This window comes from Microvirga sp. ACRRW (assembly GCF_022346925.1).
In the GTDB taxonomy this organism is placed as follows: Bacteria; Pseudomonadota; Alphaproteobacteria; order Rhizobiales; family Beijerinckiaceae; genus Microvirga.
Map to the genome: position 1 here is coordinate 228,234 of NZ_JAKRNJ010000005.1, position 56,528 is coordinate 284,761.

At 61.4% G+C, this 56,528-nt stretch carries 56 protein-coding genes (2 of these 56 cut by a window edge); 24 read left to right on the top strand and 32 right to left on the bottom strand.

The window, feature by feature from the left end; translation table 11 throughout:
• Positions 1-614, top strand: partial view of an EF-P lysine aminoacylase EpmA gene (epmA, locus tag MHY87_RS13910; protein ID WP_239352578.1) — the 3' portion only. Its footprint begins 451 nt before the window's first position; only the last 614 of its 1,065 coding nucleotides appear in the window; its start codon lies off the left edge, out of view; the stop codon is at positions 612-614.
• Positions 611-1,651: a lysine-2,3-aminomutase-like protein gene (locus MHY87_RS13915; protein ID WP_239352579.1), complete on the top strand. Its 1,041-nt coding sequence runs from the start codon at positions 611-613 to the stop codon at positions 1,649-1,651. Before epmA ends, MHY87_RS13915 begins: the two co-directional genes overlap by 4 nt.
• Positions 1,652-1,654: 3 nt before the next feature.
• On the opposite strand, the gene arfB is transcribed toward MHY87_RS13915, so the two are convergent.
• A complete protein-coding gene (gene arfB / locus MHY87_RS13920) occupies positions 1,655-2,077 on the bottom strand; it encodes an alternative ribosome rescue aminoacyl-tRNA hydrolase ArfB (RefSeq protein WP_239352733.1) in 423 nt (140 codons plus the stop codon).
• 150 nt (positions 2,078-2,227) lie between these two features.
• On the opposite strand from arfB, the gene MHY87_RS13925 reads away from it, so the two are divergent.
• Both MHY87_RS13925 and MHY87_RS13930 read left to right on the top strand, forming a co-directional pair.
• Positions 2,228-3,154, top strand: coding sequence for an AEC family transporter (locus MHY87_RS13925; RefSeq protein ID WP_239352581.1), 927 nt, complete (start codon positions 2,228-2,230; stop codon positions 3,152-3,154).
• Positions 3,155-3,259: 105 nt separating this feature from the next.
• Complete coding sequence (locus MHY87_RS13930; protein WP_239352583.1) at positions 3,260-3,505, top strand: hypothetical protein; 246 nt, start codon at positions 3,260-3,262, stop codon at positions 3,503-3,505.
• 2 nt (positions 3,506-3,507) lie between these two features.
• On the opposite strand, the gene dprA is transcribed toward MHY87_RS13930, so the two are convergent.
• The 5 genes from dprA to MHY87_RS13955 all read right to left on the bottom strand — a co-directional run bounded on the left by dprA (position 3,508) and on the right by MHY87_RS13955 (position 8,404).
• On the bottom strand, positions 3,508-4,695 hold the full coding sequence (gene dprA / locus MHY87_RS13935; RefSeq protein WP_239352585.1) for a DNA-processing protein DprA: 1,188 nt from the start codon (positions 4,693-4,695) through the stop codon (positions 3,508-3,510).
• 5 nt (positions 4,696-4,700) lie between these two features.
• Positions 4,701-5,303, bottom strand: coding sequence for a glycerol-3-phosphate 1-O-acyltransferase PlsY (gene plsY / locus MHY87_RS13940; protein ID WP_239352588.1), 603 nt, complete (start codon positions 5,301-5,303; stop codon positions 4,701-4,703).
• Positions 5,304-5,313: 10 nt separating this feature from the next.
• Entirely contained in the window at positions 5,314-6,600 is a 1,287-nt protein-coding gene (locus tag MHY87_RS13945; protein WP_239352734.1) for a dihydroorotase, read from the bottom strand.
• 14 nt (positions 6,601-6,614) lie between these two features.
• Positions 6,615-7,562 (bottom strand): aspartate carbamoyltransferase catalytic subunit, encoded by a 948-nt coding sequence (locus tag MHY87_RS13950; protein WP_239352591.1) that lies wholly within the window; start codon positions 7,560-7,562, stop codon positions 6,615-6,617.
• A gap of 116 nt (positions 7,563-7,678) precedes the next feature.
• Positions 7,679-8,404 carry a Crp/Fnr family transcriptional regulator gene (locus MHY87_RS13955; RefSeq protein ID WP_239352593.1) on the bottom strand — a complete coding sequence of 242 codons (726 nt, stop codon included), beginning with the start codon at positions 8,402-8,404 and terminating at the stop codon, positions 7,679-7,681.
• Between the two features lie 425 nt (positions 8,405-8,829).
• On the opposite strand from MHY87_RS13955, the gene MHY87_RS13960 reads away from it, so the two are divergent.
• The 3 genes from MHY87_RS13960 (at position 8,830) to MHY87_RS13970 (ending at position 13,824) form a co-directional block, all read left to right on the top strand.
• A complete protein-coding gene (locus tag MHY87_RS13960; RefSeq protein ID WP_239352595.1) occupies positions 8,830-10,470 on the top strand; it encodes an isovaleryl-CoA dehydrogenase in 1,641 nt (546 codons plus the stop codon).
• A gap of 137 nt (positions 10,471-10,607) precedes the next feature.
• Positions 10,608-13,322: a type I DNA topoisomerase gene (gene topA, locus MHY87_RS13965; RefSeq protein ID WP_239352597.1), complete on the top strand. Its 2,715-nt coding sequence runs from the start codon at positions 10,608-10,610 to the stop codon at positions 13,320-13,322.
• A 1-nt stretch (position 13,323) separates the two neighbouring features.
• Complete coding sequence (locus MHY87_RS13970; RefSeq protein WP_239352600.1) at positions 13,324-13,824, top strand: MgtC/SapB family protein; 501 nt, start codon at positions 13,324-13,326, stop codon at positions 13,822-13,824.
• Here MHY87_RS13970 and MHY87_RS13975 read toward each other — a convergent pair.
• Complete coding sequence (locus tag MHY87_RS13975; protein WP_239352602.1) at positions 13,821-14,006, bottom strand: hypothetical protein; 186 nt, start codon at positions 14,004-14,006, stop codon at positions 13,821-13,823. The genes MHY87_RS13970 and MHY87_RS13975 overlap by 4 nt on opposite strands.
• Positions 14,007-14,253: 247 nt before the next feature.
• Between MHY87_RS13975 and parE the strand changes: the two genes are divergently transcribed.
• The 7 genes from parE (at position 14,254) to MHY87_RS14010 (ending at position 22,599) form a co-directional block, all read left to right on the top strand.
• Positions 14,254-16,317 (top strand): DNA topoisomerase IV subunit B, encoded by a 2,064-nt coding sequence (gene parE / locus MHY87_RS13980; protein ID WP_239352604.1) that lies wholly within the window; start codon positions 14,254-14,256, stop codon positions 16,315-16,317.
• Between the two features lie 50 nt (positions 16,318-16,367).
• Positions 16,368-17,165, top strand: a complete 798-nt coding sequence (locus MHY87_RS13985) for a hypothetical protein (RefSeq protein ID WP_239352605.1) — start codon at positions 16,368-16,370, stop codon at positions 17,163-17,165.
• Between the two features lie 315 nt (positions 17,166-17,480).
• Positions 17,481-19,805: a ribonuclease R gene (gene rnr / locus MHY87_RS13990; protein WP_239352607.1), complete on the top strand. Its 2,325-nt coding sequence runs from the start codon at positions 17,481-17,483 to the stop codon at positions 19,803-19,805.
• A 16-nt stretch (positions 19,806-19,821) separates the two neighbouring features.
• Positions 19,822-20,307: a DUF983 domain-containing protein gene (locus MHY87_RS13995; protein WP_239352609.1), complete on the top strand. Its 486-nt coding sequence runs from the start codon at positions 19,822-19,824 to the stop codon at positions 20,305-20,307.
• A complete protein-coding gene (locus tag MHY87_RS14000; protein ID WP_239352737.1) occupies positions 20,279-21,004 on the top strand; it encodes an NUDIX hydrolase in 726 nt (241 codons plus the stop codon). Before MHY87_RS13995 ends, MHY87_RS14000 begins: the two co-directional genes overlap by 29 nt.
• A 275-nt stretch (positions 21,005-21,279) precedes the next feature.
• On the top strand, positions 21,280-21,447 hold the full coding sequence (gene rpmG / locus MHY87_RS14005) for a 50S ribosomal protein L33 (RefSeq protein WP_091138407.1): 168 nt from the start codon (positions 21,280-21,282) through the stop codon (positions 21,445-21,447).
• A 135-nt stretch (positions 21,448-21,582) separates the two neighbouring features.
• A complete protein-coding gene (locus MHY87_RS14010) occupies positions 21,583-22,599 on the top strand; it encodes an LLM class flavin-dependent oxidoreductase (RefSeq protein WP_239352611.1) in 1,017 nt (338 codons plus the stop codon).
• A 187-nt stretch (positions 22,600-22,786) separates the two neighbouring features.
• On the opposite strand, the gene MHY87_RS18980 is transcribed toward MHY87_RS14010, so the two are convergent.
• The 5 genes from MHY87_RS18980 to MHY87_RS14035 all read right to left on the bottom strand — a co-directional run bounded on the left by MHY87_RS18980 (position 22,787) and on the right by MHY87_RS14035 (position 27,368).
• Positions 22,787-23,263 (bottom strand): HU family DNA-binding protein, encoded by a 477-nt coding sequence (locus MHY87_RS18980; RefSeq protein WP_370644934.1) that lies wholly within the window; start codon positions 23,261-23,263, stop codon positions 22,787-22,789.
• Between the two features lie 202 nt (positions 23,264-23,465).
• Positions 23,466-24,446, bottom strand: coding sequence for a D-erythronate dehydrogenase (gene denD / locus MHY87_RS14020; protein WP_239352613.1), 981 nt, complete (start codon positions 24,444-24,446; stop codon positions 23,466-23,468).
• Positions 24,447-24,538: 92 nt separating this feature from the next.
• Positions 24,539-25,549 carry a TRAP transporter substrate-binding protein gene (locus MHY87_RS14025; RefSeq protein ID WP_239352615.1) on the bottom strand — a complete coding sequence of 337 codons (1,011 nt, stop codon included), beginning with the start codon at positions 25,547-25,549 and terminating at the stop codon, positions 24,539-24,541.
• Between the two features lie 41 nt (positions 25,550-25,590).
• Complete coding sequence (locus MHY87_RS14030) at positions 25,591-26,874, bottom strand: TRAP transporter large permease subunit (protein WP_239352617.1); 1,284 nt, start codon at positions 26,872-26,874, stop codon at positions 25,591-25,593.
• On the bottom strand, positions 26,871-27,368 hold the full coding sequence (locus MHY87_RS14035; RefSeq protein WP_239352619.1) for a TRAP transporter small permease: 498 nt from the start codon (positions 27,366-27,368) through the stop codon (positions 26,871-26,873). Before MHY87_RS14035 ends, MHY87_RS14030 begins: the two co-directional genes overlap by 4 nt.
• A 205-nt stretch (positions 27,369-27,573) precedes the next feature.
• Between MHY87_RS14035 and MHY87_RS14040 the strand changes: the two genes are divergently transcribed.
• Positions 27,574-28,773: a mandelate racemase/muconate lactonizing enzyme family protein gene (locus MHY87_RS14040; RefSeq protein ID WP_239352622.1), complete on the top strand. Its 1,200-nt coding sequence runs from the start codon at positions 27,574-27,576 to the stop codon at positions 28,771-28,773.
• 58 nt (positions 28,774-28,831) lie between these two features.
• Here MHY87_RS14040 and MHY87_RS14045 read toward each other — a convergent pair whose 3' ends face one another.
• The 4 genes from MHY87_RS14045 to MHY87_RS14060 all read right to left on the bottom strand — a co-directional run bounded on the left by MHY87_RS14045 (position 28,832) and on the right by MHY87_RS14060 (position 32,971).
• Positions 28,832-30,928 carry an acyltransferase family protein gene (locus tag MHY87_RS14045; protein ID WP_239352624.1) on the bottom strand — a complete coding sequence of 699 codons (2,097 nt, stop codon included), beginning with the start codon at positions 30,926-30,928 and terminating at the stop codon, positions 28,832-28,834.
• 250 nt (positions 30,929-31,178) lie between these two features.
• Complete coding sequence (locus MHY87_RS14050) at positions 31,179-31,727, bottom strand: hypothetical protein (RefSeq protein ID WP_239352625.1); 549 nt, start codon at positions 31,725-31,727, stop codon at positions 31,179-31,181.
• A 222-nt stretch (positions 31,728-31,949) separates the two neighbouring features.
• Complete coding sequence (locus tag MHY87_RS14055; protein ID WP_239352626.1) at positions 31,950-32,585, bottom strand: SGNH/GDSL hydrolase family protein; 636 nt, start codon at positions 32,583-32,585, stop codon at positions 31,950-31,952.
• 134 nt (positions 32,586-32,719) lie between these two features.
• Positions 32,720-32,971, bottom strand: a complete 252-nt coding sequence (locus tag MHY87_RS14060; protein WP_239352628.1) for a hypothetical protein — start codon at positions 32,969-32,971, stop codon at positions 32,720-32,722.
• A gap of 184 nt (positions 32,972-33,155) precedes the next feature.
• Here MHY87_RS14060 and MHY87_RS14065 point away from each other — a divergent pair, with 184 nt between their 5' ends.
• Both MHY87_RS14065 and MHY87_RS14070 read left to right on the top strand, forming a co-directional pair.
• Positions 33,156-33,335, top strand: a complete 180-nt coding sequence (locus MHY87_RS14065) for a hypothetical protein (RefSeq protein WP_239352629.1) — start codon at positions 33,156-33,158, stop codon at positions 33,333-33,335.
• Positions 33,336-33,392: 57 nt separating this feature from the next.
• A complete protein-coding gene (locus tag MHY87_RS14070; protein ID WP_239352630.1) occupies positions 33,393-34,514 on the top strand; it encodes an FUSC family protein in 1,122 nt (373 codons plus the stop codon).
• Position 34,515: 1 nt separating this feature from the next.
• Here MHY87_RS14070 and MHY87_RS14075 read toward each other — a convergent pair whose 3' ends face one another.
• Positions 34,516-36,360, bottom strand: coding sequence for an adenine deaminase (locus MHY87_RS14075; RefSeq protein ID WP_239352631.1), 1,845 nt, complete (start codon positions 36,358-36,360; stop codon positions 34,516-34,518).
• 497 nt (positions 36,361-36,857) lie between these two features.
• The gene (locus tag MHY87_RS14080; RefSeq protein WP_239352633.1) at positions 36,858-37,241 is read right to left on the bottom strand and encodes a response regulator; all 384 of its coding nucleotides are present in this window, start codon (positions 37,239-37,241) and stop codon (positions 36,858-36,860) included.
• Positions 37,242-37,340: 99 nt separating this feature from the next.
• On the opposite strand from MHY87_RS14080, the gene MHY87_RS14085 reads away from it, so the two are divergent.
• Together MHY87_RS14085 and MHY87_RS14090 are read left to right on the top strand one after the other, a co-directional pair.
• Entirely contained in the window at positions 37,341-37,631 is a 291-nt protein-coding gene (locus MHY87_RS14085) for a DUF3572 domain-containing protein (RefSeq protein ID WP_239352635.1), read from the top strand.
• Between the two features lie 11 nt (positions 37,632-37,642).
• Positions 37,643-38,920 (top strand): DNA polymerase IV, encoded by a 1,278-nt coding sequence (locus MHY87_RS14090; RefSeq protein WP_239352637.1) that lies wholly within the window; start codon positions 37,643-37,645, stop codon positions 38,918-38,920.
• Here MHY87_RS14090 and MHY87_RS14095 read toward each other — a convergent pair.
• A complete protein-coding gene (locus MHY87_RS14095) occupies positions 38,911-39,747 on the bottom strand; it encodes a cell envelope integrity EipB family protein (protein WP_239352639.1) in 837 nt (278 codons plus the stop codon). The two genes, MHY87_RS14090 and MHY87_RS14095, sit on opposite strands and share 10 nt — an antisense overlap.
• 123 nt (positions 39,748-39,870) lie before the next feature.
• Between MHY87_RS14095 and MHY87_RS14100 the strand changes: the two genes are divergently transcribed.
• The 3 genes from MHY87_RS14100 to MHY87_RS14110 all read left to right on the top strand — a co-directional run bounded on the left by MHY87_RS14100 (position 39,871) and on the right by MHY87_RS14110 (position 42,328).
• Complete coding sequence (locus MHY87_RS14100) at positions 39,871-40,341, top strand: RidA family protein (RefSeq protein WP_239352642.1); 471 nt, start codon at positions 39,871-39,873, stop codon at positions 40,339-40,341.
• Positions 40,338-41,090, top strand: coding sequence for a glycerophosphodiester phosphodiesterase family protein (locus MHY87_RS14105; protein ID WP_239352644.1), 753 nt, complete (start codon positions 40,338-40,340; stop codon positions 41,088-41,090). Before MHY87_RS14100 ends, MHY87_RS14105 begins: the two co-directional genes overlap by 4 nt.
• 62 nt (positions 41,091-41,152) lie before the next feature.
• Positions 41,153-42,328, top strand: a complete 1,176-nt coding sequence (locus tag MHY87_RS14110; protein WP_239352647.1) for a GNAT family N-acetyltransferase — start codon at positions 41,153-41,155, stop codon at positions 42,326-42,328.
• Positions 42,329-42,335: 7 nt separating this feature from the next.
• Here MHY87_RS14110 and MHY87_RS14115 read toward each other — a convergent pair whose 3' ends face one another.
• The 5 genes from MHY87_RS14115 to MHY87_RS14135 form a co-directional block, all read right to left on the bottom strand.
• Positions 42,336-42,896: an NADPH-dependent FMN reductase gene (locus MHY87_RS14115; protein ID WP_239352649.1), complete on the bottom strand. Its 561-nt coding sequence runs from the start codon at positions 42,894-42,896 to the stop codon at positions 42,336-42,338.
• A gap of 169 nt (positions 42,897-43,065) precedes the next feature.
• Positions 43,066-43,344, bottom strand: coding sequence for a hypothetical protein (locus MHY87_RS14120; protein ID WP_239352651.1), 279 nt, complete (start codon positions 43,342-43,344; stop codon positions 43,066-43,068).
• Entirely contained in the window at positions 43,341-45,803 is a 2,463-nt protein-coding gene (gene clpA / locus MHY87_RS14125; RefSeq protein WP_239352653.1) for an ATP-dependent Clp protease ATP-binding subunit ClpA, read from the bottom strand. Before clpA ends, MHY87_RS14120 begins: the two co-directional genes overlap by 4 nt.
• A 29-nt stretch (positions 45,804-45,832) precedes the next feature.
• Positions 45,833-46,225 (bottom strand): ATP-dependent Clp protease adapter ClpS, encoded by a 393-nt coding sequence (gene clpS / locus MHY87_RS14130; protein ID WP_239352655.1) that lies wholly within the window; start codon positions 46,223-46,225, stop codon positions 45,833-45,835.
• A gap of 277 nt (positions 46,226-46,502) precedes the next feature.
• Positions 46,503-46,838, bottom strand: coding sequence for a phasin family protein (locus tag MHY87_RS14135; protein ID WP_239352656.1), 336 nt, complete (start codon positions 46,836-46,838; stop codon positions 46,503-46,505).
• Between the two features lie 360 nt (positions 46,839-47,198).
• Here MHY87_RS14135 and MHY87_RS14140 point away from each other — a divergent pair, with 360 nt between their 5' ends.
• Positions 47,199-48,731, top strand: coding sequence for an SPOR domain-containing protein (locus MHY87_RS14140; RefSeq protein ID WP_370644935.1), 1,533 nt, complete (start codon positions 47,199-47,201; stop codon positions 48,729-48,731).
• Between the two features lie 91 nt (positions 48,732-48,822).
• Here MHY87_RS14140 and MHY87_RS14145 read toward each other — a convergent pair whose 3' ends face one another.
• The 5 genes from MHY87_RS14145 to MHY87_RS14165 form a co-directional block, all read right to left on the bottom strand.
• On the bottom strand, positions 48,823-49,533 hold the full coding sequence (locus MHY87_RS14145) for a DnaJ domain-containing protein (RefSeq protein ID WP_239352658.1): 711 nt from the start codon (positions 49,531-49,533) through the stop codon (positions 48,823-48,825).
• Positions 49,534-49,662: 129 nt separating this feature from the next.
• Positions 49,663-50,019 (bottom strand): hypothetical protein, encoded by a 357-nt coding sequence (locus tag MHY87_RS14150; protein WP_239352660.1) that lies wholly within the window; start codon positions 50,017-50,019, stop codon positions 49,663-49,665.
• A gap of 80 nt (positions 50,020-50,099) precedes the next feature.
• Positions 50,100-50,351, bottom strand: coding sequence for a hypothetical protein (locus MHY87_RS14155; RefSeq protein WP_239352661.1), 252 nt, complete (start codon positions 50,349-50,351; stop codon positions 50,100-50,102).
• A 23-nt stretch (positions 50,352-50,374) separates the two neighbouring features.
• Entirely contained in the window at positions 50,375-50,812 is a 438-nt protein-coding gene (locus MHY87_RS14160; RefSeq protein ID WP_239352662.1) for a DUF1489 family protein, read from the bottom strand.
• Between the two features lie 55 nt (positions 50,813-50,867).
• On the bottom strand, positions 50,868-52,847 hold the full coding sequence (locus MHY87_RS14165; RefSeq protein ID WP_239352664.1) for an acetyl/propionyl/methylcrotonyl-CoA carboxylase subunit alpha: 1,980 nt from the start codon (positions 52,845-52,847) through the stop codon (positions 50,868-50,870).
• Between the two features lie 306 nt (positions 52,848-53,153).
• Between MHY87_RS14165 and MHY87_RS14170 the strand changes: the two genes are divergently transcribed.
• Positions 53,154-54,500, top strand: coding sequence for an Nramp family divalent metal transporter (locus tag MHY87_RS14170; protein ID WP_239352665.1), 1,347 nt, complete (start codon positions 53,154-53,156; stop codon positions 54,498-54,500).
• 5 nt (positions 54,501-54,505) lie between these two features.
• Here MHY87_RS14170 and MHY87_RS14175 read toward each other — a convergent pair whose 3' ends face one another.
• The 3 genes in view from MHY87_RS14175 to MHY87_RS14185 are tightly spaced (at most 35 nt apart) and all read right to left on the bottom strand, a layout consistent with a single transcriptional unit that may run on beyond the window.
• The gene (locus MHY87_RS14175) at positions 54,506-55,216 is read right to left on the bottom strand and encodes a hypothetical protein (RefSeq protein WP_239352667.1); all 711 of its coding nucleotides are present in this window, start codon (positions 55,214-55,216) and stop codon (positions 54,506-54,508) included.
• Positions 55,217-55,234: 18 nt separating this feature from the next.
• Positions 55,235-55,735 (bottom strand): Panacea domain-containing protein, encoded by a 501-nt coding sequence (locus MHY87_RS14180; RefSeq protein WP_239352669.1) that lies wholly within the window; start codon positions 55,733-55,735, stop codon positions 55,235-55,237.
• Positions 55,736-55,770: 35 nt separating this feature from the next.
• Positions 55,771-56,528, bottom strand: partial view of a valine--tRNA ligase gene (locus MHY87_RS14185; protein WP_239352671.1) — the end only. Its footprint extends 1,951 nt past the window's final position; 758 of the gene's 2,709 nt are visible here — the last part of the coding sequence; its start codon lies off the right edge, out of view; it ends in the stop codon at positions 55,771-55,773.

The window sequence follows — 56,528 nt, forward strand, 5'->3', positions numbered from 1 at the left end:
CGCGCAGCCTCACCTATCGCGGCAAAAAGACCGATCCGTTCCAGGAGCCGGAGCGCCTGAGCGTGGCGGAAGCCTTCCAGCGCTTTGCGGGCATCGATCTTCTCGCATCCATCGACCGAAACGGCGCGACCGACCGCGATCATCTGGCAGCGAGCCTCCGCCAAGCCGGCATGCGGGTCGCCGACGACGATACCTGGTCCGACCTGTTCAGCCGCGTCATCGTGGAGCGGGTCGAGCCCCATCTCGGCCTCGGCCGCGCCACGATCCTGGACGAATACCCGGTCGCCGAAGCAGCGCTTGCACGCCCGACAGCTCGCGATCCGCGCGTGGCCGAGCGGTTCGAGCTTTATGCGTGCGGTGTGGAGCTGGCGAACGCCTTTGGCGAGTTGACCGATGCGGCGGAGCAACGCCGCCGTTTCGAGGCGGAAATGACTGAGAAGATGCGGGTTTACGGAGAGAGTTATCCGGTGGACGAGGATTTCCTGGCCGCACTTGCGCATATGCCCGAAGCCAGCGGCATTGCTTTGGGTTTTGACCGCCTCGTGATGCTTGCCACCGGCGCCTCGCGCATCGATCAGGTAATCTGGGCCCCCGTGCCGGAGACAGGGCATTGAGCACGCTCCGCACGCCGAAGGATTTGGCCGACAACGAACTCATCCAGCCTCAGCAACTGGCCGAGATCGAACGCGTGGCGGAGCAATACGCCATCGCGATCAGCCCCGCGATGGCCGCGCTCATCGACCGGGACAATCCCAACGATCCGATTGCTCTACAGTTCGTGCCCCAATCAGCTGAACTGACGACAACGCCTGAGGAGCGCGCGGACCCCATCGGCGATCTCGCCCATTCTCCGGTCGAAGGCATCGTGCATCGTTATCCCGATCGCGTGCTCCTGAAGGCCGTGCATGTGTGTCCGGTCTATTGCCGCTTCTGTTTCCGCCGTGAGATGGTGGGGCCGCAGGGGCTCGGCACTCTCTCGCCGGACGCGCTCGACAAGGCCTTCGCCTATATCGCGGATCATCCGGAAATCTGGGAGGTGATCCTCACCGGCGGCGATCCGCTGGTGCTCTCACCGCGCCGTCTCTCCGAGCTGATGCACCGGCTTTCCAACATCGAGCATGTGAAGATCGTCCGCTTTCACACGCGCGTGCCGGTGGTCGAGCCTGAGCGGATCGACGAGGCGCTAGTCGCTGCTCTCAAAGCCAGCAGCAAGACAACCTATATCGCGCTCCACGCCAATCATCCTCGCGAGCTGACGCCTGCTGCGCGCGAAGCCTGCGCGCGGCTGGTGGATTCAGGCATCGTGATGCTCAGCCAGTCGGTTCTGCTCAAGGGCATCAACGACAATCCGGATACGCTCGCCGCTCTCATGCGCGCTTTCGTGGAAACGCGCATCAAGCCCTATTACCTGCACCACCCCGATCTCGCCCCCGGCACGAGCCATTTCCGCCTCTCGCTCGAAGAAGGCCGGGCGCTCGTGGCAGGCTTGCGCGGACGTATCTCAGGGCTCTGCCAGCCGACCTATGTGCTCGACATTCCGGGCGGCTACGGCAAGGCGGTGGTCGCCCCCGACACGGTTCGCGAGCGAGGTGACTGCACCACGATCTCGGATTTCCGGGGTGGCGAACACGCCTATCCGCCTGAGGCTTGAGCCTCAATCGAAAGAGGGCTTCCCGGTCCGCCCCTTCTTGATTTCCGAGCGGCGGCCCTTCGCCTCCAGCCTGCGCTTCTTGGAAGCGAGGGTCGGCCTCGTCGGACGGCGCGGTTTCGGCCTTTCCGTCGCCTGACGGATCAATTCCACGAGGCGCGCGACCGCATCCTCGCGGTTACGTTCCTGCATGCGGAAACGCTGCGCTGTGATGATCAGCACACCCTCGTTCGTCAGCCGCTTTCCCGCGATCCGCTCCAGGCGCGCCTTTACGTCTTCCGGCAAGGACGGCGAGTTGCGCACGTCGAAGCGCAGCTGAACGGCGGTTTCCACCTTGTTGACATTTTGCCCGCCGGGACCGGATGCGCGGATGAAGCTCTCCTGAAGCTCCGCTTCATCGAGCGATATGCTGTTCGTGACGTGGATCATGGGCCTCAAACCGGACGGAAGATTGAAGTGGAGCGTCAGGGCTTTGTTGTCCAATGAGCGCTTATCCGCCGCTTGTCGACCTGTGCTTTAGGCCTTATGCGGCTTGTACCCTTCTTTCGCCGGGCACAGCCCGGTCTCTCAAGTGCTCCCATGTCAGCCGTTTTCGCCAGCCTCATCCCGACCTTCCTGATCATCGCGACCGGCTGGCTGTGCCGCGCCACGAATTTCGTGAGCGAGCAGCAATGGGCCGGACTGGAACGCGCGACCTATGTGATCTTCTTTCCCGCGCTCATCATCGATACCCTCTCCCGGGCCGATCTTTCATCCGTGCCGGTTCTTGGGGTCGGTAGCGCGCTCGTCGGTTCCATCCTGCTCATGGCGGGCCTCATGCTGGCGCTTCGCCCGTTGCTCGAACGCCATGCGGGCATCGACGGACCGAGCTTCACCTCGATCTTTCAGGGTGCCACACGCTGGAACACCTTCGTTGCGCTGGCCGTCGCCGGAAGCCTGTTCGGCCAGCGCGGCATCGCCCTGATTGCGGTAGCGATTGCGGCTATGGTGCCGCTTCTGAACCTACTGGCCTTCTACGTGTTCATCCGCTTTGCGGGCAGGCCGAAGCAGAGCCCGAAGGAAATCCTGCGTTCCTTCGCATCGAATCCCTTCATCTGGTCCTGCATCGTGGGACTCATCCTCAACCAGATCCTGCCGCCCCTGCCCAAGCCGGTGACCGCCTATATCGACCTTATGGGCCGAGCCGCCCTTGCAGCGGGTCTGCTCATCGTGGGAGCAGGTCTCGACATCCGCCGCCTTGCGAAGCCTGGCTTCCCCCATGCTCTGGCGACAGCCTGCAAGCTGCTTCTCATGCCGGTCATGGCCGTGACCTTCGCCCATTATGCCGGAGTGAGCGGTAACGATCTGATCGTCACCATCATCGCAGCCTCCGTGCCTTCCGCCGCGGCTGGCTATGTGCTGGCCCGGCAGATGGGCGGAAACGCCCCCCTCATGGCCGAGATTTTGACGCTTCAGACCCTCTTGGCGCTGGGTTCTATGCCCGTGATGATCTCTCTTCTCGGTTGAGGCATCCACCAATCAATACAACTTTTGATTACAATATAAGCTCTTGTATGATCTATGGTTGCACTGATAATGAGGTTGATCTGAAACAGAGATCTTGCCCCATCCATGCCCAGAACCACGCGCCGCGCCCTTCCCGCTCCATCCCCCCATGACCTGGAGATTGCCAATGAGGCTCCCGGCCAGGACGAGGACGGCATGAGCGCAGCCGAGACGGCGCGGTATATTGCGGAGTTCACAGCCGAGCTGGCCTATCTCGCGCGACAGACCAAGCTCGATCTGCTGGCCTATCTTCTCGACATGGCAAGGCTTGAGGCCGCGCGGACCGTGCAGGCTGACAAGCGCAAAGGCTAAGATCAGCGGCCCGCGATCAGGGATACTGCGTTGCCGCCGTGGCGCTCCAGGCGGCCTGCGATTTCCAGTTCGAGCAATGTCATCTGGACACTGCGGATCGAAAGTCCGGACTGGCGGACCAGATCATCAACCGCAATCGGCGACGGCCCGAGCAACTGGATGAGGTCGGTCGCGCCCTCTGCCCCTTCTTCTTCGATACCGGCGGCAGGTAGAACGGATCCTATGGGCGCTCGCGGTACGTCGAGGAGATCAAGCTCGTCCCACAACTCCTCAGTGCCGAGGATATGCTGCGGCTCCTCCGCTCCAGTATCGAGGCGCGGGCCGGAGGCGATGAGCGGCTCCAGAACGCTCGTGACATGCTCGATTCCGGCGCAGAGCGTCGCGCCTTCGCGGATGAGGTCGTTCGTGCCCTCGGCACGAGGATCGAGCGGGGAACCTGGAACCGCAAAAACCTCGCGCCCCTGCTCAAGGGCGAAACGAGCGGTGATGAGAGAGCCGGAGCGCCGCGCCGCCTCCACCACCACGACGCCATAGGACAAACCTGAGACGATGCGGTTGCGGCGCGGAAAATCGCGCCCGCGTGGCTCCCATCCCATCGGCATTTCGGAAATGATGGCCCCACCCTGTTCCACGATGGCGCGCAGCAGCGGCTCGTTCTCGGACGGATAGATTTTGTCGTGACCGCCCGCGAGGACAGCGACTGTGCCGGTTTCCAAAGTAGCCTTATGCGCCCGCGTATCGATGCCGCGCGCAAGGCCCGAGACGACCACGTAACCCGCTTCACCCAATTGCCGCGACAGACGCTCGGTAAAAGTGAGCCCCGAGGCGGAGGCATTGCGCGAACCGACGATGCCGACAGACGGCCTGGCCAGAACCTCCGTCGAGCCACGCACCGCAATCAAGGGCGGCGCGGTGTCGATGGCCTTCAGAGTTCTTGGATATTCCGGCTCGCCCATGGCGACGAAACGAACGCCGAGGCGGGTGGCGGCAGCCATTTCCTTCTCGGCTTCCGCGCGGCTCGTGACCTTGAGCAGCAGGCGCCCACCGCGCCGGGCGAGATCGGGCAAGGCTTCGAGAGCCGCCGCCGCGCCGCCGTATTGATTGACGAGGGCGCGGAACGTGCGCGGCCCCACATTCTCCGAGCGGATCAGCCGGAGCCAGTCGAGGCGCTGCTCGTCCGTGAGATTCACGCGCCTTATCCCTTCTGGCCGATCTTGCTCTCGTTTCCGGCGAGCAGGCGGCTGATATTGGCGCTGTGCTTCCACCAGAGGAGCGCCACGAGCATCACCGTCATGGCGGCCATGGCGGGCTGCCCGAGCAGCCAAAGAACGATCGGCGTCGCAGCGCTGGCGGTCAGGGAGGACAGCGACGAATAGCGCGAGGCGAAGGCGACGCCGAGCCAGATCGCACAGAAGATCAGCGCGACGATCCAGTTCAGGCCGATCAGCACGCCGATGAAGGTGGCAACACCCTTGCCGCCCTTGAACTTGAGCCAGACCGGGAAGAGATGGCCGAGGAACGCGCCGAGCGCGGCAAGCGTCGCGAACTGCCCGCCCCATTGGGCCGCGATCAGCACGGGAACGGTCCCTTTCAGGACGTCGCCCAAGAGGGTCGCGATGGCAATCCCCTTATTCCCTGTCCGCAGGACGTTGGTCGCGCCAATATTGCCGGAGCCGACGTTACGGATGTCGCCCAACCCTGCCATGCGGGTGAAGATCAACCCGAAGGGGATGGAGCCCAGGAGATAGCCGAAGGCCAGGGCCCCGAGCAGGTACAGCAGATTTGCTTCTTCAGACATTCGCTTCTCGTCAGATCGAACGGCGGTCGAACACGATCCTGCCCGCAACCATCGTGATCGTCACCTGTCCTTCGAGACGGGCTTCATCGAAGGGCGAGTTCTTGGACAGGGATTTCAGATCGCGTTTGTCGAGCACGTAAGGCGCCTCCGGATCGAACAGAATGAGGTCGGCAGGAGCGCCGACTTTCAGCCGCCCGGAGGGCAAACCCAGGATTTCAGCCGGTTTCGTGGAGAGCGCGCGCAGGAGTTTGGGCAGCGAGATGCGATCTGAGTGGACCAACCGAAGCGCCGCCGAGAGCAGCGTTTCGAGCCCCACGGCCCCATCGGCAGCCTCCGCGAAGGGCAGTCGCTTGTTCTCGACATCCTGTGGATTGTGGTCCGAGACGATCACGTCGATGGTGCCATCCGTCAGCGCCTCGATCATCGCCTGCCGGTCATCCTCGTCCCGCAGAGGCGGCGAGAGCTTCAGGAAGGTGCGGTAATCGCCGATGTCGTTTTCGTTGAGCGACAAGTGGTTGATGGACACGCCGCAGGTGACCGGCAGCCCCTTGGCCTTGGCTGTGCGCACGATCTCCGCCGAATCGGCGCAGGAGATCATCGCCGCGTGGTAACGCGCGCCGGTGAGGCGCACGAGGCGCATGTCGCGCTCTAATAGAATCGTCTCGGCCTCGCGCGGAATGCCGGGAAGCCCGAGGCGGGAGGCGAACTCGCCCTCGTTCATTACGCCCTGCCCCACGAGGTTCGGGTCTTCCACGTGGTGGACGATCAGGGCGTCGAAATCCCGGGCATAGGTCAGCGCCCGGCGCATCACCTGCGCATTGGTGACGGAGCGCGCGCCATCGGTGAACATGATGGCGCCGGCCTCCTTCAGCCGCCCGATCTCCGCCATCTCCTCGCCCTTAAGACCCTTGGTCAGAGCGGCAGCGGGAAGAATGTTCACGACGGAGGTGTCGCGCGCGCGCCTCACGATGAAGTCGATCACCGCCGGATCGTCGAGCGCGGGGCTCGTATCCGGCATGGAGACGACGGTGGTCACGCCACCAGCGGCAGCAGCCTCGCCCGCGCTCTTGAGCGTCTCGCGATAAGGCCCGCCCGGCTCGCCGATGAAGGCGCGCATGTCGATGAGGCCGGGGGCAAGAACCTGCCCGCCGCAATCGATCACGTCGGCGTCAGCGGCTTGTGTCAGCTGCGGACCGAGATCCCGGATCACGCCGTCGTGGGCCAGAAGGCCGCCCGCTTGCTCGCGCCCGGTATCGGGGTCGATGAGGCGTGCGTTGGTAAAGAGGATTGGTTTCATGCTCATCGCGCGTCTCACCCGTTCGGCAGATGGCTCGCGAGAGCCTCCAGCACCGCCATGCGGACGGCCACGCCCATCTCAACCTGTTCGCGGATCAGCGATTGCGCGCCGTCTGCAACGTCCGAGGAAATCTCCACGCCCCGGTTCATCGGGCCCGGATGCATCACGAGCGCATCAGGCTTGGCGAAGGAGAGTTTCTCCTGATCGAGACCGTAGAAGCGGAAATACTCTTTCACCGACGGCACGAAGGAGCCGTTCATGCGCTCGCGCTGGAGGCGCAGCATCATGACGATGTCCGCGCCCTCCAACCCTTTGCGCATGTCGGTGAAGGTGGGGAAGCCAAGGCGCGCGATGCCGGGCGGCAGCAGGTTCGTAGGCGCGACGAGGCGAACCTGCGCCCCCATCGCAGCGAGTAGGATCATGTTGGAGCGCGCCACGCGCGAATGCAGGATGTCGCCGCAGATCGCAACGACGAGGCCTTCGATGCGCCCCTTGTTGCGGCGGATGGTGAGCGCATCGAGGAGCGCCTGGGTCGGATGCTCATGCGCGCCGTCGCCCGCATTCACCACCGCGCAATCGACTTTCTGCGCGAGCAGATGCACCGCACCCGCCGCGTGATGGCGCACCACGATGATGTCGGGGCGCATGGCGTTGAGCGTCGCTGCCGTGTCGATGAGCGTCTCGCCCTTCTTCACGGAGGACGAGGCCACTGCCATGTTCATCACATCGGCGCCCAGGCGCTTGCCGGCGATCTCGAAGGAGGATTGCGTGCGGGTGGACGGCTCGAAGAACAGATTGATCTGCGTGCGGCCCAGAAGCGACGTCTTCCGCTTCTCGATCTGGCGGCTCACCTCGACCTGTTGGTCGGCGAGGTCGAGCAGGGCTTGAATGTCCAAAGGAGACAATCCCTCGATGCCGAGGAGATGCCGGTGAGGAAAAACGGATCGCGGGGTGTCTGTCATCTTAAAGCCATCGCTATAGGCGCTATGGGCCTTAGCGGCAAGCCGCCGTTCCTTCCGCGATGAAGAAAAGCCCCAGGAATGATTTAGACGCCATGGCTTACGGTCAAAGACGTCCTTCAGTCCCGTTCCAGCTTCTGATCAGTATGAAGGTAGCTGGGGGTATATTGCCCCAACTGCCGAAGTTTCTCCCAATCGTTGATGATAAGGGCTCTGCCGCGTGAGGTGATCAGCCCATCGGTCCGAAGCTCCTGAAGAACCCTGTTGACGTGGACTGTGCTCATGCCGAAGGCGTCCCCCAGCTCCTCCTGCGTAAAAGGCAACTCGTAACTGTTCCCTTCAGTCAGCCCCACGACCTCGAGGCGGTCTCGCATCTCGCAGAAAAAATGCGCCAGGCGCTCGCGAGCCTCCATCTGCCCCAGCACCGTCAGCCATGTGCGATGAACGGCCCCATCGATGAGCGTGGTCAGCCAGAGGGCGCGGGTAAGATATGGATATGCCTTCGTGATTTCCTTCAAGTCGCTATGTGCCACATGAGCCACGGAGCAAGGAGTCAGTGCGGCGATCCCGTCGTCCATATGCTTCAGCAGGAAGCTGTGCAGATCCGCGAAGTCGCCCGCGATGTGAAAGGCTGTAATCTGCCGCCGTCCATCGAGCGAGTGGTTGTAGCGTATGGCAAACCCTTCGAGAAAGAGCGTACTGTGGGAGGTTGTGGTGCCTTCGGGGACAATAGCCTCGCGCGGCCCATAGAAAGCCGTGCGGGACGTGATTTGTTGAAGTACACGTTTCTCGTCCTCCGTCAGAGGGCCGTGCCGCTCCAGTTTGCTGATAAGGGCATGAGACATGCGCGCGCTTTCTATGCTCAAGGCTTATGGTGTCACCTAGGAGTTTCAGAGAGCGCGGCAAGCAAGGCCTCATAAAGGCGAGGCGGTAATGCCTCGATGAATGGGATCGTCGCCAACTCCCGTCCCGCCTCATCGGCAATGATAACGGCATCCCTCAACCAATCGTCTTTTCCTTGGCGAGTAGCCTCCGCGAGGATATCCCGAATGCCGTCGACGGCTTCGTTGCGAGCGGCATCAAGGTCCGGAAGCTCAATGCCTTCCGGATCGTGAAGGAGAGCTGCGCCCTGCCGGATATGTCTGAAATATCGAGGCATCCCCCCAAACGGCGACAACCGTCCGTTGTTCCTTGTCTTCCAAAACAAGTCGCAGCTGTTACTCCTGCTGATTTCCGACCTAGAATAGCCTTGGGATAATATGAGGGGTCGTTGGCTATGACCGCATTCCAGACCCATGACATCGTCAACCAGACGCCGCCCTTCGGTGACGTGAACCTGATCGCAGGCGATAAGCCCCTGCTGGATGCTCTCAGGAGCAACGGCGTGAATCCCGGGGCCGAAGGATTAACCGCCTTCGGGGAGGCCTGGGGCAGCGCCGAGCGGCTCGACCTGGGGCGGCTCGCCAACGAGAACCCGCCGAAACTGCGCACGCACGATCCGCGCGGCTACCGCATCGACGCGGTCGAGTTTCACCCCGCCTATCATGCCCTCATGCATGCCAGCATGGCGGACGGGCTTCATTGTTCGACCTGGGACGAGCCTAAGAGCGGGCATGAGCATGTAGCCCGTGCCGCGCGGATCTACACCGTGGCGGGTGTCGAAAGCGGCCATGTCTGCCCCATCACCATGACCCATGCCTCGGTAGCGGCGCTGGCGGCTGCTCCAAACCGGCTGAAAGAGTGGCTGCCGAAGATCCGCTGGCGGGATTACGATTCCCGGTTCATGCCCTTCTGGGAAAAAGCTTCTGTCACCCTCGGCATGGGGATGACCGAGAAGCAGGGCGGCACCGATGTGCGCGCCAACAGCACCCGCGCTGTGCCTATGGCCGGCGACGAATATGCGCTCACAGGGCACAAATGGTTCATGTCCGCTCCCATGTGCGATGCCTTTCTGGTGCTGGCCCAGGCTCCCGGCGGCCTCACCTGCTTCCTCGTGCCTCGCTTCAGGCCCGACGGCTCCCTCAATGGGCTTCTCCTCCAGCGGCTGAAGGACAAGCTGGGGAATCGTTCCAACGCTTCTTCCGAGGTGGAATTCGTGGAGGCCTTTGGCTGGCGGATCGGCGAGGAAGGCGCAGGCATACGCACCATCCTCAACATGGTGCAGCTCACCCGCCTCGATTGCGCGGTGGCCTCCGCCGGGCTCGTGCGGATGGGCTTGAGCGTCGCCATGCACCACGCCCACCATCGCAGCGTGTTCCAGAAAAAACTCATCGACCAGCCCGCCATGCGGATGGTGCTGGCCGACCTTGCCCTTGAGAACGAGGCTATGACGGCGCTGGCGCTCCGCACCGCCCGCAGCTTCGACCTCACGCCGCAGGATGAGCACGAGGCAGCCTATGCCCGTCTCATCACGCCCGCGGCCAAGTTCGGCATCTGCAAGGCCGCGCCCAGGCTTCTCTATGAAGCGATGGAGTGCCTTGGCGGCAATGGATATGTGGAGGAGAGCCCTCTCCCCCGGCTCTACCGGGAGGCGCCCGTCAATGCGATCTGGGAAGGCTCCGGCAATGTGATCGCCCTCGATCTCCTGCGCGTCGAAAGCCGAGAGCCGGAACTCGCCGCCTCCGTTCTTGAACGGCTCATGGCCGATGCCGGCGATCTTCCCGGCGCCTCCGAGGCGGCGCGGGACATCATGCTCGCCCTCCGCTCGCCCGAGTCGGAAGCCAAGGCCCGGTTCATCGCCGAGCGGCTTTTCACCCTCGCGGCCGCAGCGGCCCTCGCCCGCTCCGCGCCGCCGCAAATCACGGAGACCTACGCCCTCACCCGCCTCAGGCAGCCAAGCCGACTGACCGGCGCCAATGACCTGGGAGAAGCGGTCAAACCCTTGTTGGATAGAGCTTTCGTCACCATGTAACGATCTAGGTGGAACTGCTGATTTGACTTGTCCGCCGCGATCAACCACTTATCGCGCCTTGGCTGTCAGCAGGACTGACCGCCTCTTACCTTGACATTAAGAGCATCCGCTCGCGGCCATCTACGGGAAAGTCGCTCATGAAAGTCGTCGTCGTCGAGTCGCCCGCGAAGGCCAAGACGATCAACAAATATCTCGGCAAGGATTACGAGGTCCTGGCCTCCTTCGGGCATATCCGCGATCTGCCCGCCAAGGACGGCTCGGTCGACCCGGAAGCCGATTTCCGCATGATCTGGACGCTCGAGGACAGAGGCTCGAAGCGAGTGACCGACATCGCCAAGGCGATCAAGGGCGCCGAGAAGCTCATTCTCGCCACCGACCCGGATCGCGAAGGCGAGGCCATCTCCTGGCACGTTCTCGAAGCCCTGCGTGAAAAGCGCGTGCTGAAGGATTTGCCGGTCGAGCGCGTGACCTTCAACGCCATCACCAAGGATGCGGTGCAGACGGCCCTGCGCAATCCGCGCGAGATCGATCAGGCGCTGGTCGATGCCTATCTCGCCCGCCGCGCCCTCGACTATCTCGTGGGCTTCACGCTCTCTCCGGTTCTGTGGCGCAAGCTGCCCGGCGCGCGTTCGGCAGGGCGCGTCCAGTCGGTGGCGCTTCGCCTCGTCTGCGACCGCGAACTCGAGATCGAAACCTTCAAACCGCGCGAATACTGGTCGCTGATCGCGACGCTTGCGACGAAAGACGGCGCGGTGTTCGACGCGCGCCTCGTCGGCGCCGACGGCAAGAAGATCACGCGTCTTGACATCGGCAACGGCAAGGACGCCGAGGCTTTCAAGAAGGACCTGGAGCTCGCGACCTTCTCGGTGGCGAATATCGAGGCGAAGCCCGCCAAGCGTCACCCCTACCCGCCCTTCACGACCTCGACCTTGCAGCAAGAGGCCTCACGCAAGCTGGGGCTGGCTCCCGCGCAGACCATGCGCATCGCGCAGCGTCTTTATGAAGGCGTCGATATCGGCGGCGAGACGGTCGGCCTCATCACCTATATGCGTACCGACGGCGTCGACATGGCCTCCGAGGCCGTGCAGGCCGCGCGCCGCGTGATCGGCAAGGAATACGGCGACCAATACGTGCCGACCGTGCCGCGCAAGTACACGACCAAGGCAAAGAACGCGCAGGAAGCGCACGAGGCCATCCGTCCGACGGATATGAGCCGCCTGCCAAAATACGTGACGAAATATCTCGAGCCCGAACAGGCGAAGCTCTACAACCTCATCTGGACCCGTACCGTGGCGAGCCAGATGGAATCGGCGGAGCTTGAACGCACCACCGCCGACATCTTGGCCGAGGTCGGCCCGCGCAAGCTCGACCTTCGCGCCACCGGTCAGGTCATCAAGTTCGACGGCTTCCTCACGCTCTATAACGAGAGCAAGGACGACGAAGCGGACGAGGATGAAGGCCGCCTGCCGCCCATGAAGACGGGCGACGGCCTGGAGCGCCGCCGCATCAACGCGACGCAGCACTTCACCGAGCCGCCGCCGCGCTATTCGGAAGCCTCGCTCGTGAAGCGCATGGAAGAGCTCGGCATCGGCCGTCCTTCCACCTATGCCGCTGTGCTGCAGACGCTGCGCGACCGCGAATACGTGAAGATCGATAAGAAGCGCCTCGTTCCCGAGGACAAGGGCCGCATCGTAACGGCCTTCCTGGAAAGCTTCTTCCGCCGCTATGTGGAATACGATTTCACGGCGGATCTCGAAGAGCAGCTCGATCGTGTCTCGAACAACGAGATCGATTGGAAGCAGGTGATGCGCGAGTTCTGGAAAGATTTCTCCGCCGCCATCGGCGAGACGAAAGAACTGCGCATGACCGAGGTGCTCGATGCGCTGAACGAGCTCCTCGGCCCGCACATCTTCCCGGACAAGGGCGACGGCTCGAACCCGCGCACCTGCCCGACCTGCGGTACCGGCCAGCTCTCGCTCAAGCTCGGCAAGTTCGGCTCCTTCATCGGCTGCTCGAACTATCCAGAGTGCAAATACACCCGCCAGCTTGCCGCGACCGGAATCGACGGCGACGGCGATGGCTCGTCCGAGAACGGCGGCCAGCCCGGCGTGAAGGTTCTGGGCGAGGATCCGGATAGCGGACAGCAGGTCACGCTTCGCGATGGCCGCTTCGGCCCCTTCGTGCAGCTCGGCGAAGGCGAGAAACCGAAGCGCTCCTCGCTGCCGAAAGGTCTTACTCCTTCGCAGGTGGATCTCGAAAAAGCACTCAAGCTCCTCGCGCTTCCGCGCCAGGTGGCGACGCACCCTGAATCCGGTGAGCCGATCCTGGCGAGCATCGGTCGCTACGGGCCTTACGTTCAGCATGGCAAGGTCTACGCCAACCTTGGGCCCGGCGACGACGTGCTTGAGATCGGCGCGAACCGCGCCATCGATCTCATCGTCACCAAGGAAAGCGGTGGCGGCGGCGCCCGTCGCGGTGCCGCCGATCCGGGCCGTCCGCTCGGCGGCGACGATCCGGAATCGGGCAAGCCCATCGTGGTGAAAGCCGGGCGCTTCGGGCCTTATGTTACCGATGGCGAGACCAACGCCACCCTGCCGCGCAGCATGGCTGCGGAAGCGGTGACGCTGGAGGAAGCCATCGAGCTTCTGAAAGCCCGCCGTGCCGCAGGGCCGTCTAAGAAGGGTGCGCGCGGCCGCAAGGCAGCTGCAAAGAAAGCCCCCGCTAAGAAAGCCGCGGCTTCGAAGAAGGCCCCTGCCAAGGCTGCAACAAAGACGGCAGCGAAGAAGCCTGCCGCCAAGAAGGCAGCCGCAAAAAAGGCTCCGGCGAAGAAGTCCGCAAAGGCGGCCGAATGAGATGAGTGATTGGGTGTCTTGGATCCTGCTGGACCATGCCGATCAGGTAGAGATCGCGCTACGCCTCGTCGTGGCTGCTCTCGCCGGTATGGCGGTCGGGCTCAACCGGGACATCCATAACAAGCCCATCGGCATGCGGACGCTCGGCCTCGTGGCGCTGGGCTCCGCGACCGTGATCCTCTCAGGTTCGGTGTATGAAGGATTGCATTTCGGGCAGGACGCGGTCAGCCGCGTCGTGCAGGGCATCATGACGGGCTTGGGCTTCCTTGGTGCAGGCGCGATCATCAAGGGCCGGAATGGCAACGAGGTTCATGGCCTGACCACGGCCGCGACTGTTTGGATTGCGGCCTCCCTCGGCGTCACGGCAGCCCTGGGCGCATGGTTCATTACCATCGCCGGAACTGTCATGACGCTTGTCGTTCTAACGGTGGGAAAGCCGATTGAGGATATGCTTGTCCGCCTGTTCTCAGGCCGGACGAAAACCGTGGATGAGGATCGTTAGAAGGCGAAGCTGAGACCGATCACGGCGACAGCGGCGATGGAGAGCCAAAGCAGGCTCGAACCAAGGCTGCTGCTCTTCGCGGCGGGTGTCGTATCGGGCTCGTCGAAGGCAAATGCTTCTCCGGCGATGCGCGCCGCGCGGTCCAAGTGGAGTTTCTGTGCGGGTCCCATCGTCGTGCGCATCCTTGCCTCGCTTCCGTTAAGCTTATGCTTAAACGAGCAACGTGAACCAAGGCTAAACGGTTCCTGTGACAGGCTAAAGACATCCTTTAGAGGCATCACAGATACTACCTAAACGAGGGTTTCCAAGGCCCAGTTTTTGTGGCCTGTGACCCTAAACCGTCTTTTCGTTTCCGTTTTGTTCTCGTATAAAAATGGAATGAGAAATAGTGTAAACAAGCGCGAATCATTGAAGCGAACCAAGGTCCCCATGGACAACGACGATCTTTTCGGAGGCGCGGCTGCCAAGCGCGCGGCGCCTGCATCGGCCAAAACGGCCGCCGTCAAAGCCTCGAAGCCCGCCCCTGCCCCGCAGCAGGGCACGCCGGGCGAGGTCGGCTATGACGCGTCCGCCATCGAGGTGCTGGAGGGGCTGGAGCCCGTCCGCCGCCGTCCGGGCATGTATATCGGCGGTACGGACGAGAAGGCCCTGCACCACCTCTTCGCCGAGGTGATCGACAACTCCATGGACGAGGCGGTCGCAGGCCATGCGACCTTCATCGAGGTGGAACTGGAGGAAGACGGTTGGCTCTCCGTGACCGACAACGGGCGCGGCATCCCGGTCGATCCGCATCCCAAGTTCCCGAAGAAGTCTGCCCTCGAAGTCATCATGACGACGCTTCACGCGGGCGGTAAGTTCGACTCGAAGGTCTACGAGACCTCCGGCGGTCTGCACGGCGTCGGCGTGTCGGTGGTGAACGCGCTTTCCGAGATTCTCGAAGTCGAGGTCGCCCGCGGCCAGCAGCTCTATCGCCAGGTTTTCGCTCGCGGTCTCCCGCAGGGCAAGCTCGAGACGGTGGGCCGCGTGCTCAACCGGCGCGGCACCAAGGTGCGCTTCAAGCCCGATTGGCAAATCTTCGGCAAGGACGCCCATTTCCAGCCCCGCCGCCTGTTCAAGATGGCGCGCTCGAAGGCCTATCTCTTCGGCGGCGTCGAGATCCGCTGGAAATGCGCACCATCGCTTTTGGAAGGCATCGACAATGTCGCGCCGGAAGCCGTCTTCAAGTTCCCGAACGGCCTGAAGGATTACCTGCTTCACGACATCGAAGGAAAGGACTTGGTCACCGACCAGATCTTCTCCGGCAAGATCACCAAACCCGGCAGCCACGGCTCGCTGGAATGGGCGGTCGCGTGGATGTCGAACGAAGACGGGTTCTCCACCTCGTATTGTAACACCGTGCCCACGCCTGAAGGCGGCACGCACGAGAACGGCCTGCGCATCGCGTTGCTACGTGGTCTACGTGATCACGCCGAGCGTGTGAACCAGTCCAAACGCATGGCCGCAGTGACCACCGACGACGTGATGGCGACCTGCGCCTCCATGCTCTCGGTGTTCATCCGCGAGCCGGAATTCCAGGGCCAGACCAAGGACAAGCTCGCGACCGTGGAAGCGGGCCGCATCGTCGAGAACGGCATCCGCGACACCTTCGATCACTGGCTCGCCGCCTCCCCGCAGCAGGCCAACAAGCTGCTCGATTGGGTGATCGACCGCGCCGAGGAACGTCTGCGCCGCCGCCAGGAGAAGGAAGTCGCCCGCAAGACCGCGACCCGCAAGCTGCGCCTGCCCGGCAAGCTGGCGGATTGCTCGAACGCCGGCGCGAAAGGCTCCGAGTTGTTCCTCGTCGAGGGTGACTCGGCAGGTGGCTCCGCCAAGCAGGCGCGCGACCGCGCTTCGCAGGCCATTCTGCCCCTGCGCGGAAAAATCCTGAACGTGGCCTCCGCCGGTCGCGACAAGCTGCACCAGAACCAGCAGATTTCCGATCTCGTTCAGGCGCTCGGCTGCGGCACGGGCTCGTCCTATCGCGACGCAGACCTTCGCTACGAGAAGGTCATCATCATGACCGACGCGGACGTGGACGGCGCGCATATCGCGACGCTGCTGATCACGTTCTTCTACCGCCAGATGCCGAAGCTCATCGACGGCGGCCACCTCTATCTCGCCGTACCGCCGCTCTATCGCCTGAGCCAGGGTGCCAAGTCGGCCTATGCCCGCGACGAGGCGGACCGCGACCGTTTGATGAAGACGGTGTTCAAGGGTTCGAGCAAGGTCGAGATCAGCCGCTTCAAAGGCCTCGGCGAGATGCTGCCCGGCCAGTTGAAGGAAACCACCATGGACCCGAAGAAGCGCCTGCTTCTGAAGGTGGTGGTGGAGAGCGACGACAGGCCCGAAGCCAACGACACCGTGGAGCGCCTAATGGGCAACAAGCCCGAAGCCCGCTTCGCCTTCATCCAGGAACGCGCCGTCTTCGCCGACGAAGCGGATCTGGATATCTAAGCAGCATAGCAATAATACCCCAGCGCAGAGCCGCCATAAAAGGTACGGGGATGCGCTGGGTTTTCGTTGTCCTGAGCTACTGCCTTACATTCGTGCCAGCAGCTGCGCGCGATCGGCTGGAGCCGATCCAGGCGTGCCCTCTTGCACGCCTGTCAAAGCCGGTTGCAGCCTCCCGTCCACAATGCGCGAAAAGCCATTGCGTCGAGCTGGGACAAGACCGATCCATCTGCAAATGCTTGCCGGACGGCGAGGAGCAGCCTTCGCATCTCGTTCTCTTCCACGGCGACAAGGAGATTCAGCGCTGGCGTGCGGATGCCTATCTTCAGCAGATGGACGATTTCGAGGTCTTGAGCGGCGATCTTCGGGGAGACGGCAAGCCGCTCTGGATCGTGGCCAATCACGAACTCTCCTCGCAGGGCATCCTGGTGCGCTTCTGGAGCCTCCATGTGCTCGACCCCGCCGAGCCAGCCAAGCCGCCGATCTCCTGGTCTGTTTCCGATTATGGCCCCGGCAGCTTCGCCCTGCCGCGCAGCCGCCAAAAGAAAGGGTGCGACATTCTCGTGACCGAATGGCTCGAAGGCGAGGAAGCCGGAGGCAAGAATGGACTGTATTTCCGGGGCGAATGGCATCGTCTTGGCGCCAAGGACCTGACGCCGCTGCCCTCCCGCCAGAATCGGATTCGCCGCTATCTCTTTTCCTTCGTCCGCGAGAGGGTGACGTCGGAGGATGGCGGGATTGAGCACCTCAAAGGACGGCCGGATTTCTGGCTGCGGCCCGAGAAAGCCGTTCCCCATGACCCGAACAAGGTGATGCTGAGACTAAATACCGATCCTTCTTCGGCCCAGTAAGCAAAAAAAGTTTTTTGAAATTTCCTTTTAATTTCAACGAAGCTCCAGCTCTGTGAAACTTTTTTGAAGATTTTTTGAAAAATTCGGGAACCAACTTCGAACCTGGCCGTTGATAGGCATCACCGGCCCATTCTGCCCCCACGGGCCGGTCCCTCAAAAGGCTCCTCTTGGAGCCTTTTTTTTTGCCCGAAACGCCTGCTTACCCTTCGATGGATCAATGGCGCGTCTCAAGCGTCATTCACAGGCAGGCCGTCCGGACTAGCCCCGGCCAAGCTTGCATGCGACAAGACCTGACGAACTCAACGAGTTTTTGCCTTGGCCAAACGTTCCAAACTGCACTCTTCCTCCGCCCTCCCGTCCCGGGAGGATCTCGTCGCCTTCATCGCCAAGTCCCCCGGCAAGGTGGGAAAGCGTGAGATTGCGCAGGCCTTCAACATCAAGGGCGGCGACAAGATCTGGCTTAAGCAGATGCTGAAAGACCTGGAGGTCGAGGGTACCGTGGATCGCCGAGGGAAGCGGATCCACAAGGCGGGCCAGCTGCCGCCCATGGTGATGGCCGACATCATCAAGCGCGACCGCGACGGCGAGCTGATAGCTGTGCCGACCGAATGGGACGAGGAGCACGGCTCGATCCCCACGATCATCATCATGCCCGCCCGCAAGCCGAAGCCCGGCATGCCGGTAGCTGGCGTGGGCGACCGGGCATTGCTGCGGGTCGACCCGTTGAAGGCAGGCGACATTCATCGCTATGCGGGCCGCGTCACGAAAATCCTCGCCAAGAAGCAGGCGCAGGTGCTCGGCATTTACCGTTCACTGCCTGAGGGTGGCGGACGCCTGGTTTCCGTCGAGAAGAAAGGCCGTGGCGAGGAATTGCAGATCAATGCCGGAGACGAGAACGGCGCGCAGGACGGCGACCTCATCGCGGCAAGCATCGTCAAGCACGGGCGCTACGGGCTGCCGACCGCTAAGGTCAAGGAGCGGCTGGGTTCGGTCAAATCGGAAAAGGCCGTGAGCCTCATCGCGATCTTTGCTCACAACATTCCGAACGAATTTCCGAAAGCCGTCATCGACGAGGCGGAAGCCGCAAAGCCAGCCACCCTCGCAGGCCGCGAGGATTGGCGTGAGCTGCCGCTGATCACCATCGACCCGGCTGACGCAAAGGACCATGACGACGCGGTCCATGCGGCTCCCGATACGGACCCGAACAACGCAGGCGGCTACATCCTCACCGTGGCTATTGCGGATGTTGCAGCCTACATAAGACCCGGCTCACCCATGGACCGTGAGGCGCAGGAGCGCGGCAACTCGGTCTACTTCCCCGACCGTGTCGTGCCGATGCTTCCGGAGCGGATTTCCAACAACCTCTGCTCGCTGCGTCCACGAGAAGACCGCCCTGCCCTCGCCGTGCGCATGGTGATCGGCCCCGACGGCAGGAAGATCCGCCACACGTTCCACCGCGTCATGATGCGCTCGGCGGAAAAGCTGTCGTATCAACAGGCGCAAGCCGCCATCGACGGCAGGCCCGACGATGTGACGAAGCCGATCCTCGCCACGATCCTCAAGCCCCTCTGGGCTGGCTATGCCCTGGTGAAGAAGGCGCGCGACATCCGTGAGCCGCTCTTCCTCGATCTGCCCGAGCGCAAGATCGTGCTCAAACCAGACGGCACGGTTGATCGCGTGTTCGTGCCCGAGCGCCTCGAAGCGCATAAGCTCATCGAGGAATTCATGATCCTCGCCAACGTGGCTGCCGCCGAGTCGCTGGAGAAGGCGCAATCGGATCTGATCTACCGCGTCCATGACGAGCCTTCGCTGGAGAAGATGCGCTCTTTGAGCGAAGTGCTCGCTTCCATCGGCCTGAAGCTGCCCACGCAAGGAGCCCTGAAGCCCGAACTCTTCAACCGGATCCTGCGCAGCGTTGATGGAACGGAGCACCAGCTCTTCATCAACGAAGTGGTGCTACGCTCACAATCGCAGGCGGAATACTCGGCGGAGAATTACGGGCATTTCGGCCTCAATCTGAAGCGCTACGCGCATTTCACCTCCCCCATCCGCCGCTATGCGGACCTCATGGTCCATCGCGCTCTGATCACGTCGCTGAAACTCGGCAAGGATGGGCTGTCGCCCGATACCACGCGCGCGGAGCTGATTGAGATCAGCGCCAAAATCTCGGCGGCGGAGCGGCGCGCCATGGCGGCGGAACGTGAGACAATAGACCGCCTCATCGCGCACTTCCTCGCCGACCGGATCGGGGCCACATTCGACGGACAGATTTCAGGTGTGACGAAGGCGGGCCTCTTCATCAAGCTTGCCGAGACCGGCGCGGACGGTTTCGTGCCAGCCGCGACCATCGGCGACGATTATTATCGCTTCGACGAGAAGACCCACTCCATGCGCGGCGAGCACACAGGCGAAACCTACCGCCTCGGCGACAAGGTGGAAGTGAAGCTGGTGGAAGCAGCGCCCGTCGCGGGCGCCCTGCGGTTCGAGCTGCTCACCAAGGGCCGCGTCACCGGCAAGGTCGGCGGCGGCAGGAAGAGCGGCAAACGCCCACCACGCGGTGCGAAGAAGGGAGCGAAAGCTTCCGCCTCGGATCGTCGCTCGCCCACCCGAGTCAAGGTGAAACGCCGCGGACGCGGCTGACAGGAAACGAGACGAGATGCCTCTCACGATCCACACCTCCTCAGGCCCCGCCGAGGATGTGCCTGCAATCACAGCCATGCGGCGCGGCTTTCTCTGCCATTGTCCGGCCTGCAACGAGGGCCGGCTCTTTGGTCGGTTCCTGAAGGTCGTTGATCGCTGCGAGGCCTGCGGCACGGAGTTTCATCATCACCGCGCCGACGATTTTCCGCCCTATCTCGTGATGTTCATCGTCGGCCACCTGATCGGGTATGGCATTCTCATGACCGAAACGAAGATGGAGATGGCGCTCTGGGTGCATCTGGCGATCTGGCCGCTTTTGACCGTCGTTCTATCTCTCGCCCTGCTCCAGCCCGTCAAAGGCGCTGTCGTGGGGCTTCAATACGCGCTAGGAATGCACGGCTTCGGGGCGGCCTGGGCCAAACGAAATGCAGATCGGGAGAACGCGGGTGACGGACGCGAAAGTCTTGGCTCGGATGGATACGCTGGTCGCCGGGGAGCGTAAGGCGAACATTCCCACTCTTCGTCCCGTCGACGCCGCGACCCTCATCATCATCGACCGCAAGGGGAAGCACGCGAAGGTCCTCATGGGCAAGCGCCATGACGGGCACAAGTTCATGCCGGGTAAGTTCGTGTTTCCCGGCGGACGGATCGAGGCGGGAGACCGCTCGATGACGGTCACCGGCGCGCTTCATCCACGTGCGGAAGAGGCCCTCATGGCAAAGGTTACTCGCCCCTCCGTTCAGCGCAGCCGCGCCCTGGCGCTCGCCGCCATCCGCGAGACCTTTGAGGAAACGGGCCTCATGCTCGGCACCAGGGATTACGGCAGCCCCAATACGGTGCCCGCCGGCACCCCCTGGGAGGCTTTTCGCGAGCATGGCGTCTTCCCGGACCTGGAAGAGCTGCATTTCATCGGCCGGGCCATCACGCCGCCCAAGCGTGTGAAGCGCTTCGACACTCGATTCTTCGCCGTCGACCGCACCGCCATCGCCCATGAGGTCGAGGGCGTGGTGAGCCCCGATTCCGAGCTCGTGGAGCTTGCCTGGGTGACCGTGGCAGAGGCGCGTAAGCTCGACCTTCCACCGATCACCGGCGTGCTCCTCAGCGAGCTGGAAGCCCGGATCGCCGCCGGCTTCAGCCCCATGCTGCCGGTTCCCTTCTTCCACCAGAAGCGTGGCCATTTCGTCCGGGAGCTGCTTTAGCGCCCCCGTCTCATTCCCGGCCTACGCGCAGCGGAGGAGAAGGGAATCCACGGCCAAGTGCAGCGCTATGGAGCCCCTTCCCGGCCATCCGGTCCGCCGGGGATGACACCAGGGTGGGAAAATCCCCTCCCTCCCATGCCGGAACCCTTGACGAAACCGGCATAATCGGGCAATGGAACCCCACGAAATTCCGGCCGGGTTCGCCCGGCCTTTGCGTTTCGGCCACGCCATAGGGCCAACCGAGCGCCTTCAAACCGAACAAGAGGTCCAGACCTATGGCCAAAGCCGCTACGATCAAAGTGAAGCTCGTCTCCACCGCCGACACGGGCTATTTCTACGTCACGAAGAAGAACTCCCGCACGATGACCGATAAGATGTCGTTCAAGAAGTACGACCCTGTCGCGAAGAAGCACGTGGAGTTCAAGGAAGCCAAGATCAAGTAAGCTTCCTGCGACAACCGCAGAATTCGAAAACCGCCTCCTCATCGGGGCGGTTTTTTCGTTTGGGCGGTACCGGAGCGTATCCTGCCGGTCTGCTATCATGACGAATCGACGAAGGCACTTGGATAGGATCGGCTCATGAAGAAGATCGGTTTTCTTTCGTTTGGGCATTGGTCGCCCTCGCCCCAGTCACAGACGCGCTCAGCCCGCGACACCCTTCTTCAGTCCATCGACCTTGCCGTGGCGGCCGAGGAGCTTGGGGCGGATGGCGCCTATTTCCGCGTCCATCACTTTGCGCGCCAGCTTGCCTCGCCCTTCCCGCTGCTGGCGGCGATCGGCGCGAGGACGAGCAGGATCGAGATCGGCACCGCCGTCATCGACATGCGCTATGAGAACCCGCTCTACATGGCCGAGGATGCGGGCGCGGCGGATCTGATCAGCAACGGGCGTCTCCAGCTCGGCATCAGCCGCGGCTCGCCCGAGCAGGTCATCGATGGGTGGCGCTATTTCGGTTACGAGCCGCAAGAGGGCCAAAGCGACGCCGACATGGCACGCCGCCACACGGAAGTGCTGCTCAACGTTCTCAAGGGCGAAGGCTTCGCCGAGCCGCATCCACGCCCGATGTTTCCCAATCCGCCCGGCCTGCTGCGCCTCGAGCCGCATTCGGAGGGCCTGCGTGAGCGCATCTGGTGGGGCTCCGCCTCCAACGCGACGGCGGTGTGGGCCGCGCAGCAGGGCATGAACCTCCAGAGCTCGACCCTGAAGGAGGATGAGACGGGCGAGCCCTTCCATGTCCAGCAGGCCAAGCAGATCCGCCTTTATCGCGAAGCGTGGAAGGAAGCGGGGCATAAGCGCGAGCCCCGCGTCTCGGTCTCACGTTCGATCTTCGCCCTCGTGAACGACCGCGACCGCGCCTATTTCGGCCATGGCAAGGACGGAGACCAAGTCGGCATCATCGACAACATGCGCGCAATCTTCGGCCGCTCCTATGCTGCGGAGCCTGACAAGCTCATCGATGAACTGAAGTCGGACGAGGCGATTGCAGAAGCCGACACATTGCTTCTGACCGTGCCGAACCAGCTCGGCGTCGATTACAACGCCCATGTCATGGAGGCCATCCTGAAGCATGTTGCTCCAGCGCTGGGCTGGCGATGAGGGCGCGGACCGTAGATCATTTGAGAAATGCCACGCGGCTCCCGGATAGTTCGACGGAAGAGCCGATGTCCTCTCGCTCCTGATGAACAGTGGGCCGGCACTTTTAGAGCGCGAGGACGAAACGAGCGCTGACGCCCGTCAGAAAAACAGCGGCGCAGCAGATGATGCCGCGCCGCCGTGAAAAGACTTAGATCGATTCCTTGAGGTCCTTGGCGGCCCGGAAGGCGATCTTCTTCGAAGCCTTGATCTTCACAGGCTCGCCGGTCTGCGGGTTGCGGCCCATGCGGGCAGCGCGCTTGCGGACCTGCAGGATGCCGAGGCCGGACAGACGGATCTTGTCGCCCTTCTTCAGGCTCTTCGCGATGATCTCGATCAGCTGAGTCATCATCTCGTTCGCCTGACGCTTCGGCAGCTCGTGCGTCTCGGAGAGAACGTCAGCGATGTTGCGGAGCGTGAGAATGCCGTTCGACGTAGCGGCGGCCTTGACGGGCTTCTTGACAGCCTTGGCTGCGGTCTTCGCAGACGTCTTGGCAGCGGCGGGCTTCTTCGCTGCGGTCTTCTTAGCGACCACCTTCTTGGCGGCAGCCTTCTTGGCCGGAGCCTTGGTTGCCTTGGTTGCTGCGGCCTTACGGGCCGGGGCTTTCTTGGTTGCAGTCTTTGCCACTGGAAACTCCTTTCACGAGGCCATGCTCGTATTTAGCACGATCTGCATACTGGTTGGGAACAAAGTTCCAAGTTGCTGGAAGCCGTTTCCACAAGGCAAATGTCGAAAAACCGCTGAATCGCCTTGAAAAACGCTTGTTGGAGGCAGCCGACGCTGCTCCGGCAGGAAAAGAGCGCGACTCAAGGGACGGCTCTTCCTGCCATCAACCGACAATCCTTCCGCCAAGTTCATCCTCGATGTGGAGGCGTATGATCTCGTCGAAACTCGTCTCCGCGCGGAAGCCGAGGCTTTCAGCACGGCTGGCGTCGAACCGGCGCGGCCAGCCTGCCACCATGCGCATGATATCAGGATCGGGATCGCGGCGGATCCTTGCCGCGACCTTTTCTCCGGCGATGCGCCGCAAGGCCTCGATCTGCTCCGCGACTGTCACGGAGACGCTCGGCATGGTGAGGTTTCGCCTCGGTCCGATCCTCGCCGTGTCGATGGTGGCCGCGTGCATGAGGAAGCCCACGGCGGAACGCGGCGAGGCATGGGCGTGGCGTACATCCTCCGGCACCGGCAGCACCGCCTCCTGCCCGTTGAGAGGCTCGCGAATGATGCTGGAGAAGAAGCCGGATGCCGCCTTGTTGGGCTTGCCCGGACGCACGCAGATCGTCGGCAGGCGAATGCCGATGCCGTCGAAGAAGCCGCGCCGAGTATAATCCGAGAGCAGCAATTCGCCGATCGCCTTCTGCGTGCCGTAGCTCGTGAGCGGCGTGAGGAAGAACTCGTCGCCGATGGCCTCTGGGAATGGTGCGCCAAAGACGGCGATGGAGGATGTGAAGACCGCCCGCGGGTGATAATCGTCGCCCACATGCCGGATGGCGTCGAAGAGGAGTCGTGTCCCGTCCAGATTAATCCGGTAGCCCTTTAACAGATCCGCCTCCGCCTCACCGGATACGATGGCGGCAAGGTGGAAGATGATGTCGGGGCGGCCTGCCACGAGTCTGTCAGCCTCCCCGGGTTGAGAGAAATCGGAGGTGAGCGCCTTGATCTCGAAGGGAGCCTGCGGAGCGTCGGGCTCGACCACATCATGCAGGATCAGGCGCGTGATCGCCTGCTCGTTCAGCTGCCCCTCCCTGACGAGCCGTTCGGTGAGCTTGCGGCCGACCATTCCGGCCGCTCCGAGAATGAGAATCTGCATCGCTGAAAGACTTTGCTCAAAAATTCTGACGCTTCAAAAGCAGCTTGCGCCGCCCGAATGCCAGGGCTCCGGGCGGCGCATTTTGGATTGCCTTACTTCTTACGCATCTTGTCGAGTTCGGCCTGCATCATCTTCACCGTCTCGGGCCCAATAGTGGCTGCATGCTTCTCCCACACGGCCTTGGCCTGATCGCGCATGCGGTTCGCTTCCTGCTCGTTCAGCTCGTTGACGACGATGCCTGCGCCCTTGATCTTTGCGAGAGAAGCCTGCCCCAACTCGCGGGACGCCTTGCGCTGCTCGTCACGGCCGGCGATGGCACAATCGCGCACGGCCGCCTGCTCGTCCTTCGACAACCCGTCCCACAGCTTCTTGGAATACAGAACCAGGAACGGCGTATAAGCGTGACGGGTGACCGACAGGTACTTCTGCACCTCGTAGAACTTCGAGGTATCGATGGTTACGAACGGGTTCTCCTGACCGTCGATGGCCTTGGTCTCAAGCGCCGTGAACACCTCGCCGAAGGCCATCGGCACCGCGTTGGCGCCCATGTTCTTGAAGGTATCGAGGAACACGTTGTTCTGCATGACGCGGACCTTCAGGCCCTTGAAGTCCTCCCACTTCTCTACCGGACGGCGGGAATTGGTGAGGTTGCGGAAGCCGTTTTCCCAATAGGCCACATTGACGAGCCCCACGCCTTCGAGCTTCGCGTCGATATGCTTGCCGAACTCGCCGTCGAGGATGGTGTCGGCCTCTTTTTCATTTGCGAAGAGGAACGGCAGGTCGAAGACGCCGAGTTCCGGCAGGATGCCGATGAGCGGCGAGCTCGACGTGACGACCATCTCCTGCGTGCCCGAGCGAAGCGCCTGCGTGGCCTGGAGATCGCCACCCAATGCGCCGCCCCAGAACCCCTGGACCTTCATCTTGCCGCCAGACTTCTCGGTAAGGCAGGCCTTGAACTTATCGACACCCTTCCCGTTCGGATGATCCTCGTTCACGCCGTTGGACAGGCGAATATTGCGCTCGGTGAATTGAGCGGCGGCAGGCAGCGCCGACAAGAGCGTGACGGCAACACCTGCGGCCAGTGCATATTTCAAGGTCTTCATGGTCGTTTCCTCTCCTTGGATCTTCTTCTTTTCCCTTCTGCTCACCGCCCCCTGAGCCATGACAGCGGCACCATCACGAGTTCGGGGAAGATGATGAGCAGGACGAGCACGATGAGCTGCGCGATCAGGAACGGATTGACGCCCTTGATCACGGCTCCCATGGGCACACGGGCGACGCCACTCACCACGTTGAGCACGATGCCCACCGGCGGCGTGATCAGCCCGATTGCATTGTTGATGATGAACAGGACGCCGAAGTAAACCGGATCGATGCCCGCCTGCTTCACGATGGGCATGAGGACCGGTGTCAGGATGAGCACCGTCGGCGAGAAGTCGAGCGCCGTGCCGACGATCACTACCAGGAACATCAAGGCGAACATGAGCAGGGTCTTGTTGCCCATGAGAGGTTCGATGAAGCTGCTGATCTCGGCGGGGATATTCGCCTGGGTGATGAGCCATGCGGAGACCAGCGCTGCCGCCACGAGGAACATCACCACAGCGGTCGTCTTCGCGGCCGTGAGGAAAACGCCGTAAAGCATGGACGGCTTCAGCTCGCGATAGACGAACATGCCGATGACGAGCGCGTAGACCGCAGCCAGCACCGCCGCTTCCGTCGGCGTGACGATGCCCCATTTGATGCCGCCTAGGATCATCACCGGCATCAGGAGGGCGAAGAATCCATCGACGAAGGCTTTCCCGCGTTCGCGCATGGTCGTTCGCGGGTAGGTCCTCAACTTGTCTTTCCGACAGACGATCCACCACGCGACGACGAGCGACAGGCCCATCATTATCCCGGGGGCTACGCCTGCCAGGAACAGCTGGGAGATCGACACATTGGCCGCCACCCCGAAGATGATGAAGCCGATGGAGGGCGGAATGACCGGAGCGATGATGCCGCCTGCTGCAATGAGGCCCGCGGACCGCGGAATGTCATAGCCGGCATTGCGCATCATCGGAATGAGGATTGCCGCGAGCGCCGCCGTATCTGCGGCGGCAGAGCCGGACAGGGCTGCTAGGATCAAAGCGGCGACGATAGCCACATAGCCCAGGCCGCCATGGATGTGGCCTAAGCAGGCGAGCGCGAAATTGACGATGCGCTTCGACAGGCCGCCGACGTTCATCAGTTCACCAGCGAGCAGGAAGAACGGCACCGCCAGGAGCTGGAAGTTGTCCGCCCCGATGATCATGTTCTGCGCAACGATCTGGCTGTCGAAATTGCCGAGCCAGACCATGAGCGCGAGGGCGCAGACGATGAGCGCGAAGGCAATCGGCATGCCCAGCGCCATGGCTCCCAGAAGGGAGACGAGGAAAACGACGATTGTCACTCGAGCCGCTCCCTCAAGGCATGGGCTTCATCATCGCTGTAATCGCCCGCAAAGGCGCGCACCTCCTGCTCGCTGATGCGCCCCGTCAGCACCCGGAAGATCCTGTAGGCAGCCATCAACCCTAAGCCGATGCTCGTGAAGTAACCGATACCGTAGACCCACAACATCGAGATCTCAGTGATGGGAGCATAGTTCGTGGCGTTGATCTCGGCCTGCAGCCATGTACCCCAGAAGAACACGGCGCAGCAGATTATGATGAAGATATCCGATAGGATCATGCAGATCTTTCGACCCTTGTCTCCGAACCTAGAGACAAGGGTTTCAACGCCCAGATGGGCATTCTCCCGCCCCACCACCACGGCTCCGATGAAGGTCAACCACACGAAGAAGATGCGGGACAGCTCCTCGGAGACGTCGATGCCGGTGTCGAACAGGTAGCGCAGCACGACATTGCCGAAGACCATGGCAACCATGCCGGCCAGCAGAAAGACCATCAGGCCTTCCAGCCCTCTGAAGAAGAAAGCCCCGATCCTGCTCACAGCTCCTCCCGATCTGGTTATTGATTTTCTACTATTCTGTTCGGCAAGAGGAATTATTCAAGTCAGCATCAAATCAAGCCGGATCATCTTATGGTATGATCTGCATGAACAGTATCAATATTACATTGTGCTAGCGAATACATGCATTTGAGAGCATCTCATGAAGATCACCCGCATTGAAACGATCCGCCTTCAGGAATTCGCGAACATCGTATGGGTGCGGCTGCATACCGATGAAGGGATCATCGGGCTTGGCGAGACATTCATGGGAGCAGCCGCCGTCGAAGCCTATCTCCATGAAACGGTGGCGCCGAAGCTGATCGGGCGCGATCCGCTCCAGATCGAAGGGATCAACCGGGACCTGCAAAACTATCTCGGCTGGCGCTCGGCGGGCGTGGAGACACGAGGCAACTCGGCCATCGACATCGCCCTGTGGGACATCTTCGGCAAGGCTCACGGCAAGCCGGTCTGCGACATGCTGGGCGGACGCTCACGTGACAACATCAGGGTGTACAACACCTGCGCGGGCTACCGCTATATCCGCGACAGCCGCGCGCAGAAGGTCGCGAATTGGGGAGTCGGAGACATTGGGGGAGATTACGAGGATCTCGACGCCTTCCTGAACCACGCCGACGATCTGGCTCACTCGCTCTTGGAGCAGGGCATCACCGGCATGAAGATCTGGCCCTTCGATGTGGCCGCCGAACGCACCAACGGCTACGACATCTCGGCCGACGAGTTGCGCACCGCGCTCGAACCCTTCGCCAAGATCCGCAAGGCCGTCGGCGACAAGATGGACATCATGGTGGAGTTCCACTCCCTCTGGAGCCTGCCGATGGCGAAGAAGCTCGCTGGAGCCCTAGCCCAGTTCGACACCTATTGGCATGAAGATCCCTTCCGCCTCGACAATATCGGCGACCTTAAGGAATACGCGCAGCACTCGAAGGCCTGGGTCTGCGCCTCGGAGACCCTGTCCTATACGCACGCCTTCCGGGAATATCTCGAAACCGGCGTCGCGGGCGTTGCCATGCTAGATCTGTCGTGGTGCGGTGGCTTGACCGAAGCGCGGAAGATCGCGGCGCTCGCGGAAGCCTGGCACGTTCCCGTTGCTCCACACGATTGCACCGGCCCCGTCGTTTATGCGGCCTCCTGCCATTTCTCGCTGCATGCGCGCAACGCGCTGATCCAGGAGAGCGTCCGCGCTTTCTATACAGGTTGGTACACGGAGTTGGTGACGGAGTTGCCGACAGTCACTAAAGGCGAAGTCACGGTGAACATGAAGCCGGGACTTGGCTTGGAATTGCTGCCCGACCTCTGGAAACGTCCGGACGCTATCGTGCGCTGCACCAACGCTCCCTGACGCCGGCGCTTCATTTTGACTCTAGCCTCACCCCAGGACGGGCGACGTGATGCCTTCGCTATCGAGCGGCCTGCGCCGTGGCCAATCTGGATCGGATCGCATCCGTAAACGACGGCAGCAACGTCTCGTTCCCGTAGCCACTCACGTGATCGCCATCGAGGAACAGAGGCTTTCCATCTTTCCAAACACTGCACTCGCTCTCTGGGCAGAGAACCGGGTAAGGATCCCAGATCGTCACCCCGGGCACTTGGCGGGCGATGTTCTCGAAAGCCTGAAGCACCGGCTGGCGGAAAAAGTCGAGCGTCGCCTTCTGCATGGTAACCCCCTGCTCGCAGATGGGGTTCTCACGGTTGAACCAATCCGCGCAGCGGAACGGTGGCGACTTGAACAGCGGCTTTGGGGCCTCGAAAACGATGATAACGCCCCGATCCGAGAATTCCCGAAGTGTCTCGACGGCATTCGCGACAGCCCGCTGTCGCGCCTGGATGTGGCCATTCTCCGTTACCGATTTGCGGGCCCGTTCCTCGCCAAAATAGATCCATTGGTCGGACAGGCGCGTCAACCTCAAGGACGGCAAGAAAAGCACGTCGCCCGGCTTGATGCGGCTTCGCATATCCCGCAACGCAGCTTCGATATGGGGCCGGCATCGCGGGTTCTCGACATCCTTGCCCGGCTGCAGGCTCAGGAACGGGCAGCCGCCATTGGCATAGACCTGCACGCGCGTGGCCTCGCGAATGGAGAACAGCTGGAACATTCGATGATAGGCCAGAGCGTGTGAGTCTCCGATGGCATAAACCGTATGCTTGCTCAAATTGACCGGCGTCTCGCAGCCGTGAGGGCTGAAGGTCAGAAGCAATCCTCCATCCACCACACTCTTTGTGGGAAAGGCTGTGCAGCCGGGATGGTCAGGGCTTGAAGCCATGCCCTCGGGATACCAGGCATCAGGGCTCTGGGTAACGACGCTGAGAGAAACCCTTCGCTGATTGTCAGCAAGAATTTTGGTCAGACCAGCAATACACACCATCGCAGCAAGGCCGGATGCAATGACAGCCACATACGGCAGTTTCTTCAGCCTGCTCTCATACCGAATGGGATTCTCCACGAAGCGCCATGAAGCAACTGCCAGCAATAGGGCCAGAGCGGCGGCGAGAGCCTTCATCGACAGGGTCTCAAGCCCGTATGTCCAGCGAAACAGTACGAAAACGGGCCAGTGCCAAAGATACAGAGAGTAGGAAATCCGACCGATGGCGACGAGCGGACGGCTACCCAGAACGGCATGGAGGCGACGCAGTTCCTTGTGGCCGTGAAGGCTCCAGATCAGGCCCAACGTGCCGACAATCGAGAGCAGCACGTCCGGAATGGGAAAGCGTTTGGGAGAGGAGATAAAGAAGGCAGCAAGCAGAAGTGCGATCGAGAAGCCGCCGATGGCCGCCCGAAAGAGCTTACGCTTTCCATCCGTGCTATTCGTCGGCGGCGTCAGGCTGACCAACTGGAAGAGCAAGGCACCGGCGGCCAGCTCCCAGAAACGGCTGGGTGTCAGGAAATAGGCATTGGTGGGATTGCTCCAGCTCTGCCACGCACTCCACCCAAGAGAAGCGAAGCCTAGCGCTGCAAACAACGCTGTCGACACAAGACGCTTTCGACCGCCGGTCAACCAGCCAATGAACAGCAGGGGGAAAATCAAGTAGAACTGCTCTTCGACACCCAGCGACCATGTATGGGTGTAAGGGTTGAACTCTGTCGTCGGAGCAAAATAATCCCGCCCGCTCTGAGCCAGAATGAAGTTGCTGAGACCGAAGATGGCATAAAAACCAGTCTGCTGATTAACCGAGCTCAACCAAGAGGGCGGAATGAAGAGCGCCGTCAGGATTGCAGTGCCTAAGAGGCAAACAAGCAGTGCCGGTACGATGCGTTTGATACGGCGCGCATAAAAATAGCCGATGAACGACCAGAACCCCTGCCCTTTGAACCCTGCCATCGATGCGCTGACGATGAAGCCGGAGATGACGAAGAACACGTCAACCCCGACAAAGCCGCCGGGCAGCCATGGGCCGTGAAGGTGGTAGATGAATACCGCCAAAACGGCCAATGCCCGCAAACCATCGATATAGGGATAGTACTGGCCAGCGGTTTTGTGGGCTGTTGAAACAGACATTATGGAAGCGCCGAAACAATATAAGGGTTTGGCCCTGCTACACCATTATGATTTGATTGGGAACACGGACCCTCTGCCCTACGGCAAGAGGTGACCTGAAACCTCCCAACCTCCAGAGGCGAAGCTCGGGCGCAGTCTCCTTCATATTGTGACGGCAAGAAGGTCACGCTGCGGCAGGCCCGCACAACCATGCGAAAATCCAAAAACCGCCCCCTCTCGGAGGCGGTCTTCGCTCAAGGTTCGCTCATTCTCAGTAACGCCGACCGCGAATGGCGCCGGTGGTGACCACATCGCGACGATAGACGGTGCGAGCGCGATAGCGCGGCGCGGCATAGACGGCGCGACCACGATAGACCGGCCCACCGTAGACCACACGGTTGCGATACACCGGAGGCGCATAAACCACCCGAGAGGCGACGGGAGCCGCGTAATAACCATAGCGGTATGGAGCATAGCCATATCCGTATGCCGGGTAGGCATAGCGATACCCATATGCCGGGTAGCTATAGGCTGGATAGCCGTATCCATATCCATAGCTGTAACCGTAAGGCGGATACCCATATCCATAGCCGTAGGGATAGCCATAAGCTGGGGTTGCGGCTGCCGTGATCAGTCCGCCAAGCAGCGCTCCGCCGATCAGGCCGGCTGCCACGGCGCCACCGTTGTTCCAGCCACGGTTATAGTAGCCGCCATGCCCCCCGTAACCGCCCCATCCTCGGTAGTATCTTTGAGCTTGAGCTGAGCCGATGCTTGCAAAAGTTATCAAAGCAGCGCTCGAAAGCAGGATCACCTTTTTCATGACCGACCTCTTGCCGAAAAGGCGCGCACTATTTGCATAAAACCAATTTCGAAGAGGAAAAAAGGTTGCATGGAATAAGGTATACTAGGACAATTTCTTCCAACTACTATTCATCGGCCATTCATCTTGAAGCAGAGCAAAGAGAAGTTTGCCAAGCAACCTCGCCCCGGCAGTAATCGCCGCTGCTCACTGAAGTTGCGGCGTATAAAGACTAACCACCCCTCAGACCGCATAAACCTGCGAGCACGGGACGATGATGCCTCCCGTCACGACCTGCACGACCGCATTGGCGATCTTGTCGCCGCCTTTCGCCGATAACTCGATGGGGTTGGCGTAATCCTCGTGCTTGTTACAGATCAGGCGCAGGTCGATCAGGGCGAGCTTTCGAGAGAAGGCCTCACGCGTGATGACATCGTTGAAGACAGACAAGGCGGTCACTACGTGACGCTGCTCCTCGGCGTCAGGGAAACGGGCATCGAAGATGGTGCAAAGGGCGGTCGGCAGACGGTAGCCGACGACCATGTCGAGCATCTTTCGATAGCTGCGAGTAAATGAATCCCGAATGTCGGCCAGTCGCGTCATGACCTCCGCCACAGAGCGCGCGCTTTCGGTGAGAATGCCGCTGCTGCCCAAGGCATCGTTCCCACCGATGCTGAGGATCAGATGACTTGCATCCTCTGGTAGCCGAGCCAGCTGGCGCTCGATGCCGGTCGTCACAGCTCCGTCTTCGGCCTGCATGGTGGTGCGCCACCCTTTTGGAAGCTTGGCTTGGACCTGAGCCAGAACGTTCGGCTCACCGGACCTGAGATAGGGACCGTTGTCGAACACGCTGTCGCCGAGCAGAACCACATGGTTCATCGGGCCTTCCCCATCCGCACGTCCAAGGACGAAATAACATGACGCGAGGGAACGAGCTTGGCAATAATCCAACTGGGTGATGGATGCAGGCTTGACTTGCAGGAATGCCAAGTTCCCTGCGTATAAGCCGGACTTCAGGGACCAGTTTGAAAGAACGGCCTGAAGTTCTCAAGCCAGGACGTCAGCCAGTGTTCGAGCGCCACCTTGGCGGCATCCTCCGTAGGTCCGTAGCCCCAGGCATCTTCCTGCAAAGGCGTCGACCAGATCCAGAACCTGTTGCTGGCGTCATAGGCCACGCTCCCAACCTCGACGGAGCCAACGAAGCCCATATGCCGGTCGAGCGGCACGCCAACAACCGCATCCTGCTGCCACTGAATTCTACTCATCGCTGCGATCTAGGCACGGACACGATCCGGCACAAGCGGCCTGTTCTCCCTGGTTGCAAGCCTCATCACGCGCATGGAAGTCACCTTGGTCACGGGGCATCGTGAGCCGCGCTGACTAATCCTCATGCTCCCTTGCCGGTGCGCGCGGCCAGGCGCAGCATCGCGCACCCTAAGGGAGGCGAGGATGTTCGAACAAGCCGTTCAAGTCAGCGAAGCCTTTCGCCAGGGCGCGAGCCAGATGCAGGGATCGCTCCGAATGGCCCTGAAAGGCTGCCAGCATTGCCAGACCAAACAGATAATCGCGTCGCCCGAGCTCGGCACCTGCGCCGAATGCGGCTCTAACCTCCAGGTTCTGGAAGGTTGAGCCTCCTATAGCGTTTTTAAGTGAACCACCCTCTATGCTCTGCATTCGGAGAATCGCATGGCATCGTCAGGGTGGATCGAGCGGATAAGCGGCAGGATCGGAGCGCGACAGGCGGAGATGAAGCTCGCCCTGCGCGTGACCATTGCCGGCACCCTCGCCTTCGCCATCACCAAAATCTTCGCTTTGCCGCAGGGGTATTGGGCGGCCATCACCGCGGTGGTGATCACGCAGGCAAGCGTCGGCGGCTCGCTCAAGGCCGCCATCGAGCGGTTCATGGGAACGCTCGCGGGCGCGGTCTATGGCGGGTTGATCGCGGCCTTCATTCCGCACAGCTCCCCGACCGGTGTGGGATTGGCGATGATCGTGGCGCTGTTTCCGCTGGCGCTTTTGGCTTCCGTCAATTCGAGCTTTCGTGTCGCGCCCGTCACCGCGCTGATCATGCTGCTGCCGCCGACCGGACAGGCTATCGGGCCTCTCACTGCGGCCATCGACCGGGTAGCGGAGATCACGCTGGGCAACATTGTCGGCGTCGTCGTCTCCCTGTTCGTGCTGCCGGCGCGGGCGCATACGCTGATGACGGATGCCGCGGCGAAAGTCGTTTCCCTCAACGCCGATCTGGTCGACGTTCTGATGAGTGAACTCATGGGAGTGTCGAAAGGCAGAGCCCCGCTTCAGACGATCCACCCGCAAATCCGCGCCGCCCTCAAGAAAGCGGAATCCGCCGCCGATGAAGCTGCCCGCGAACGCAAGAGCCATCTTACCGATGCCGCCGATCCGGAGCCGCTCATCCGCACGCTTTACCGCGTGCGGCATGACCTCGTGATGGTCGGCCGCGCCTCCGCCAATCCTTTGCCCGAGCCCGTGCTCGACAGGCTCGGCTTCTCATTGGAAGCGCTTCGCATCGAGACCCGTGAACTTCTCCTTGGCCTCGCCAAGTCCTTGAGAGCCCGCACACAGCCCCCCGATGCATCGGACTTTCAGGCCGCGCTCCATACCTTCGTAAGCGAGACGGAAGCCTTGCGCTCGCACGCGCTCTCGCACGACCTGCCCTATGGCAGCTTCGGGCAGGTCTTCGCCCTCGGCTTTGCCTTCGAGCAATTCCGGAAGGACGTTGAGGATCTTCTGGCTCGAACGCAGGAGCTTGCGGCCGCCGGAGTGAAGGCTCAGGCGGCTGAATAGGTCATTCGCCTTCGTAGAGAGGCACCAGCTCCATCTCCGGCACGAGCACCAGTCCCTTGTCGGTGATGCGGATTTCCGGGATCACGGAAAGCGGGATCAAGTTGAAGCCCATATAGGGGATCTTGCACCCGGCCTTCTCCCAGGCAGCCTTCAATGCTCGCGTTTCCTCCGCCACTTCCGTCACGCGCTTGTCGGAGAGAAGACCTGCAATCGGCAGCGGCACCATGGCGATGACCTTGCCCTGATCCACTACGCAGACACCACCCTGCGCCTGGATGAGCGTATCGAGCGCGACACGCATATCTGCTTCGTTGGTGCCCGCGACGATGAGGTTGTGGGAGTCGTGCCCGACGCTGCTTGCCACCGCACCGCTCTTCAGGCCGAAATCCTTCAAGAGACCATGCGCGACGCCCTGCCCGCCCGTGCGGCCATGGCGCTCGATGACCGTGACGAAGGTGAGATCGTTCCTGGAGAGAAGCGCCTCCCAGCTCTCCTCCTTCTCCAGTTTCACCTTGTCGTGGAAGAGCACGATGCCGGGTAGCGCCACACGGATTACATTGGCGGTGCAGGCCTCGGTCGGCAGTTCCGGAATAAGCTTCGGAATGTTCGGAATATGCACTGTGCGATAGGCGTCAGCCGGATAACGGTAGCGATTGGAAAGCGCCTGATCGAGCACCGGCGTGATCTTCGCATTCTCGACCACCAGCTCGCCGCCATACCAGGTGTTCTGCACCTTCAGGTCATCATCGAGCAGAACCACGTCGGCGCGGCGTCCGCCGCCTAAGCCCCCGATCTCGCCTTCCATGGCAAACCGTGTCGCAGGATGCAGCGAGCCCATGCTCCAAGCCTGCTCGCGGCTCATGCCCGCGCGGCGCGCTTCGCGCGTCACCCAATCCATGCCAAACATCATGAGATCGTCCGCATCGCGGTCGTCCGTGCAGACGCAGATGCGCTTATGCGAGGCGCCGAGTTCGGTGATCGTCTTGATGGCCTCCGGCAGTGAATGCCAGGGCGTGGTCGGCGGGCCGCCGCGCAGGAAAATCCAGATGCCCGCATCGAGCAGATCGTCGGCGATGTCGCGGTCGATCGCTTCGTGCGTGTCCGTCACACCACTCGCCGCATAAGCAGCGACAAACTCGCGTCCGTAGATGTGGCCGGAGACGGGCTTGCCGCGCTCCAACGCAGCAGCGAGGATCGCGTGGCTTCGCTCGTCGCCCATGGTGACGGGCACGAAATCCATTTTCTCACCGAGCGCCGCAGCCTCGGGCCAGCGGTCGAAGATCGCGGCGATCTTCTCGGGCGTGAGATCCCCGCCTGCGGTTTCAAGATCGGGCGATGTGGCGGGCACCGTGCTCGGCACGGTGAGGAAAATCGAGAGTGGTGCGTGGCGCGCATCCTCCAGCATCATCTCGATGCCGGCGGTATCCATCACGTTGCCGATCTCATGGCTGTCGCAGAAGATCGTGGTGGTCCCGTTGAGCAAAGCCGCCTCCGCATAGGCACAGGCCGTGACCATGCTGCTCTCGATATGAATGTGCGGATCGACGAGGCCCGGCGCGATGATGCCGCCCTTGGCGTCATAGACTTTGCCGGGAGCGCCCTTCGCCTGACGATAGGCACCGGCGGGCTTCACGGCGGCGATGCGTCCGCCCGCAATCCACACCTCCCGCTCCGGGGCGATGCGCTCGCTATAGGTGGAGAGCACCCTCGCCCCCGTAATCACCAGATCAGCCGGGGCACGGCCCGATGCCACATCCGCCAGTCGCCGGGTCATGGTGGAGAGCGGCGCCACGGAGAACCGGGTCAGGGCCGATTTCGGAGGAAGTGAGGGCGTGCGCTGGTTCATGGTCGATCCCCTTTGCTGCGCGATGCGCTCCTGGGCATTCCCCAACGGCATCGACTATCCGTCCTAATAGCCACGGCCAAGCTTGAGCTGCAAGCTAAAGCCTTGTGGCACCTCTCGATTCGCGCCGAGCAAGCTGGGGCGGCGAGAGATATAGCGAAAGCTAGAGCCTTGGAGGATTTGCGACAGGGCGGACCGGCTTGGAACCGGGCAATAAAAAAGCGCCTTTCGGCGCTGTACAAGGCAAATGAGGTGGCCAGCTGGGAGCGGTGTTGAGGAGGCAACGATCCGCTCCCAAGCTGGCAGAGCCCACGAAGTCCCAGGAGATGCGGCGGACCTGAGCATCCGTAGGGCATTTCTTCCGCAAGGCGGAATGCTGGCTTGAACATATTGGAAACATCGGGCGATGCAAGCACCTATGTGCCTGAAAATCCCCATTTTCCCAGAAATTTTACAGGAGACAGCTGTCCTGACGAATCCGTCCGCCCAAGCTCGGCTGCTCAGGCTGAAGCTCCGTCCGCTTCCAGGTATGTTTTCACGGTGGCTATGAACTTCGCCACGGAAATCGGCTTGGACATATAGGCCTCGCAGCCCCCTTCGCGGATCCGTTCCTCGTCGCCCTTCATGGCAAAGGCTGTGATGGCGATGACGGGAATGGATTTCAGCTCCTCGTCGGCCTTCAGCCAGCGGGTCACTTCCAGGCCGGACACCTCAGGAAGCTGGATGTCCATGAGGATCAGATCGGGCTTGTGGGCGCGCGCCAACTCCATCGCCTCGATGCCGTGGCTGGTCTTCAGCGTGGCATAGCCGTGGGCTTCGAGGAGATCGTTGAAGAGCTTCATGTTGAGTTCGTTGTCCTCAACGATGAGCACGGTCTTCTTCATTGGCACTTTCCCGGGGCCTGGTTAAGCAATGACCGGCCCAATTCCTCTGGAGATGGTATAGTTAGGCCGTAACCTATTGATGAAGTGCAAACCGACAGCATGAACACACCCTTAAAACGAATGAACAAGGACGAGGCCGAGACCATCGCGCTGAGCGCTTTCGCGTTCATCACAAGCGACGAGGAACGTATGAGCCGCTTTCTGGCGGTTTCGGGGCTACAGCCCGACACAATACGCTCCGCGGCCTCCGAGCCTGGCTTTTTCACTGGAATTCTGGATTATGTCGCCTCCGACGAGCCCTTGCTGCTTGCCCTGGCCAAGGAGATGAACATCAAGCCCGAGCACATCATGGCGGCTCATTGGAGCCTCTCGCCGTCGGAATTCGAGTAATCTGAAGCCCCATGAGCAGCGCCCCCTTCTGCCGCGATTGCCTGAAGCCCGCAGCCTCGCCCCTGGCGGAGCGCTGCGAGGCCTGCGGCTCGCCACGCCTTTTGCGGCACAAGGAACGCGACAGCCTCTCCATCGCCCATGTGGATTGCGACGCCTTCTTCGCGGCCGTGGAGAAACGGGACGATCCGAGCCTTGCCGACAAGCCGGTGATCATCGGCGGCGGCAAGCGCGGCGTGGTTTCCACCTGCTGTTACATAGCCCGCACCTATGGGGTGCGCTCTGCCATGCCCATGTTCCAGGCCCTCAAGCTCTGCCCCCATGCGGTGGTCATCAAGCCGAACGGAGAGAAATACCGTAAGGCAGGCCATGAGGTCCGGGAGCTGATGCTGGAGCTGACGCCCCTGGTCGAGCCGGTGTCCATCGACGAGGCCTTCCTCGATCTCACGGGTACGGAGCGTCTCCATCACGGCAGCCCAGCCCTGACGCTCGCGCGCTTCGCTCATAAGGTGGAGAAGGAAATCGGCATCACGATCTCGGTCGGCCTCTCCTACAACAAGTTCCTCGCCAAGATCGCATCGGACTTCCAGAAGCCGCGCGGCTTCTCGATCATCGGACGGGAGGAAGCGTCGGACTTTCTCGCCGACAAGCCCGTCGGCATCATTCCCGGCATCGGGGCAGCGGCTCAAGGACGCTTGGCAAAGGTAGGCGTAACGCAGATTCATCATCTGCGCGACATTCCCTTGAAGGCTCTCTTCGAGGCTTTGGGAAGAGACGCCCAACGCTTGTCCCGCCTCGCCATAGGCGAAGACAACCGGCGTGTGACGCCGGAACACGAGACCAAGAGCATTTCGGCGGAAACCACTTTCGAGACGGACCTCAAATCCTTCGACGATCTTGAGCCCATCCTCTGGCGCTTGTCGGAAAAGGTTTCGCGGCGACTGAAAGCATCTGAGCTTGCGGGGCGCAGCGTGACGCTGAAACTCAAGGATAAGGAATTCCGGCTGCTGACGCGCACCCGCTCGGGCCTCGCCCCGACGCAGCTTGCCGTCCGCCTGTTCGAGCCTGCGCGCCAACTCCTGAAGACGGCCTGCGACGGTACGGCCTATCGCCTCATCGGCATCGGCGCGGCGGATCTCTGCGATGCGGTGGAGGCCGACAAAGGCGACCTCGCCGATCAGAGCGTGGTCAAGCAGGCGCAGATGGAATCCGCCATCGACAAGATCCGCGATAAATTCGGTGCGGGTGCGCTTCAGAAAGGCATCGCGCTTCGCAACAAGCCTCAGCGCTGACAATTGCTCGTGACGGCAGGCATCTCGAGGCTTTTGAGATCGCCCTTCAGGGCGAAATCGCCGTAATCGATCTTCAGGGCGCGGGCGACGCCATTCTCGTAAAGCTCGAACGAGATTGTATAGGCAGGCGCCCGGTCGGCGCTGCCCTCCTGGAAATAGCTGATGGTGATGGGCCAGCGCGCGCTCGTCATCATCGCATCCTGGCGGGCTGACTCCTCCAGGTTGTTTCCTGCTCCCGGCTCGATCTTGTTGCCGATCAGGCTCAATGTCTCATAGACCTTCTTGCCGTCGTCCGAACCGTCATAGACCCGGGCGGACAGTCTGCGTTCGCCCTTTCGCGCCGCCTCGATCAGACGCTTCATATGATCGGTTGGAAAGACCGGCTGGCCTTTGGCCGCGAAGGTCTCGTTGCGGGGCTGCTTGAACTTGACGTCGAGCGAACCGTCCGGCCGCAGCTGGGCATCGCCGTCGACACCGTCGCGCACGAGGCCCTGCGCCGTTGAGGTACTCTTGAAGCGCATGGACAGGCCATCGCCGGATTCAAAGGTCGCGGTCTGCGTATCGAGCGTGCGCGAGCCCGCCTCACTGCTGTCGAGCACCGTGACCTGGCGGTATTTCATGGTGTAGCCGTCGCAGGCATCGCCCGCGAATTCCATCGCAATACGCCCGCGCGCCGACTCCACGCCCTTGGAGCCTCCCGAACGTAGGATCGAGAGATCGTAGACGGCTCTGTGCGGCGCGAGATGAACCGGTGTCTCTGCGGCTTCCGCACAGGCGGAGCCAAGCATGGCGAAGGTCAGGCTGGTAGCCACGATGAGGGAACGCATGTCATCTCCAGAGGTCGCACTTGCCAAAATAGGCGCACCTTGAGGACAGGGCAATGTTCCGGCTTGCGTCCTTAATCGTCATCCGCCACTAATCCCCCACACTGTTACAAGCAGAGGGCTCCCATGAGCGCAGTCGACAAGAAGCTTCAGGAACTCGGCATCACCCTGCCGACCCCAGCCGCCCCGGTGGCGAATTACGTGCCGTTCGTACGCACGGGCAACCTGGTCATCATCTCCGGCCAGCTCTGCCTCGGCCTGGATGGCAAGCTGGCCGATGCCCACAAGGGCAAGGTCGGCGCCGAAGTCTCGCCGGAAGTCGGCCAGCAGGCCGCGCGTCTCTGCGCCATCAACCTGCTCGCTCAGTTGAAGGCCGCCGTCGGTGATCTCGACAAGGTCACGCGCTGCGTGCGCCTCGGCGGCTTCATCAACGCCGTTCCCACCTTCGCCGCGCTTGCGCCTGTCATGAACGGCGCGTCCGACCTCATGGTCGAGGTGCTCGGCGATGCGGGCCGTCACGCCCGCTCCACCATCGGCGTCGCGGAATTGCCGCTCGATGCCTGCGTCGAAGTCGAAGGAATGTTTGAAGTCAAATGAGCACCCCAAGCTGGCTCGTCGCGAAGCCTATCGCCCATCGCGGCCTCCATGACAAAGCAAACGGCATCATCGAGAACACGATCTCGGCCGCGGAAGCCGCCATCGCGCGCGGTTTTCCCATCGAGCTCGACGTTCAGTTGACCGCCGACAACGAAGCCATCGTGTTCCACGATTTCGAGCTCGACCGCCTCACCGGCGAAACGGGCCTCGTCATCGAGCGCAATCTCTCCGTTCTCACGGGCGTCGGCATTTCCGGCACCATGGGCGGCGACAAGATTCCTTCGCTGAAGGATTACCTTGCCGTCATCGCCGGACGCACGCCGCTGGTCATCGAGATCAAGAGCAAGTTCAACGGCGACATGCGCCTGACCAAGCGGGTGATCGAGGTCTTGAAAGACTATTCCGGCCCGTTCGTGGTGAAATCCTTCGACCCCGACATCGTGGCCTATCTGCGCCAGCATGCGCCCAACATCACGCGCGGCTTCATCGGCGAGCTGGAATACGCCTCGAAATCCGACAGCTTCCTGGCTCCCGAGCAGAAGCATCGGATGGCGAACCTGCTCCATTTCGAAGAGACGCAGCCGCACTTCCTGTCCTGGCGCGTGAAGGACCTGCCCTGCGCCTCGACCTATCTCAGCCGTCTCCTCGGCAACCTCCCGGTTATGACCTGGACCGTGCGAAATCCAGAAGATCGCGCCAAGGCCGAGAAGCATGCGGACCAGATGGTCTTCGAGGGCTTTTTGCCCTGACCGTTGCAAGGACCCCGCCGAGTGATTAGCTCTAAGCTCAAACGGCGGGGTCCTTCCACTCAGTGACGTTTCAAGTCAAAATCGCCCAAGGTTTGAAAGCGGTCTCTGCCGCCGCCTGGGATGCCTGCGCTCTGAACACGGGCTCCGGCGATGACGACCCGTTCAATCCTTTTGTTTCTTATGCCTTCTTGTCCGCGCTGGAAGATTCCGGGTGCGTCGGTCCCAAGGCGGGCTGGGCGCCGGTGCATGTGCTGGTCGAGGACGAGAGCGAGAACCTGCTGGGCGCTGCCCCCTGCTACGTGAAATCTCACTCGCAGGGCGAGTATGTGTTTGACCATTCCTGGGCCGATGCCTATGAGCGCGCGGGCGGGCATTATTATCCCAAGCTTCAGGTGTCAGTGCCCTTCACGCCCGTCACCGGCCCTCGCCTGCTCGTGCCGAGCGGACCGCAAGCGGACACCATAAAAGCGCACCTGATCGCAGGCTTGCGCGCATTACGGGACCAGATCGGCGCATCCTCGATTCACGCCACCTTCCTGCAGCAGGATGATCTCGAAGCGTTCACGAGCCATGACTTCCTGCGCCGCGACGATCAGCAATTTCACTGGCTCAACGAAGGCTATGCCAACTTCGAGGAGTTTCTGAGCGCCCTCGCCTCGCGCAAGCGCAAGGCCATCAAGCGCGAGCGGCGCGATGCGCTGGCGAACGGCATCACCGTCGAATGGGTGATCGGGCCTGAGATCTCCGAAGCCCATTGGGATGCGTTCTTCGCCTTCTACATGGATACCGGATCGCGCAAATGGGGACGCCCCTATCTCAACCGCCAATTCTTCTCGCTGATCGGTGAGCGCATGGCGGAACGTGTGCTGCTTATCATGGCCAAGCGTGAGGGCCGCTATATCGCCGGCGCCATCAACTTCATCGGCGACAAGCGGCTCTATGGCCGCAACTGGGGCTGCATCGAGGATCACCCGTTCCTGCATTTCGAGGTCTGCTATTATCAGGCCATCGAGTTCGCCATTGCACGCAGACTCGACCGTGTGGAAGCTGGCGCACAAGGAGAGCACAAGCTTGCGCGCGGCTATCGCCCCGTCATCACGTCATCGGCCCACGACATCGCCGACCCATCCTTACGCCGCGCGGTCAAAGCCTATCTTGATCAGGAGCGCGCTTACGTGTCCGAGGCGGCCGAGGAATTGGCGGAGGCTGCCCCTTTCAGGCATCGGGAAGACGATTAGCCCAAGCCTATGGCCGGGCGGCACGGACATGAGCGACGAAGCCCTCAAGGTACGTCTTGAGCTGCTCCTCGATCTTCTGGTCGGCAAGCGTCCCATCCTGGTTGAAAACCGTCTGCGCCCTGGACACCATCAGCCGTCCTCCGGACCAAAGGTCCGCTCCCAAGGTGCGCAGCACAGGGAGCCAGGCATTCTGGGACAGAATGGTGCCGAAACCGCCGGGCGAAGCGCCGATCAGAGCAACGGGCTTATCGCCGAAAACGCGCTTGATGTCCGCCGGCGGGCGGGACAGCCAGTCGATGGCGTTCTTGAACACACCTGGAATCGAATTGTTGTATTCCGGGGTCACCAGCAGAAGCCCATCGGCAGCGGCTATGGCCTCCTTCAGGGCGGCGACCCGCTCAGGAATGCCCTCGGCAGTCTCGACGTCACCGTCATAAAGGGGAATGCCGCGAATGGTATCGACGACGAGTTCACTCCCCTCCGGCATCAGCCCCGCAGCATTCCGCAGCAATGCCGAGTTATACGAGCCCTGACGTAGACTTCCTGAAATGCCGACCAGTTTCGCCATGAACCTCATCCTCCATCAGAGCTCGCTTTAAGGCGCGCAATCTGACGAAGCGTAAACGCGCATGACGTAAAAGTAGACTCTGGGCCTTCAAACCAAGCCCTGCTCTCAACAAGCAAAAGCCGCACCGGCTTGGCGTCCGGTGCGGCTTTTCTCTTTTAATTTCGGCCGATCAGAGAGCGTCCGTAATGGTCTTGAAGCCGCTGAGGAGAGCCTCGGGCGAAGATCCCATGGCGGCTAGGCCCACATTAAGCAGCCAATAGCAGCCGACGATGATGGCCGGCACCAGGACCCAACCGAGGATTTCCTCGAACCAGACCCGCCGACGCCGACGCTGCTCGCGCTGCTCGCGCCAGGACAGCTTGGGCTTAGCCTGCTTCTGCGGCTTCGGCTGAGGCTCGATGATCCGGGTGGCCTGGATTTCGGGGGCCTGATGCAGCTCAGTCGTCATGCTCTAACCAATGGAACCTTGGGAACGGTGCGGATACCTCCGCCCCCATTACCACCGGACCCTTTCGGTTTCACGGACTTTTTTGCCTTTGAAGACGCAGACTTAGCCTTAGGCTTCTTCTTGGCGGTCGTGGCGACCTTCTCCGGCTTCGGCTTGACCGGGCCTTCGACATACTCGAAGCCGAGGCTCTGCAAGCCGATCTCGTCCGTGTTGACGATGACCTTGACCGCGCCGCCGCCCTTCAGGCGTCCAAATAACACCTCATCCGCCAGCGGCGTCTTGATGGTGGACTGGATCAGACGGCCCATCGGGCGGGCGCCCATGGCCTCGTCGTAGCCATGCTCGACCAGCCAGTCGCGCGCCTCGTCCGTCAGCTCAATGGACACGTTGCGTTCGGAAAGCTGCATGTCGAGCTGCGCGACGAACTTGTCGACCACCTTCTGCACCACCTCCTTCGGCAGATGACCGAAGGAAATGGTCGCGTCGAGACGGTTGCGGAATTCCGGCGTGAACAGCTTGTTGATCGCCTCTGTGTCGTCACCCTCGCGCTTGGAGCGGGTGAAGCCATAGGCTTGGCGAGCCATGTCGGCGGCGCCCGCATTCGTTGTCATGATGATGATTACATTGCGGAAATCGACCTGCTTACCGTTGTGATCCGTCAGTTTCCCGTGATCCATGACCTGGAGCAGGATGTTGAACAGATCCGGATGCGCCTTCTCGATCTCGTCGAGCAGGAGCACGCAATGCGGATGCTGGTCGACGCCATCGGTCAAAAGACCGCCTTGGTCGAAGCCCACATAGCCGGGAGGCGCGCCGATCAGGCGGCTGACCGTGTGCCGCTCCATGTACTCCGACATGTCGAAGCGCAGGAGCTCGACGCCCAGCGAAGCCGCGAGCGACTTGGCGACCTCGGTCTTACCGACGCCGGTCGGACCAGCGAAGAGATACGAGCCGATGGGCTTCTCCGCATCGCGCAGGCCAGCACGGGCGAGCTTGATGGCGGAGGACAGAGCCTCGATGGCCTTGTCCTGACCATAGACCACGCGCTTCAGGGTTTCCTGAAGGTTCGCGAGCACCTCCGCATCGTCCTTCGACACGGTCTTGGGCGGGATGCGCGCCATGGTGGCGATGGTGGCCTCGATCTCCTTGATGCCGATGGTCTTCTTGCGGCGGCCTTCAGGCAGGAGCATCTGCGACGCACCGGTCTCGTCGATCACGTCAATCGCCTTGTCCGGCAGCTTGCGGTCGTTGATGTAGCGGGCAGACAGTTCCACCGCGGCCTTGACGGCCTCGTTGGTGTATTTGAGCTTGTGGAAGTCCTCGAAATAAGGCTTCAGGCCCTTCACGATCTCGATGGCGTCCGGCAGCGACGGCTCATTCACGTCGATCTTCTGGAAGCGGCGAACGAGCGCACGGTCCTTCTCGAAATACTGGCGGTATTCCTTATAGGTCGTGGAGCCGATGCAGCGCAGCGTGCCTTGAGCCAGCGCGGGCTTGAGCAGGTTCGACGCATCCATCGCACCGCCGGAGGTGGCACCGGCGCCGATCACGGTATGGATCTCGTCGATGAACATGATCGCGTTCGGATGCTGCTCGATCTCCTTCATCACCTGCTTCAGGCGCTCTTCGAAATCGCCACGATAGCGGGTGCCGGCGAGCAACGTGCCCATATCGAGTGAGAAGACGGTCGCGCCTTTCAGAACTTCCGGCACTTCGCCCTGCACGATCTTGCGGGCCAAGCCTTCCGCGATGGCGGTCTTGCCGACGCCAGGCTCGCCAACGAGGAGCGGGTTGTTCTTCTGTCGGCGGCACAGGACCTGGATCGTGCGCTGGACCTCGGCCTCGCGGCCGATCAGCGGATCGATCTTTCCGTCCTTCGCCTTCTTGTTCAGGTTGACGCAGTAAGCCTCGAGCGCATCGCCCTTCTTCTTGGCGCGCGTATCGGACTCGTCCTGGGTCGGACGCTCGTTGGAGGCTTCCTCCTCCGCGCCGCGCGGCGAGCGGCTCTCGGTGAGACCCGGGCGCTTGGCAATGCCGTGGCTGATGTAGTTCACGGCGTCGTAGCGGGTCATGTCCTGCTCTTGCAGAAAGTAGGCGGCGTGGCTCTCGCGCTCGGCGAAGATCGCGACGAGCACATTGGCGCCGGTCACCTCATCACGGCCCGAGGATTGAACATGGATGACCGCGCGCTGGATCACGCGCTGGAAGCCGGCCGTGGGCTTCGAGTCCTGGCGTCCATCGGCAACGAGGTTGGCGAGTTCGCTGTCAACGTAATCGACCAGGTTCCGGCGGAGAATTTCGAGATCGACATTGCAGGCCCGCATCACAGCGGCAGCATCCTGGTCGTCGATCAGAGCGAGGAGAAGGTGTTCGAGTGTTGCGTATTCGTGGCGCCGCTCGCCCGCGAGAGCGAGGGCTCGATGAAGGGCTTGTTCAAGACTGCGAGAAAAGCTCGGCAACGGCTTGTCCTTTATGAGACGGTCTTAAGCTAATTCTTTTCCATCACGCATTGCAGAGGATGCTGGTGCTTGCGGGCGAAGTCCATCACCTGCGTCACCTTGGTCTCGGCAATTTCGTAAGTAAAAACTCCACACTCCCCGACGCCGTTCTGGTGCACATGGAGCATGATCCGGGTCGCATCCTCTCGGTTCTTATTGAAGAAGCGCTCCAGCACATGCACCACAAACTCCATCGGGGTATAATCGTCGTTCAAGAGGAGAACGCGGTAAAGGTTGGGCCGTTTCGTGCGCGGCTTGGTTTTCGTGATGATAGCCGTGTTCGAGCGGCCATCATCGTCGCCGCCAGGGGGCTGAGACCCGCCGGCAGCGGAGAGTGGAAACCGCCTCGTCCGGATCAAAGTGTCCTGAGCTAACCGCAGCATGATCTTCCGACCGACCCCTTACTTATTGACCCCCGCCCTGCAGCCTGCCTTTCCGCTCCGGCCACAGCGCGCTTGAGTCCTATGTATAGTCGCTCCATTCGGTTCGCTAGATCAACCAGATGGGTGCGCAAATAGCCTCTGGAAAGCGCGACATCTTCTCACCCTCCTGTGAACGCGGGCCGTGCCCAAGCTTCGGCTGAGCCTTGAAACGCGAAACGCCCGGCCTTGGCGACCGGGCGTTCCATTCAAAACCGTTTGAGACGATCAGGCCTGGTGTTTAGGCCTTCACGGTCTTGGACAGAAAGCCCTCGAAAGGCTTGAAGGTATCGGTGGCGAGCGCCGTGTAGAGCGCGCCCATCTTGGTGGATTGGGCCACGAGGCTCTCGTAAGCGCCCTTGGCGTAGGCCGTCTGAACCTCGATGGCCTTATCCAGGCTCTGCGCGCCGATCAGCTTTTCCACAGCCGCGGAATTATGCTCGAACGCCTTACGAGCGTAATCGGCCGTCTCGGTGGCGATGACCTGGGCGTTGCTGGAAAAGGCACTCGCGGCCTTGATGGTAGCTTCCAGGTTTTCCTGGCCGAGCTTTTGCAAGTTTGCAAACGGCTGAAGCATTGTGAACCTCGACAGTAAGGCGTTTAATGGCACCAAGTGCCGGGAAATGACGATGGAATGCATTATGTGCGCCGCACAAAATATGTCAAGAGTTTTTGTGCATCGCACAATAATCCATGCATCCGAGCCAACCCCTGTTAACGCCCCCGTAACCCCGTCCTCTTACGGTCAAAGGATGTGTTGCGCCGGCAACAATCTCCTTTTGGAGAACCGGTCGCGGAGGTTTGAGACCCAATTCAGCAGGGATTTTTCAGCATGACTTCGGTTTGCGTACGACGCCGAACTGCTTGGACGTTTATTGGTATTGTCACTTCAGCCGCCATCGCTCTCTCATCCCCCGCCGAGGCTGCTCGCCGCAAGGTGAGCTCCAAGGGCGGCGGCTACAGCCCGCCGTCGGCCTCCATCGTCGTGGACGCCAAGACTGGCAAGATTCTGCAGGGTGAGAATGTCGATGCGCCCCGCATTCCCGCCTCCATCACGAAGGTGATGAGCCTCTATCTGCTGTTCGAGCAGATGGAGCGCGGGCGTATGACCCCGAACACACAACTCACCGTGTCCGAATATGCCGCGAGCCAGCCGCCGACCAAGCTCGGCCTGCGCCCGGGCTCGACCATTGATGTCGAGGACGCCATCAAGGCCATGGTGACCCTGTCCGCCAACGACGTCTCCGTCGTGGTGGCCGAGAACATCGCGGGCTCCGAGGATGCCTTCGCGCGCATGATGACGCGCAAGGCTCGCGAGCTCGGCATGAACTCCTCGTCGTTCTACAACCCGCACGGCCTTCCGCACGAGCCGCCGAACATCACGACGGCCCGCGACCTGTCGATTCTCGGCCGCGCGATTCAGGACCGCTTCCCGAAATACTTCGCCTATTTCGACACCCGCTCCTTCCAGTATGGCCAGCGCACGATCCGCGGCCACAACCGTCTTCTCGGCAAGGTTCACGGCGTGGACGGCATCAAGACCGGCTACACCCGCCTTTCCGGCTTCAACCTGCTGACCTCGGTCAACACCGAGACGCGCAGCGTCGTCGCCGTGGTTCTCGGCGGGCGCTCCGGCGCCTCCCGCGACCAGAAGATGGCTGGGCTGATCGAGGATCATCTGCCCCGCGCCTATGCCGGTGCCCGTATCGCGCCGCCGGTGGTCGAGCGCGGCGCTCAGACCGTCCAGGTTGCCGAGGTGGCTCCCGCCCCGGCCCCGGTCAAGCGCCCTGTCGAGGCTGTGGCTGAAGAAGCTCCCGCCCCTATCGCACAGGCTCCTGTGAGGGTGGCTTCCGCGACACCGCAGGCCGTTGTGGCCCAGGCCGCTCCGGCACCCGCCCCTGCACCGGAGCGCAAGCCGCTCGATCTGAACACCCTACGCCCGGTGGTGGCTTCCGCTACTGGCGCCAGCTCAACGACGACGCCCTCCTCGACCGCCTCCGTCCGTTGGCAGAAGGGTCCTGAGCCGCTGCCGCTGAATGCCCAGGCCTATGCCGCCCTTCAGGCTCCTACCCAGAACAAGCTCTCAGAGGCGCAGAAGGCCGCTCTTCAGGCCAAGATCGAACCCAAGACGTCTGCTCAGGCTCCGCAGGCCGAGCCCGTGAAGGTCGCTTCCCTGCAAGCAGAAGTTCCGAAGGTGGAAGCTCCCGAGGTCAAGAAGACCGTGAGCGGCTGGGTGATCCAGCTCGGCGCGACCGACGACGAGGACAAGGCCAAGGACATGCTCTCCACAGCCCGGAGCCGTTTCGGCAAGGTGCTGACGAAGGCTTCACCCTATACGGAGAAGGTCTCATCCAACGGCGGCACGCTCTATCGCGCCCGCTTCTCCGGCTTCAAGGAATCCGGCGATGCCGAGCAGGCCTGCAAGCAACTGAAAAAAGGCGGCGTGGCCTGCTTCGCCTCCCGCGGCTGAGACGAAGTCTTAATCTCTGCCAGCTTTAATCGTGAGCGACGGTACGTGTGTTTGTACCGTCGCAGTTCGAAACCGGATCGCGCGTGGAGTATCAGCGATGTCGGCCCAGCAGGACTTCTCTCGCCTGATTCACGCGAGCAGCGAGATACGCCGTCCCTCCCTGGTCGGGATGGAGCTTCTTGATCAGCGTGCGATGCGCATGTCTGATCTCATCGAGGCTCGCTCCCGGCTTAAGCCCCAGGATCTGGTAGGCTTCATCTTTGGTCATTACGCCCGACTGCGCATGAGCGCGCGTCCGCGTGTCTCGGTCTCCGTGAGCGTCTTCACGCCAGCCGGAAAACCGGCGGTCAAGATACGCCTCTAGCAGAGGCACGCCCTCGGGATCGAGCATGCTGCATTCGTCGTAAAGACGGCGCAGATTCTCCGGCCCGAGGCTGGACAGGCGACGCCCGGCGAAGCTGCCTGCAAGGACGCTGCCCTCCACGCCGCCGGACGCATGGTCAATCTCCATCTCGATCATGGCCGAGCGGATCCGCGAGAAGCGGCCCGAGGTTTTCTGGAAGCGCCCCCAGGAGCCGGGAAGCGGCAAGCCGCCCCAGCCGAGCAGCCAAGCGCCAAGGCCTCCCACGAATAGAGCCGTGGCCAATTGCCCCTTGCCGCCCAGCACGATCGCAGCGCCCAGCGCCGCGATTCCCCCGACGATCTTCACAGCCTTGGCGACTGCCGCCGTGTCGGAGCGGGCAAAGACCTTGAGCAGCCACCAGACAAGGGCAGCGGCGGCGATTCCATAAAGCAGCATCATGTGTTCATTCCCATCCCAAGATGTGGGCCGGGATGAGGCACTTGTAAATCACCGGAGCCTCTTTCATGCAAAAGCCGGCCTCCTCTTTCGAGGCGCCGGCTTTTTTGAGGGATATAAAAGCCTATCAGGTCAGTGGAGGAGCCGCGCCGAGCCGCGCTGGCTCTCCCGCTCCCAGGCTTGGATCACGACACCATTGATGCCGGAATCGTGCAGCCGATCGCTCAGATCTATGAAGTGCCGCTCGGTCGCCTCTACATCGAACTCGATCTGCTCATCCTCGACCTGTTCGAGTTCGCAGGCGGCGTAACGCTCGTAGGCCGCCGACATCTCGGCATAAGCGAAAGCGACGGGAAGGGTTCGGAAGATCGTGGAGAAATCGTCGTCCAGTTCCCCGGTGGTCAGATCGCGCATCTGGACGAGATAACCGTCCTCGTGCTCACACACTTCATAACGCCAGTGCCGGCCTTCGGATGCGGACAGGAGCATCGGAACCTCCACTCAACTGAACTGTAAGGCCAATGCGAATCCAGCCAGCGGAGTTCCAGCAGCTTCCCCAGCAAATAAGTCTAATCTCTCCACATCATCTCGGTCCGCACACGCCCGCCGATGCGCAGCGTCGTTCCGGAGCCGAGATCGATGGCGCCCTTGTCGCTCTTGAGCGCTTCAACCTGCTTGTTTTTTGGACGAACGACATCCTTGCACGCATCCGGCACCTGGATCGTCTGCCCAGGCTTCGGATCAGGGATGCGGCACTCTTTCGCAACGGCAGATCCCGCCAACGCGACGAGAGACGATGCGAGAATGACGAGGCGCTTCATGGTGCGTTCCCGATTCACATAAGTTAGAGCAAGCCAAGTTCAGCCAGTTCTCGTCGCATGTCCTCGGGCATGTTGGCAAGATCGCTATCTTTGGCGCCGATATCCCGCGGCGCTTCATGTGCCTCAAGATATCGCCAACCTTGAAATGGCCTCCAAGGGCGAGGTTCAACAATGGTCATTGTTGGCTCCAAGATGAGCCTGCAACGATTCACGCCATCAGCATCCAAAAAAGGACGCACATCGACTAGCTTCTGACGAGCGGCAACTTGCCCTTTTATGACCCAGTAAAGGGAGCCGCCATCCAGGAGCTCTGCTACGCGCTTGGGCACCATGCGGGTCGTGTGCGTCTGCTCGTAGTCGCGACCAAGCCGCTGATGATGAGCGCGATTCACCTCGATCCAGTCTTCGAGATCGGTGATGGAGTCGCAACCCACGCAGAGCTTGATCAGATGAAGAGCCATGAGACTGTTGAACCATGCGCGCCGGGATCGGAAAATCCGGCGTTCCGCCGCACTCCTATTCCTGTTCCGCCTTCAGCACAATGAGACGCGTGCCTTCCGCCACCTGCGCCCCCGGCTCGGCGGCGATCTCCGCCACCTCGCCATTGGCGGGCGCAACCAGCACATGCTCCATCTTCATCGCCTCGACGATGGCAAGCCGCTGCCCCTTCTCGACCTTGTCGCCCGCCTGCACGAACACGGCGATGAGCTTGCCGTGCATCGGCGCCTTAACTGACCCGCCCTCGTCCATATGTTCGAGATCGACGTCGAAGGGGTCGTAGGGCTGCACGAGAATCTGGCGCCCATCTCTCAGAATATAGACGCCGTGAGGAGCATCGACTTCCTGATCTATCCTCTCATCCGCCCATGGATCGCTCTTGCCGACAGCAACCGTGCTGACGCCAGGATGCTCGGAACTGAAGACCTCGCGCGCATCGACGCGCTCACCATCCACGAGAAGCGGCATGCCAACGCTGCGCGTTCCAAGAAGTTGAAAACCATCCGGTTCCGACCAGGGCGATGAAGGCTCATCGTTCCTCAGATGCTCGGACATGCGAAGCTGATCGATCTTCCGCGAGATCAGAGCCGCAGCACCGAACGACACCGCGACTTCGTCGACCGGCTGCTGTCCTACGCCGAGTGCTTCCAGATTGCGATCGATGAATCCCGTATCGAAACGCCCTGCCCTGAACTCATCCGCCTCGCACAGCTTCTTCAGGAACGCGACATTGGTCTTCGGTCCCGCGACAATCGTCTCGCCAAGCGCATCGGCAAGCTTCGACAATGCCTCGTCGCGCGTCGCGCCATGGGCGATCACTTTCGCGATCATCGGATCGTAATAAGGCGTCACCTCGGCGCCCGTCTCGACGCCCGTGTCGATGCGGATGCCTTCGCCTTCCGGAAATTCGAGCGCCCAGAGCTTGCCGGTCGATGGCAGGAATTCCTTTTCAGGATCTTCCGCGTAGAGACGTGCCTCGACTGCATGACCGATGATCGCGAGATCATTTTGCGTGAACGGCAGCTTCTCGCCGGAGGCTGCGCGGAATTGCAGCTCCACGAGATCGAGCCCAGTGATCGCCTCCGTCACCGGATGCTCCACCTGGAGACGCGTGTTCATCTCCATGAAATAAAAACGGTCGGCGCGAAGGCCCTCGCGTCCATCCGCGATGAACTCCACTGTGCCCGCGCCCACATAGCCCACAGCGCGCGCAGCCTCGACAGCCGCCTGCCCCATGGCCTGTCGCATTTCCGGCGTCATGCCGGGAGCCGGCGCTTCCTCGATGACCTTCTGATGGCGGCGTTGGAGCGAGCAATCGCGTTCGAAGAGATGCACCACATTGCCGTGCGCATCGGCGAAGACCTGAATTTCGATGTGGCGCGGCGAGAGAATGTATTTCTCCACCAGCACGCGCGGATCGCCGAACGCATTCTGCGCCTCGCGCTGTGCGCTCTCCAAAGCGGCATCGAAATCGGCGGCTTTCTCGACGCGCCGCATGCCCTTACCGCCACCGCCTGCGACAGCCTTGATGAGAACCGGATAGCCGATCTCGTAAGCCTTCTGGCGCAGGAAATCAGGATCTTGCTTGGAGCCGTGATAGCCCGGCACCACCGGCACGTTCGCCTGCTGCACGAGAGCTTTTGCCGCGTCTTTCAGGCCCATGGCCTTAATGGCGGAGGCCGGCGGCCCGACGAAGACAATCCCGTTGGCGGCGCATGCCTCGGCGAATTCGGCGCGCTCGGACAGAAAGCCATAGCCGGGATGGATAGAGGCTGCCTTCGCGCGCTTGGCGACTTCGATGATCGTGTCGATCTTCAGATAGCTCTCGCGGGCTGGCGCGGGGCCGATCAGGTAGGCCTCGTCCGCCATCTGCACGAAGAGCGCATTCGCATCCGCTTCCGAATAGACCGCGATGGTGCGCATTCCCAGCCGCTTGGCTGTGCGGATGATCCGGCAGGCAATCTCGCCACGATTGGCGATGAGGACACTCTCGAGCATAGCCATCCCTCTGGATCCGACTTCTGGTTCGGTTTTGTGAAGAGCTAGAGCAAAACCTAGGCCGCTTGTCACGCGGGAACAGCTTCTCCTTTAGCCTTGCCCACGCGGTGAGAGTGCCCAGCCCGCGACCTGCCATGACCGGCGCTCCACGGCTATGTCATTTCCTTTCGCGGCAGGCACCTTCTCAGGCGGTCTCTTTCATCAGACCCTTCCCAACTGCCACGATGTTCCAGGACAGCCCCTTGCGTCCGCCGGGAACTCACGCTACCTTTTATTGCAAATGACTTGCAACTGCAGAAAGATTCCATGGATCAGTCGGCTCCCATTTCCCTCGTCCGCAAGGCAGCCTGGCGTCAGGACGTGAGTCTGCCCTCCCTCCCGGAGGTGAATCGCTCGATCAAGGTGCGCCCCGGCTCCAGCTGGCGGCGGGCGGCGGCTTTCATGGGGCCGGGCTATCTGGTGGCCGTGGGCTATATGGACCCGGGCAACTGGGCGACCTCCATCGCCGGCGGGTCGAAATACGGCTATGCCCTGCTCTCGGTGGCGCTGATCTCGAACATCATGGCGATTGTCCTGCAATCGCTCTGCGCGCGCCTTGCGGTCGCGACGGGCCGCGACCTCGCCCAGGCCTGCCGAGATGCCTATTCGAAGCCTGTCGCCTGGGGTTTATGGCTTCTGGCGGAACTCGCCATCTGCGCCACCGACCTCGCCGAGGTCATCGGCACGGCGATCGGCCTCAACCTGCTCTTCGGCGTGCCGCTGGAAATCGGCGTCGTGATTACGGCGCTCGATGTATTCCTCATCCTTTACCTGCAGAATCTCGGCTTCCGCTGGGTCGAGGCCTTCATCATCACCCTGCTTGGCGTGATTGCTGTCTGCTTCGGCATCCAGATCGCCATGGCCGATCCGAACTGGAGCGCTGTCATCACAGGCTTCGCACCGACCACCGAGATCGTCACCAACCCAGACATGCTCTATCTCGCGCTCGGCATTCTCGGCGCGACGGTGATGCCGCATAACCTCTATCTGCACTCAGGCATCGTGCAGACGCGCGCCTATGGCGAGACGATGAAGGAGAAGCGCGAGGCGATGCGCTTCGCCACGCTCGATTCCACCATCGCGCTCATGTTCGCGCTCACCATCAATGCGTCCCTGCTGATCCTCGCGGCTGCAGCCTTCCACCATACGGGCCGCACGGAGATCGCTGAACTCGGAGAGGCGCACACCCTGCTTCAGGGCATCCTGGGCACGGCCATCGCGCCCATGCTGTTCGGCCTGTCCCTGCTCTGCTGCGGCCTCAACTCCACGGTCACCGCAACCATGGCGGGCCAGATCGTTATGGAAGGCTTCATCAATTTCAAAATGCAGCCATGGATGCGCCGCCTTATCACGCGCGGCATCGCCATCGTTCCGGCGGCTGCCGTCACCATCGCTTATGGCGAGACCGGCACGGCGAAACTGCTGATCCTGAGCCAGGTGATCCTGAGCCTTCAGCTCCCCTTCGCGGTCATTCCGCTGGTGACGATCACAGCCTCGAAGCAGAAGATGGGCGAACTGGTGACACCCCGCTGGCTCACCGCATTCGCGGGGTTGATTGCTGCGGTGATCGTGGTGCTGAACGTGAAGCTGCTCGTGGATTTCGTGGTAGGGTGAGATGCTCAATCAAACAGTGGCATATCTTTTGATGGGTTGACCGTATGACGGCGACGCGGCTCAACTCGACCACTTGCTTCAACCAAATCTAGGGCTTCTGCAATTAAGCTCAGACGTCGGGAAATACGCTCAGGTTCCCAAAGATCGAGTTCAGAAAGGTTATATTTCTGAATGACTCTATCTTTTCCCCCTAGCGGAGCGCTCGCATCTACAACTTCCAGATCGCATTCCTGACCAAAGAACTCTGTGTCGATGAGATATGACTTATGGATGCTCGCAACCATGCAAAGCTCACCATAGGACAAGCCTACCCCCTTCCGCGGCTGAAGGTAGTAAAGCTTGATCACCCCATTTTCTACGAAGAAGAATGGTACACGGTAGGCAGCAAATCGATCTCGACCGAATGGGAACTTTCGAGCAGGCAAGTCAAATACCTGGGTAGCTCTCCCAAATGCGAGAGGCGCAACGTGCTCGACCAAGCTAGTGTTGGCAAGGCGCCCAATTTTGGTCTTTTCGACCTCACATCCTGCGAGCAATTGCTTCAGGTCGTGCAGGCCTTTGTAGGCAGTCTTGATAGACCTGACACCGCTTCGATAGTTAAATCGAGCACCAGTAGTGTTGAAGTACCCAATCAGCCACTCTACCAACTCGTCAACCGAGCCTCCCTTTGCTCTAGCAAGATCGGGAACAGGTGGCGTCGGTAGGCGAAAGCTCATGTGGCAGGGTCCTTATTCCTAGTTGATAGGATATAAGTTGTCACGCTTGAGAAACCAAGACCTGATAAGTTCGTTCGGTATTACCATCCCCGGAACGGCTCGATTCTGAGCCTCTGTCCAGACAAGATCCCACGGCGCACCCTTCTCATGAGTAAGATCTGACAAAGTATAGGGATGGAATTTTGAGTAATATTCAAATACCGAATTCAGAAAATCTTCTAATTCCCCATCAATAAAATATGGCGTCTCCACATATTTCAAAGCAGAAGGATCAAAAGAAACGGCCTTCTTATCTAATGGCTTACTTCCATAATTCTTATATTGTTCATAGACAACCCTACTAACAGGCCCATGTTTCCAGGCCTCAAAGGGTTGCCCCACAAGCGCTTTTCCTGTTTTTGCCAAATACCAAGCATGTGCAAAGTAAAGCACCTTTAGCAAAGTCATGATGGTTATGGGCGCCTGAGACGCCCATGCCTTTTCAAGGAAGAAATTAGTTATTGCTCTTGCGTCGTGCATACCGCACCCTGGAACAAAACAAGAACAAACGCAAGTTAAACTGCAGAAAGCCGTCCTAGAGCTTCCTCCATCTTCGCCTTACGGGCGAGAGCCTCCTCGCGGCGCTCGCGCTGCTCGTCGACGACCTCTTCCGGCGCGCGCTTGATGAAATCCGCATTGCCGAGCTTCGCGTCGATCTTGCCGACCTCCGCATCGAGCTTCTGGATTTCCTTGGCAAGGCGGGCGCGCTCTGCATCAAGATCGATCACGCCTTCCAGCGGAAGGGCCGCCACTTCACCGCGAATGAGGAGCTGGATCGAGCTCTTCGGCGCGGTGTCGGCAAACGAGATGTCGGAAATGCGCGCGAGGCGCTTCACGATATCGCCCCAGCGATCCGCACGAGCTTTCACGTCTGCGGAAGACGCGACGAGCGCGAGCGGGATCTGCGCGCCGGCGGGCACGTTCGTCTCGGAACGGGCGGAGCGGATCTCGTTGACGAGGTCCACCACCCAACCGATCTCGGCCTCGGCCTGACCATCGATGAGATGATCGAGGTTCGACCAGGAGCTGAGAGCCAGGATCTGCTCGCGCTTCGGACCTTCCTGTCCCTTCACTTCCCAAAGCTCTTCCGTGAGGAAGGGCATGATGGGGTGCAGGAGCTTGCAGATCTCGTCGAGAATGAACGCGATGGTCGCGCGGGTCTCGTCCTTGGCAGGGGAATCCGCGCCCTGCAGCACGGGCTTGGAAAGCTCCAGCGTCCAGTCGCAGAACACGTTCCACACGAAGCGGTAGGCAGCACCCGCCGCCTCGTTGA

Coding starts and splice junctions, on each gene's coding strand:
- MHY87_RS14150 (WP_239352660.1), bottom strand. CDS start 50,019: ATGCTCCTGTCCGCATCCGAAGGCCGGCACTGGCGTTATGAAGTGTGT.
- MHY87_RS14085 (WP_239352635.1), top strand. CDS start 37,341: ATGAACACACCCTTAAAACGAATGAACAAGGACGAGGCCGAGACCATC.
- MHY87_RS14050 (WP_239352625.1), bottom strand. CDS start 31,727: ATGAAAAAGGTGATCCTGCTTTCGAGCGCTGCTTTGATAACTTTTGCA.
- MHY87_RS13925 (WP_239352581.1), top strand. CDS start 2,228: ATGTCAGCCGTTTTCGCCAGCCTCATCCCGACCTTCCTGATCATCGCG.
- MHY87_RS14160 (WP_239352662.1), bottom strand. CDS start 50,812: ATGGCTCTTCATCTGATCAAGCTCTGCGTGGGTTGCGACTCCATCACC.
- MHY87_RS14000 (WP_239352737.1), top strand. CDS start 20,279: ATGGATACGCTGGTCGCCGGGGAGCGTAAGGCGAACATTCCCACTCTT.
- MHY87_RS14010 (WP_239352611.1), top strand. CDS start 21,583: ATGAAGAAGATCGGTTTTCTTTCGTTTGGGCATTGGTCGCCCTCGCCC.
- MHY87_RS14120 (WP_239352651.1), bottom strand. CDS start 43,344: ATGACGACTGAGCTGCATCAGGCCCCCGAAATCCAGGCCACCCGGATC.
- plsY (WP_239352588.1), bottom strand. CDS start 5,303: ATGTCTGAAGAAGCAAATCTGCTGTACCTGCTCGGGGCCCTGGCCTTC.
- MHY87_RS14115 (WP_239352649.1), bottom strand. CDS start 42,896: ATGGCGAAACTGGTCGGCATTTCAGGAAGTCTACGTCAGGGCTCGTAT.
- MHY87_RS14165 (WP_239352664.1), bottom strand. CDS start 52,847: ATGCTCGAGAGTGTCCTCATCGCCAATCGTGGCGAGATTGCCTGCCGG.
- MHY87_RS14090 (WP_239352637.1), top strand. CDS start 37,643: ATGAGCAGCGCCCCCTTCTGCCGCGATTGCCTGAAGCCCGCAGCCTCG.
- MHY87_RS13950 (WP_239352591.1), bottom strand. CDS start 7,562: ATGACAGACACCCCGCGATCCGTTTTTCCTCACCGGCATCTCCTCGGC.
- MHY87_RS13945 (WP_239352734.1), bottom strand. CDS start 6,600: ATGAAACCAATCCTCTTTACCAACGCACGCCTCATCGACCCCGATACC.
- MHY87_RS13930 (WP_239352583.1), top strand. CDS start 3,260: ATGCCCAGAACCACGCGCCGCGCCCTTCCCGCTCCATCCCCCCATGAC.
- MHY87_RS14045 (WP_239352624.1), bottom strand. CDS start 30,928: ATGTCTGTTTCAACAGCCCACAAAACCGCTGGCCAGTACTATCCCTAT.
- MHY87_RS14075 (WP_239352631.1), bottom strand. CDS start 36,360: ATGAACCAGCGCACGCCCTCACTTCCTCCGAAATCGGCCCTGACCCGG.
- MHY87_RS14100 (WP_239352642.1), top strand. CDS start 39,871: ATGAGCGCAGTCGACAAGAAGCTTCAGGAACTCGGCATCACCCTGCCG.
- denD (WP_239352613.1), bottom strand. CDS start 24,446: ATGCAGATTCTCATTCTCGGAGCGGCCGGAATGGTCGGCCGCAAGCTC.
- MHY87_RS14135 (WP_239352656.1), bottom strand. CDS start 46,838: ATGCTTCAGCCGTTTGCAAACTTGCAAAAGCTCGGCCAGGAAAACCTG.
- MHY87_RS14070 (WP_239352630.1), top strand. CDS start 33,393: ATGGCATCGTCAGGGTGGATCGAGCGGATAAGCGGCAGGATCGGAGCG.
- MHY87_RS13995 (WP_239352609.1), top strand. CDS start 19,822: ATGCCTCTCACGATCCACACCTCCTCAGGCCCCGCCGAGGATGTGCCT.
- clpS (WP_239352655.1), bottom strand. CDS start 46,225: ATGCTGCGGTTAGCTCAGGACACTTTGATCCGGACGAGGCGGTTTCCA.
- MHY87_RS14155 (WP_239352661.1), bottom strand. CDS start 50,351: ATGAAGCGCCTCGTCATTCTCGCATCGTCTCTCGTCGCGTTGGCGGGA.
- MHY87_RS14170 (WP_239352665.1), top strand. CDS start 53,154: ATGGATCAGTCGGCTCCCATTTCCCTCGTCCGCAAGGCAGCCTGGCGT.
- MHY87_RS14055 (WP_239352626.1), bottom strand. CDS start 32,585: ATGAACCATGTGGTTCTGCTCGGCGACAGCGTGTTCGACAACGGTCCC.
- MHY87_RS14065 (WP_239352629.1), top strand. CDS start 33,156: ATGTTCGAACAAGCCGTTCAAGTCAGCGAAGCCTTTCGCCAGGGCGCG.
- MHY87_RS13975 (WP_239352602.1), bottom strand. CDS start 14,006: ATGCGCACGACGATGGGACCCGCACAGAAACTCCACTTGGACCGCGCG.
- MHY87_RS14060 (WP_239352628.1), bottom strand. CDS start 32,971: ATGAGTAGAATTCAGTGGCAGCAGGATGCGGTTGTTGGCGTGCCGCTC.
- MHY87_RS14035 (WP_239352619.1), bottom strand. CDS start 27,368: ATGGTCTTTCTGCTGGCCGGCATGGTTGCCATGGTCTTCGGCAATGTC.
- MHY87_RS13985 (WP_239352605.1), top strand. CDS start 16,368: ATGCGCTGGGTTTTCGTTGTCCTGAGCTACTGCCTTACATTCGTGCCA.
- MHY87_RS14105 (WP_239352644.1), top strand. CDS start 40,338: ATGAGCACCCCAAGCTGGCTCGTCGCGAAGCCTATCGCCCATCGCGGC.
- MHY87_RS14095 (WP_239352639.1), bottom strand. CDS start 39,747: ATGCGTTCCCTCATCGTGGCTACCAGCCTGACCTTCGCCATGCTTGGC.
- MHY87_RS13970 (WP_239352600.1), top strand. CDS start 13,324: ATGAGTGATTGGGTGTCTTGGATCCTGCTGGACCATGCCGATCAGGTA.
- MHY87_RS14175 (WP_239352667.1), bottom strand. CDS start 55,216: ATGAGCTTTCGCCTACCGACGCCACCTGTTCCCGATCTTGCTAGAGCA.
- rpmG (WP_091138407.1), top strand. CDS start 21,280: ATGGCCAAAGCCGCTACGATCAAAGTGAAGCTCGTCTCCACCGCCGAC.
- MHY87_RS14145 (WP_239352658.1), bottom strand. CDS start 49,533: ATGATGCTGCTTTATGGAATCGCCGCCGCTGCCCTTGTCTGGTGGCTG.
- topA (WP_239352597.1), top strand. CDS start 10,608: ATGAAAGTCGTCGTCGTCGAGTCGCCCGCGAAGGCCAAGACGATCAAC.
- MHY87_RS14180 (WP_239352669.1), bottom strand. CDS start 55,735: ATGCACGACGCAAGAGCAATAACTAATTTCTTCCTTGAAAAGGCATGG.
- parE (WP_239352604.1), top strand. CDS start 14,254: ATGGACAACGACGATCTTTTCGGAGGCGCGGCTGCCAAGCGCGCGGCG.
- arfB (WP_239352733.1), bottom strand. CDS start 2,077: ATGATCCACGTCACGAACAGCATATCGCTCGATGAAGCGGAGCTTCAG.
- MHY87_RS14040 (WP_239352622.1), top strand. CDS start 27,574: ATGAAGATCACCCGCATTGAAACGATCCGCCTTCAGGAATTCGCGAAC.
- MHY87_RS13955 (WP_239352593.1), bottom strand. CDS start 8,404: ATGTCTCATGCCCTTATCAGCAAACTGGAGCGGCACGGCCCTCTGACG.
- MHY87_RS14080 (WP_239352633.1), bottom strand. CDS start 37,241: ATGAAGAAGACCGTGCTCATCGTTGAGGACAACGAACTCAACATGAAG.
- MHY87_RS14025 (WP_239352615.1), bottom strand. CDS start 25,549: ATGAAGACCTTGAAATATGCACTGGCCGCAGGTGTTGCCGTCACGCTC.